Source organism: Daejeonella sp., assembly GCF_037719425.1.
Taxonomy (GTDB): Bacteria; Bacteroidota; Bacteroidia; order Sphingobacteriales; family Sphingobacteriaceae; genus Daejeonella.
The window spans coordinates 1-47,928 of the sequence record NZ_JBBJNI010000012.1; the positions used below are offsets into that span (position 1 = coordinate 1).

A 47,928-nucleotide genomic window follows, 5' to 3' on the forward strand; every position below is an offset into this window, starting at 1 on the left:
GAAGCCAGATCAATGCTGTGTCCCTGGTATTGCTTATTTCAACGGTCTTAGTGCCATCAACAGCCAGTGGATCAATGATATTGACAGTGGGTTTTAAAAGCGGCTTGTTAAACGCAAGCAGTATCCTGCCATCGCTTTCAATTTTGCGCTCGGAAACTGAGAATATTTTTGGGACCGCTTTGAATACTTCAAGGCGAATATTCTCAGTGTTCTTATTTAGGAGTATCGGTTTGTCCAGAAAGCCAATTTCTTCATTCTGACCGTTGTAGATACGGTCACCGCCGCCCTGCTCATTTAAAGCGTAAATGCGGTAGGTGTCTTCGCGCAGGTTTTTTAAACTAAAGTTTCCGGCAGTATCGGTTGTTGTAAAGAAGCTGGCCCTTTTTTTACCAAATAGAGAATCCTGGCTTGTCGGAAGAATAAAAACGGTTATATCCTTTAACGTTTCCTTCGTCAAAGAGCTGGTGACATTACCGCTTAGAGAGAGGGAATCAATTTGATTTCCTGTAGCAAAGACGTACGTGTAGTTCGTGAGTACGTTACTTTCATTTACGTCTGTGATAGCTTTACCAAAATTTATTGTATATGTGGTGTTAGCTTCGAGCGGCTGAGAGAATTTGATGCCCAGGTTTTGCTTTTTAGCCTTAAACTCCGGAAGTACATCGATTGCCGGTGAGATGCTTATCTCAGAAAATTCATTAGTTAGTTTTATGTATTCGTCAAACTGGATCTGGATCTCTTCGACTGCAAAGTTCCGGGTCAGATTTTTTGGGGTTTCTTTTATGACTTTTGGAGGAATGGTATCCCGCGGCCCGCCGGTCGGTGATTGCACACTTGCACAAGACGAGAATATACAAAACACCAGGCCTATAAGTAAATAATTTCCGAAAAAAACCCGCTTTGAAAAATTTGCCATTTATAAGCCTCTGGTCGAAATGTGTATTGTTTTGGACGGTTATGTATCTCTAATGTAAGAAAATCTTGCTTAAGTCTTTATTTTAATCCGCTACTATATCATCATAACAGATTGATTTATAGATATTTATAAGTTATCTTCCCATGTGTACCATTAAAACAGAAATATCCGAAGGAGAAACGCCTGAGATCCGTGATGCTTGTCCCAAAGTCCTCGGTTTTATTTTCATGAGCTTTTCACGGGCTTCTTTTGAGAGTGACACGAGACCCTGATAATTAAATTCAGTGTTAATTAGGTGGTCCTCCATCCTCTTCATTTTTTCAACTATCTCTAGTTCCTTTTCGAAGTAGCTTTCGTATTTGACTTTTATCTCGGCCTGCTCAATAGTTTCAAGGTTGAAATTATTGAGCAGCTGATCGAATGCCGGGTCTGACGTCCTGATATTTTCAAACGTTATTTGCGGGCGTGTTATAAGCTGGAACATCTTTACACTTTGGGATATGGCCGGGGTTCCGGCATTTTCCAAAGCAGAGTTAACGTTGTCCGGATTTATGGAAGTCGATTTAAGGTAGGAGACAATAGCGTCAGCATTTTTGACCTTCTCTTGAACCTTGGCAAGTCTTGCATCGGAAACGAGGCCAAGGGCGTGACCTATAGGACTTAGACGGATATCGGCGTTATCCTGCCTCAAAAGCAGGCGATGCTCAGCCCGTGAGGTAAACATACGGTAAGGTTCTTCAGTACCTTTGGTAACTAAGTCGTCAATTAGGACACCGATGTAGGATTCTGCTCTTTTAAGAATTAGCTCGTCTTTTTGATTTATCTTTTGATGAGCATTGATACCAGCAATAAAGCCCTGGCAGGCGGCTTCCTCATATCCTGTAGTACCATTAATTTGGCCAGCGAAATATAGATGGTTTATTTTCTTGGTTTCCAGGCTTAAATTCAACTGGGTTGGTGGGAAGAAGTCGTATTCAATTGCATAACCCGGCCTGAACATTTTGGCCCTTTCAAATCCCGGGATTTTTGTAAGAGCCCTATACTGCACATCTTCAGGCAGAGAAGTCGAAAAGCCATTTACATATATCTCAACGGTGTTCCAGCCTTCTGGTTCTACAAAGATCTGATGACGATCGCGTTCTGCGAACCTATTTATTTTATCTTCTATAGATGGGCAATATCTGGGGCCTAAGCCTTTTATACGACCGGTGAACATAGGAGACTGCTCAAAGCCTTCCTTTAACGTTTCATGTACATCAGAGTTTGTGTAGGTAATCCAGCAACATCTTTGATCTTTTGGAAGGTCCACGTCTGTATACGAAAAGCGACCGCGGACGTCATCTCCCCATTGTTCCTCCATTTTGGTGTAGTCCAAAGAACGTCCATCAACCCGCGGCGGTGTTCCGGTCTTCATTCTGCCGGCTTCAAAGCCTATCTCAACGAGTTGCTCAGTTAGACCTGTTGCTGCTTTTTCCGCTGTCCTACCCCCGCCAAACCGCTTTTCGCCTATGTGTATCTGACCATTTAGGAAAGTACCGTTTGTTAACACAACAGCCTTACACTCTATTTCAATTCCTAATGATGTTCGAACACCGGTTATTTTATCACCTTTGGTTAATAGTCCTACAACAGTATCTTGCCAGAAGTCCACGTTTGGCGTTTGCTCAAGCATTAAGCGCCACTCTTCTGCAAACCTCATTCTATCTATCTGAGCTCTCGGACTCCACATAGCAGGGCCTTTTGAACTATTTAGCATTCTAAACTGCAAAGTTGTCCTGTCGGAGATTATTCCCGAGTATCCTCCCAGTGCATCTACTTCACGGACTATCTGGCCTTTTGCCACGCCGCCCATAGCAGGATTACAACTCATTTGAGCTATTGTACCCATGTTCATGGTGATGAGCAGAACTTTCGAACCAAGATTAGCAGCAGCAGCAGCGGCTTCACAACCGGCATGTCCCGCACCAACAACTATTATATCGTATTTATTAAACATGGTATATGTTCCACGTGGAACAACTGTACAAAATTATATATTAATTATTCAATGTTTCACGTGGAACACGTTTCAACAAAGAGCTGAAAGCGGCGATAACCCATACGCTTTCGAGTATTACAAAGGGATAAAATTTGATTAAATAGGATGAATATCCACAAAGTCCGGCACCAACAATATTTAACATGATATACCACTTGCTTTCGGTAGCGAGCAGATGTCTCAGGTTTAAAAGAAAAGCTATTAATAATAAAGTTACTCCTATGGAGCCAAGTATGTCGGATGTTGTCATGATTTCCTTTCAATCTGTTAACTCAAGCCAGCGCAGGGTTTTTTCATCTATCTCCTCTTTTTTTGCCTGGATCGAAAGAGCTATCTCAGAGAGCTCTTCATGATCCGTAATTCCAGAGTTAATTCGTTCGGTTAACGTTATAATTTCAGCTTCAAGTATCTTAATGTTGTTTTCAGCGTCCTTAAGCTCTTTCTCTTCTTTAAAAGAAAGCTTTTTCTTCGGCACCATATCGTGTACCGGCTTAGCCGATTTCTCGTTCGCAGGTTTTACAGGTTTTTTTACTTCGTCCTGCTCCAGGCGATAATCAGTGTAATTTCCGGAATAAATCGTGACTTTGCCATCTCCTTCAAAAATGAATAGCTGATCTGTTAAACGATCAATAAGATATCTATCGTGTGATACAAGCATTAAAATTCCCCGGAAATTGATCAGGAACTCTTCCAGAACGTTTAGCGTATCGATATCCAGATCATTGGTAGGCTCATCCAGAATCATGTAATTCGGGTTTTTCATCAGAACCCTCATCAGCTGAAGCCTTTTCTTTTCCCCTCCACTTAGCTTATTTACCAGCCCATACTGTTTTGCCGGCGGAAATAAGAAATGCGTAAGGACCTGACTGGCAGTTAAATTTTTGCCATCAGCCATTGTTATATACTCAGCAACATTTTTAACAACATCTATTACACGTTCGTCGCCTTTAAATTCAAGCCCGCCCTGGGTGTAATATCCAAATGCTGTGGTTTCCCCAACCATGACGGTTCCGTCGTCCGGCTTAATCTTTCCTGTTATGATATTGAGGAGCGTAGACTTGCCAGTCCCATTTTTCCCGGCTACTCCTATTCTATCACCTTTTTTGAAGGTATAGGAGAAGTTTTCGATTACGGCATGCCCGTTAAACGATTTACTAATATTATCAAGTTCCAGGATCTTATTACCCTGGCGTGCCACATTGACGCTCAGTTCCAAATTTGTTTTGATCTGTCGGCCTTTAGTTTTATCCTCAAGATCGTAAAAAGACTCTATCCTGGATTTGGATTTCGTTGTTCTGGCCTTAGGCTGACGGCGCATCCACTCCAGTTCTTTCTTCAATAAATTAACGTTTTTACTAAAGGAGGCATCCTCTGCAGCATTTTGTTCCGCTTTTCTCTCTAGGTAATAGCTGTAATTACCATTGAAGTTCTGCAGCTTTCCCCTGTCAAGCTCTATTATTCTCGTGGATACATTGTCAAGGAAATACCTGTCGTGTGTCACCAGCATTACACTTTTCTGACCTGTAGTCATATAATTCTCGAGCCACTCTATTGTTTCTATATCCAGATGATTGGTCGGCTCATCAAGCAAGTATATATCTGGATCGTCAATTAGAAGCTTTGCAAGTGCTAAACGCTTCCTCTGCCCTCCAGACAAAGTGGATATTTTTTGCTCCAAACGCTGGATCCCCAGGCGTCCAAGGATAGTCTTGATTTCATATTCGTATTCCCAGGCATTCTCGGAACTTAACTCGTCCATCAGTCTGTGGAGCAACTTATCATCGGTAACCAATTGATTTACAGCCTCTTCGTATTGCCTGATTAGTTGCTGACGAGAGTTCCCTATGGAATATATAAAATCGCTTATGGTTTCCTGATCATTAAATTGCGGGTCCTGTTCCAGATATCCTATCCTCAGATCCCGCTCGGTAACAACTTTTCCAAGACCTGGTGCAAGCATCCCGGAAAGTATTTTTAAGAAAGTGGATTTTCCGGTACCATTAATCCCGACAAGTGCAACCCGCTCGCCCTTATTTATACCATAATAGAGGTCGGTAAATAACCAGTTGTCATTAAAAGAATGCCCTAATTGTTCAGTAGATAAAATACTCAAAATTCTTATTTTTATTAAACCTTCTCTCCATGGAAGTGACAAGAAGTCCGCTTTCAACAAACATAACGTACGGAATTCAGGAAAATTTCCATTAATTAATCCGCAAAGGTACACATTACATTTTTGGAATAAATATTGTCTGTTTAAACATGTAATTAAACTATCAAGATGAAGAAGATTATTCATAAGGCTAATGACCGTGGCATCCAGGATCATGGCTGGTTAAAAGCAGCTCACTCATTTAGCTTCGCTCAATATCAGGATCCTTCAAAGATGCACTTTGGGCTTTTGCGGGTTCTAAATGATGATATAGTCGACCCGGGAATGGGTTTTGGTACCCATGGTCACGACAATATGGAAATCGTAACTATTCCCTTACAGGGCTCTTTAGCACATAAAGATAGCCTTGGGTCAATTGGTAATATTAGTGCCGGTGAAGTACAGATTATGTCAGCAGGAAGCGGCATACAACATTCTGAGTTTAATGCCTCTTCTACCGAACAAGTTAATTTGCTGCAAATATGGGTGTTTCCTAAAATTCGGAACATAACACCAAGATACGACCAGCAGAGGTATGATCTGGAAAGTAAGAAGAACGCATTTGTGACTATAGTTTCGTTTGAAGAGCAGCAAGCCGTGATGTGGATCAACCAGGATGCAGTTTTTAGCCTTGGATCGTTCGAACCAGGCAAACAAGCCACCTATGACCTTAAGTATCCAGGAAATGGAGCTTATATATTTATGATAGAAGGCAAAGCTGAGATTGACGGAAGTACTCTAAAGAAGAGAGATGCCGTTGGAGTGTATGACACTGAGAAATTCAGCATTTCGGTCACAGAAAACTCAACGATCCTGATCATTGAAGTTCCAATGGAATAACGTCAGACAGCACGGTTAGCGAGGTAGTAATTTTCCTTCTTGGTCATTACTGCCTTAGCTTCCTTTCCTTTATCCGGATAACCTAACAGATGAAGTGTACCATGAATCATCACCCGGTGCAGTTCATCTTGCCGGGAAACTTTAAAACTGATTGCATTTTCATTTACCCGATCTACGCTAATGAAGATATCACCAGCAATAAGTTTATCGTCCTCGCTGTTGTCGAAAGTAATTATATCGGTAAAGGTGTCATGTTTCAGATACTCCTGATTAATTCCGAGCAGATAGTTATCACTGCAAAAGATAAAATTAAGCTCTCTTAGCCTGTAACCTTCAGCTTTAATGCAGCTCTCCACCCATTTGCGCAAGAGAATCTTCCGTTTTAAATTAAATGAAATGTCTTCGATGAAAAAATTAATGGGGAGTTGGGGCATTAAATCTTAAAATGTAATTCAAGTTCATTCCCCCTGGAATTGAAAATGCATTGGTCAGCAAGACGCTTTATAATAAATACACCACGTCCAGTTAGGTTTTCAAGGTTTTCCGGTGATGTAGGATCAGGAATGTTGTTGAAATCAAACCCATCTCCCTCGTCAGATATAGTGAATATTAATCTTTTATCTTCAATAACTTCAAGATTAATATAGACTTTCTTATCGGGGTTTTCCTTATTTCCGTGTATTATAGCGTTAACAGCTGCCTCACTAAGGCAGGTGAGTACGTTGGCGTATATTTCATCACTAAATCTGTACTTCTCGCTGATTGTGTCAATGAAGTTTTCAACCGTAGTAATACTATCAATTTTTGATGGTAATTGGAGTGTATACAATGCTGTGTTATCGGAAAATTCTGTCTGATTAATCATTTATAAACCCGAATTTAAGTATTTAAAATAATCACCGACCTTAATTTTATAAAAAGAATTTAGAGAAGGCGGTACGGTCTTAAGCAAATCGGTCTCTTTTTGCTTAATTTTCTGATATTCCTGAAGGATAATTTTATAGTCTGGGGCCGGTGTCACACCTTCCTTACTTTCCCTTTTCTCATCCTGCTCGCGTTCGCGCTCAGCTTTATCTGCCTCGAGCAATTTACTCAGTATCTCTTGCTGTCTGTTCAACGTTTCCTGTTGAATTTTTTTGTTTACGAGATCGGTTTCAGTTTGTTCCATCTCTTTCATCAATTGATCGAGATTGCCTAAACCGCTTTTGCCATCTTTATTTTCCATTCTGTTAATTTCCTGCATAGCCTGGCGGATCATTTGCTGTTCCCGTGCCATGCGAGCCAGCTGCTCGCTCATTCCCTGCCCTTGTCCCTGCCCGGGCTGTTGTCCTTGTTTGCCGGGCTGCTGTCCGGGTTTTTGCCCGGCTTGCTTTTGCATCTCATCACGAGCTTTCTGCATATTTTTGTTTAGCTGCTCCTGCATCTTACTCAATTGGGAAAGGCTTTGTTTCTTTTTGCCTTTACTTCCCGGTTTCCCATTTTGCTGAGCCTGCTGCAATTGATCCAATGCTTCATTAAGCATTAATGCCAGATTGTTGATTGACGTCATCGCAAACTGTTGATTACGGTTAGCCTCCGCGGTTCGGCGCTCACCTAAACTTTCTATAGCCTTTCCTACGTTGAAGTTGATAGCCTGTATTTCTTTATTTACCACTGACTGGATTTGCGGTACCTTTTTACTTAGAGCATAAAGACTATCCTCGATCATTTTCAGATTGTCCTTAATATCCCTCTGTTTTTGCGTTTGCAATACATAAGAAGGATCACTGGTGTTAATCCCACGTACCGCTTGCATGGTCTTTTCCTGATCAAACGAGCTGGTGACTAAGTTATCCAGAATCTCCCTAAGGGCTTTTGTATTAACCTCATTTTCCTCTTCTTCGCTTTCCTGCTGCATGGCTTCGAGCTTCTTTGAAAGCTGCTGCATTTGCTCCGCGGCCTCTTTTTGGTTTTGAGAGGCTTTTTTCTCGTCTTTTTTCTCCAGATTATCCGAGCTCTTCTGCTGCTCCTGGTCTATTTTTTCCTCTTCTTTTTCAGGATTATCAAACTCGTTTTTTTGATCGAGCTCTTCGTTCTTCTTTTCAAGCTCTTTCAAGTCTTCTTTGAGATCCTTGAAATCCTCTTTAAACTCTTTTTGCTCCTCTTTTAGTTTCTCGTTTTCAGACTTTTTATCCAGAGACTTTTCGCTAAGCTTTTCCTGCTTTTTCGAAAGCTCCTTCAACTTTTCAATTGATTCAGTAAGCTTCTGATCAAATTCAAGCTGTTTGTACAGCTCCAGGATCCGGTCAAGTTCCTTTTGCAGTGATTTATTATCAAGCTGCATTTTTGAAAGTTCCTCTTGCGTCAAAGCTTTATTGTTTTTCTCAAGCAGCTTTTCTATGTTTTTCAAGATCTCCCTGGTCTTTTCGTCCAGAACATTGTTGAACAGATCTTCGATTTGCTTTTGTTTTTCACGGATCTTGTCGTTCTGCTCTTTGTTTTCATTTTGCTCAAAGAGATTTTGCTTGTTTTCTTTTTGGATCTCTTTTACAAGTTCTTCAAGCTCCTTTTGTTTTTGAAGAAGCGCCTCCACTTGTTTCTTCTCTTCGTAGGTCAGGCTCTTTTTGTTGAGCAGGTCCTGATTTAGGCGTTTCGCTTCTTTCTCTACCTGGGAAGATTTACGAATAGCCTGCTCCATTTTTTCTTTGATCTGCTCCGAGCTTGCTTCAAGTTTCTTTTCTATCTCGCGTTCGGAGGCTACTTTAAATGTTCTGATAGCCGAGCGGCTCACTTTGGCCCCGTTAACACCGTCGTTATCATATATTTCGAAATAATATTCTATCTGATCTCCGGGGTTTGCCTTTGCTTCATTAACATTCCAAATATGGAAGAAGTTACTTTGCAGCGAATTTCTATCAAAGCTAACTGTCTTCACCTCAGGTTTTACCGGCCCAGTTACTCCTCCCGCTTGCAGAACCTTGTAGTTAAAATTCAATTTAGAAAACCCATGATCATCATTGACCTGCCCAACGAAATATAGAATTTTTGCATTAACAGAGTCTGGGCGTTCAGTAACATCTATCATCGGCATTAGATCCGGGATAACACGTAACTGGTAAGAAACAGAGTCCGAAGTCATAACCTCGTTGCTAATCGGGCGGATGTTATAGGTTAAATTCTTCATAGCGCGGTATGAAAAATTAAAGAGCCCTTTTTCAGCAGCCTGGATCCTGAACCTTTGCTTATCCATCTTAACGTCCAAATGATCGCTGCTTCGTGCGTTGAATTTCCAGTTTATCCGGGTTCCCTCCGGAACACTCAGATCTCCGGAATTTTGCAGCCGCTCATTGGTCTTATTGAGATAATCAGGATATTCCAGGAACACGTCGAAATTCAAAAGTGTTGGGCGTTCCTTCACTTTTAAGATATAATCTTCAGAACTAAACTCTCCACCGCTTAGGCGAATGGTTTTTGTTTTCTGCAGGTTTTTGAATGTATAATTAAAGCGAACTATGCTTTCTTTATCGAGTTTGAATGTGTTAGCGCCGTCTTCCAAATAAATCTCGGCCGGAATTTCATTACCGGTAAGCTTTACTTTCAGCGTGTAATCGTCACCCTGGATTGCAGACAGATTTTCATTAACCAGCTCAAAGCTAAAAGGCGCTTTTTTAATAAATCGTTTATTATAATGCAGCAGCCGGTCGGTACTTTCACTAAGAATCGAAGGTGCGGCGAAAAACACAATTACAATTGCTGCCATTGGCACCAGTGCATACTTAATATACTTCCTGTTATCTTCAATATGTACGGCAGAGCTAAACGGCACGGGGCGCAGTTCGGCAATTTTTTGATCTATGCTGGCATCAATCAGGGCCCGTTGCTGAGGGCTGACATCCGAAAGCTTCTTCAATTGTAACGTATTCAGCAATTTATCCTTCACAGGATGAAAATGATCGCCGATGATGTCGGAAGCCTGTTCATGACTTATAGTTTTTCCGAGCCTGAAATAGGACAGGAGGGGAATTACTATATAGGTTGTAAATATCGTAAGGTTACCCAGAATGAACGTATAGAAAAGAAACGTCCTCACAAGAGGGTCAAAACGCCCGTAATATTCGGCAACAGTAACTATTATAAAAGCAGCAAAAAGAGAGGTCGCCATAAAAATGGTGCCTTTAACAACTCTGTTCAGATAATATTTGCGGATAAATCCGTCAATCTTCTGAATAAGATAGGCATAATTATCTGCAGACTTGCTCATGATTAGTATTCAGGTAAATTTGTCGTATATCAAATTAACGAAAAATACCTATACAGCGTATGTAAAAATATAAAGCAGTTAGATGTTATCTGGATATTAACTTACTTTTCGCTATTTTTTCTTTAAAAGCACAACATTTGCAACCTTTCGCTCACCGGCGTGATCCCATTTCTTGTTATCGGTGGGGTAATTCACAACACCATTCCCTTCGTAACCATTGATCCATAGTGCTGTAGAGCCTCCTCCGTCAAGGTTTATTGCATCATCAGCCTTTAACCACCTGGTTAATTTTGCGAGCTCAAACAAGCTCATTCCTGCAGAGTTTTCATTCCTACCATCAACCGTTATTAATAACACCCTGTTATTTTTAGTCACGACTACAGCCGTTCTTGGATGCCTGGTCTTATTGAAAATATTGGAGTCAAGCTTTTCATCCTTTTGATCCATGATCAGCAAAGGACCGGTAACCATGACATCTTCTCCATCGAGAGACTTTTCCCAGGAAGCATTCCCGTTAAATTTTGCAATAGATAATTTCCCGTCATTAAAAACGAGTGCGGAGCTTTGGTGACCAGACCGTTCTCCATTTTTACCCAGGCGATTTTCATTTATCACCACGTCATCAGATTTAATAAAGTCGACAGATCCGCCGTTAGCAATATCAAAAAAAGTTCCGTTCAATGCAGCCAGCGAGTTAGTGTTCTTACCAAAGTCACTTGTGGTAATAAGTTTCTTAGCATCGTAACCCAGATCAAGTATCAGCTTTCTCTTGGGTTTTATTTCAAGGATGCTTACGTTCTGATTTGATCCGAATAAATTTTTATTAAACCAATGGGTTTTTAGGGTAACGCCGGAGGTGATCTTTTTCTTTTTCCAATCTGCCTTAACGACGTTAATAGAATCTGTTTTTGAAAAAACAGGGCTTAGGCAGCCCGTAATAAGCAGTGTGATGATGAATGATCTCATTATATCGGATTTATAGAGCGAAGTTATGGTTTGGCCTCAAATAAAAAAGCCCTGCCCGGGGTTAAAAAGGCAGGACTTTTAAGCGATAAAATTATTTTTTCGGATCCAGCGCATCTGCAATTCGCACAAGCGCATCATCCATGTGTGATTTAATAACAGTGTTGCTGAACTTTGGCTGAGACGCCCTGATCTGAGCTGCCAGAGCTTTCAACTCATATCTTGCCATCGGACGAATATCAGATTGAGAGGCATCCATTTGAGGAACTGCCTGACCACCAAATTGCGTTAGAGGAGCAGGCTCATTTTCATTAAGCAAATAAGACATCCGCTCGATATAAGCTCTCTGAAGATTTCTTCTGTAGGTATCGATATTTCCGCCAGTCTTTAATTCAGACCAAATGCCATTTCTTAAGTCTGCAAACAGCTCATCCATGCTGTAAGCTTCGGCACCGTTTTTCACTGAATTATCAATAACGCGGTTAAGTCTGGAGAAATCCAATATGCCGTTTAAAACACCAACCTGAGTTCTTCTTAGCCTTTCAACGATACCGGCATTATCAAATTTACTGAGAAGAGCCCGATCAAGCATCCAAACTGGTGTTGCAAACGCTTGTTCGTTGATAAATCTAACCGCACTCTTTTGCTTGGCTTGCGGTACGTGAGTATAAACAGCGCCCTTTTGTTCGTAGGTTTTATCGTCCTCGTATATTCCACCGATATTGGAACGCACGTGTCCCATGTAGCGGTTCCATTGAGCTAAGACTTCACCATAAAGCTCCTGCAGGTTATTATATGGCTGACCTTCCTCATATGTCCATTTCTCAATGTTGGGGATAATCCTCTTAAGATTCGCTATTCCATATGTTGACGCTTTAACCGCATCATCACCAAGATCTTCTGACTGTGCTCTGGGATCGATCGGATTACCGGTTTGCTGGCCATAGAAATAAGCAGGGTTACCAGCTTTTTCGATAGTCCATTTGTTTAAGGTCTTAGCTTCTTGTTCAGGAGTTTGATTGTCAAACCAGGCATAACCCCATTTGATCGCCCACTTGTCATAGTCGCCTATTCCCGGATATAATATCACGCCTTCATCGCCCGGCTGGGCGATATAGTTAAAACGAGCATAATCCATAATTGACGGAGCCGTTCCGCCCATTCTTTTAGTAAATGTTATGGAGCGCAGTGAATCAACTGGATATGCTACACTCGATCCGAAATTGTGCGGCAAGCCAAGAGTGTGACCAACTTCGTGCGAAGACACAAAACGAATCAACTGGCCCATGATCTCATCTTTAAACCTTGGAGTACGCGCGTCAGGGTTAATGGCTGCAGTCTGCACAAAGAACCAGTTTCTAACCAGGTTCATAACGTTATGATACCAGCCGATATCGGATTCCATTATTTCTCCTGAACGCGGATCCGAAATGTGCGGACCGTATGCGTTTGCAATATTTGAAGCAAAATATCTTATAACAGAATACCGTGCATCTTCCGGAGACCAGTCAGGATCGTTTGCTGGCGGTTCTATTGCAGTAATTGCATTTTTAAAACCAGCAGCTTCGAATGCAACATTCCAATCTTTAACACCCGCAATTAGATAAGGTCTCCATTTTTGTGGTGTTGCCGGATCGATGTAATAAACGATCTGTTTTTTGGGCTCCACAAGCTCGCCGCGTTTGTATGCTGCCGGATCCTTCGGCTCCAGTTTCCAGCGATGAATGTATCTTGTAACCTGAGCTTTTTGAGCATCCAGACCATAATCTGTCTGGCTCTGTCCAAAAAATCCAACCCTGTCATCAGCCAAACGAGCTTTGAAAGGAACTTTTGGAAGCAAAAGCATTGAGTTATGGATCTCTACTGTCATTGAACCAATCGATTTATCGCCGGGAGGGTCAGTAGCACGGTAGGTTTTTAAAGACCTTACTTCAATATTTATTGGGAACGACTTTATGGTATCCACATAAGTGCGGGTCTCATCCATTGTTGTGATCTTGTAGAGCGTACGCAAGCTTTGAGGAAGCCCAAGTGATTGAACATCTTTAGTATAAAGATCTGTAACATCTATAACAACAGAACTTGAATCAGCATTTATAGCTTTAATATCAAACGATGAGAGCACAGCGTCAAGGTTTGAGTTTTTCACAGCTTCAAACATGTCTGTTCCCTTTCCAGCCACATTTCTGTAGGAAGGAATACGAATAAACACCTGTTTGTCGCGCCTTTGCCACTTCCAAACTTGTTCGTTTAATTCTTCACCCCCGTAGGTTCCATCAACGGTTGGTGTTTTTGCATAGCGCGTAACCACAAGCATTTCACGTTCAAAAAGAGAATCGGGAATCTCAAAAAAGTATTTGCTGTCCAGACGGTGTACCTTGAACAGGCCCTTATCGGTTTTGGCCTTGTCGGTTATGACTTCTTTGTAAGGCCTTATACCTGTTTTGGGCGCAGCAGATGCTGGCGCAGGAGTTGAAGTTGTGGCGGGTTCAGGTGCGGGATTTGTCGGCCTTCGATTTTGCGCCAGCAAATCATTGGTGCTTAAATTTACCAATAATGCCGCAAACAGCGCATACCGGATATAGGTTAAATCTTTTGTCATAAATTTATAAGGGGTTAGCTAAAATGCAATCTACAAATGTATTATTTGCGGGTAATAAGGACTGTAATTGGCAAGTAATTTATTTGCGATATAAGGGTCAAATCCGTCTTTTCAGGGTTAGGATGATTCGTTCCCGATCCCGGCTGCTTTTACTGCCATTCGGAAGGATGTCAAGAATAAAACTGCGGTCAGCCTTTGACCGGAACAGGTTATCTATTTCCGAAGGGCTCATCTCACTTACAGGCTTGAAATTTATGGCAAGAATTTCATCGTCTTTGCGTAATCCCGCTTCATCGGCCGAGGAACCAGGCTCTACACGGCTGACAAACATCCTATCGAATTTATCGCCGGCCGAGGTCAGTTCCAAACCACTCATATCATGTTCAAATGGTTCGGTAAGGACGATACCGGGTTTTATATACAGCGCAGATTCATTATAGTCGAAAATTACGTTAAACCTTTTAAGGATAGTGATCCCCATGTTGCCGTTCCTGCTTACCGAATATACCTTCGAGCCAACGTCGTCATAATCCGGAAAGGCAGCAATGACATTATTCAGAGTGTATTTCCCAAGGCTAAGCGATTTAACCCGGCTGATATAACCACTTATCGGGCCGGTCAGGCCTATTCCAAGATTCCCCGCAATATTAACTTTTGGAACCTCAAAAGGAACACCGCCATTTGTTTCAAGTGAGATCGGGTGGCCTGCCCCAGTGTCAAGAATCAATTTGGCGGCAATTTTTTCTCCGGAGGTAAGTTGTATGTTGGAGATCAGATAGGGCTTCCTGTCTTCAATCATGAGCGGGACCCGGTATCCCTTTCGGGGGATATAAGCGGTTTCTGGCCTGTATATTGTCAGCGTGCTTAATGTGAAATTTATCTTAACAATAAAGCTGCTAAAAAACTCATATCCTATTAGTCCATGAACCGGCATTCCCACGTAGTTCGAAAGCTCGAAAATGTCTTTTTTAAGAATTGCCGCCGATAAGGATTTTGCTGTCGTGCTTCCAAAACCAACTTCGATCGATGGGGTTACAAAAGCACTAAGCGGTTCGCCATCTCCAAATCCGGTGATATTTATGCTTCTGAGGTTTTTTATAGAAACAGAGTCGATAAGTTTGGGATCGGATATCAGGAAAAGCCCTACTCCTGTGTCTAGAACGAAATTAAACGGTCCCTTCCCATTTACCATGAGCTTAATGATCATTAGATTCTTGACCATTTTAAACGGAACAATTTCCTTTTTGCGCTTGCCGGGAAACTCAAATCTTTGGGCAAACACTTCGTTTAAAGTCAAAACAAAGCCAAGCATCACGATAAGAGATTTTATCATAAAAGTTCGTGAAGAACAACCAATCCGATGATCAAAAGGACTACGCATGATGCATAAACAAGTTACGGCATAAAACTTTAATCCCGTTCAAATCTTTGTAATTCTTATTAATTGTTTTCTACTTTTAATTATGAGAATAAGACTACCGATAGTACTGGCACTGCTTGCATTTTGCTTTCAAAATATTAATGCAAAACCAATTCGACCAGGTAAGATACTTAAGATGATTAGAAACTCGCCTGTTTTGCAGCAGCATTATACTGGATTTGCACTCTATGACCTGACAGAGAAAAAGATGATCGCGCAGCAAAATGGCGACAAGTATTTCACCCCTGCTTCAAACACCAAGTTATTCACGTTTTATGCCGGCTTGAAGCTTCTCAAAGATTCGATCGCAGGACTGCAATATATTGAGAAGGGTGATTCACTGATATTCTGGGGGACCGGGGATCCAACGTTCTTAAATTCAGATTATAAAAAACAACCAGTCCTTGAAAAATTAAAAGGGAGCAATAAAAAGATCTATTGGGCAACGGGCAGATATACCAGTCCATTTTATGGCACGGGATGGACATATGATGACTATAACGAATATTATCAGCCCGAGATCTCGGAGCTCCCGGTTTATGGGAATATAATCCTATTTACCCATAATGGCAATCAGTTAGTATCATATCCTGAATTCAACAGGAATAGCCCGTTTCAGCTTTCATCGGATCCAAAAAGAAAAACAGGCCCCTTCAGGATAAACAGAGATATACTGACGAACGATTTCTATCAGCCAGTCGTTCCCGTTCCTGCAAATTTTAATCAAGTTATTCCCTTTAAAGTTAGTGTTCCCACGATCAGTACGATTCTAAAATCCCATCTCCCTAATTTTTCGGGTACAGTAGATTATCCTCTTCCAGCCAGCTATAAAACTTGGTATAGCGTGCCGGCTGATACCCTATACCGGGATATGCTTTTGCCCAGCGACAATTTTATTGCCGAACAATTCCTGCTAAACATAGCCGCAACAAACGGCCTTGAAATGAATACTCCGGTAGTCATCGACCATGTCATTAAGACTTTACTTCAGGATCTTCCGGATAAGCCTATTTGGGTTGACGGTTCAGGGTTGTCCAGACAGGATCTTTTTACACCCCGATCGATCGTGCGTCTTTGTGAGAAAATATATGAGGCTACAAGGGATGAGAAGCGGCTTTTTAATATGTTGCCCAATGGCGGTAAAACAGGAACCCTCCGAAATTTGTATAAGTCTGAAGAACCATTCGTTTTTGCGAAAACAGGAAGCCTGTCAAATAACCATAATCAAAGCGGGTATTTGATCACTAAAAAGGGAAAGAAGCTTGTCTATTCCTTTATGAACAACAATTTTGTGAAGCCAACTTCTGACGTAAGAAATGAGATGGAGCGAATTATAACTTACATTCATCAAACCTATTAATCATGAAGAAGCTCATTTATATTTTTTCTTTTTCGTTAGTTTTTGTTTTTGCCTGCTCGGCAACTAAAACCGAGCCGGTGGAATGCGCACAAATGATCTGCACACAGGAATTCAGAATGGTGCAGGTTAAGTTCAAAGATGCGGCAGGAAATCCGGTGACGGTCAAAGATTATTCAGCTATCAATAAGCGAACCGGCACGAGCACAGTGCAAAATAATGAACCAGTCACGGTAAATAATCAGGGAATTTATACTGTAGCGAGTGATGCAGATGTTAAAAAGCTATCAGAGGCTGGTGACGTCATAACTGTTAGTGCAACTCATCCTACAACAAATAATAAAGTGACTGCGGAATTTGTTGTTAACGGAGGTAAATGTGCATGTCATATTAACAAAGTTTCAGGACCTTCTGAAGTTATACTTTAGATCACGTTTTGACCTTATCTGTTCCTTCATAGGTTTTATCATGGTCCTGAGCTGGTAAAACCTTTACTTTTTTTTCTTCTTCAATTTGCAAAACAAGCACTGCATATTCTGCCGGCTTTATTTTTGCCCCATAGCGATCTGCATATACTTGGGTGAATTCGGCCCCAAAAAACAATATCGCTGAAGTGTAGTAGACCCAAATCAGGATTACAATTAACGATCCTGCTGCACCATACACAGATCCGGGCCCAACCTGCTCAATGTATAGTCCGATCAAGAACTTCCCGATCATAAATAATAAAGCAGTAAAGTACGCTCCCATTTTAACATCCTTCCATTCTATTATCACATCAGGCAGGAATTTAAATATGATCCCAAATAGTGAAGAAATTACAATAAAGGTCAACAGAACATTAACTCCATTAATGACCAGCAGCGTTATGTCGGGAAAATAAATTTGAAGTTTAGCACTTAACGCTAATACAATCCCATTAATAACCAGCGAAACAATTAGGAGAAATCCCAATCCAATGACCATTGAGAAAGAAAGAACGCGGTTCGTAACCATTTTTAGCCAGCCCTTTTTTGGCTTCGCTCGAACCCGCCAGATTTTATTGATTGAATCCTGTATTTCGATAAAAACGCCGGTAGTACCTATAAAAAGGGTAATTGATCCAATAATTATTGCAAATGTAGATTCTTGATTATCAGAGATATTTTTAATTGTTTCCTGAATTTGTATCGCTGCATCCGGCCCGACAAATTTATTTAGTTCGGCAAAAATTTTACCTTGCGCAGCTTCTTTCCCATAAAAAATTCCAGCTAAAGATACGACAATCAACAGAAGGGGCGCGATTGCGAAGATTGTGTAATAAGCCAGGGCGGCACTCATACTCAGAGCATTATCGTCTAAAAAAGCATTAAATGCCTTATAGATTAGCGGACCGGATTTATTTAACTTAAACTTTTCCTTTTTTTCCATGACTGTTTATTGCTTCAAGATGTTTAAGAATGAAACTGTTTTAATAGATTTGAAAATATATAGGATTATCTTGTATAATACAAATAATAACTGACTATAAGCCATGAAAAAGCTATTTACACTACTCATCGCTTTCATTGGTGTGTCGAGTTTTTTGTATGCTCAATCTCCTGCGGCCAAAACATGCATTTACATTGTTCGCCATGCCGAAAAGGATGTATCCGATCCTAAAAATTCAGATCCTTATCTGAGTATGGATGGAAACGTACGAGCTAAGGCACTGGCCGCTACCCTTAAGAGGGAGAAATTTGCTGCCATATATTCAACGAAATATAAGCGTACCACTCAAACTGCGGCCATTGTAGCCGAGAAGAACAAAGTGCCAATAGTGTTTTATAACCCTGTGGATCCAAAAGTTCTGGCAGAGCTAATAAAAACAAAATATAAAGGACAAAAAGTCCTGATAGTCGGTCACTCTAACACGGTTCTCGAATTAACTGAAGCATTTGGTGTCATCCGTCCACTTGCAGTCCTGACAGATGACGATTACGATTTCATCTTTAAAGTGGAAGTGGATCATACTGGATTTGCATCTCTAACCACTGGAAATTACGGTAAGCAGCATCACACTTCGGTGATCAAAAAATAGCCCTTTTAAATTGGAAGAAAAGTCTTTTTTTAGTGGTACTGCCTACCTGGGTATGCCTTTTAATGAAAAATTCAAGCAACTGGTTTTCGAAGGTATTGATCGCTATGGTATAAATTTCGGAGCGTCAAGAAATAACAACGTAACGGTGGATGTTTTCGCTCAAGCTGAAGCTGAAGCGGCGAAGCGAAGCCATGCCGAAGATTCGATAATTGTATCCAGCGGCTATCTCTCTGCGCAGCTCGTTATTCAGCATTTCCTGGGTAAATACAAATTTATTTATGCCCCCGACACACATCCTGCTTTGTGGGTTGGACAGCCGCAACCCCCGAAAATTAGTTTTCGCGAGTGGACAAAACAAGCAATAAATGAAGTAAACAGTTCAGATGAACCTGTACTCCTTATTACAAACTCACTCAACAATCTTTTCCCTGAAATTTATGAGTTCGACTGGCTGAGTAAAATTGAACCCCGCCGAAAAGTCTGCCTCTTGATTGATGATTCGCACGGACTGGGAATTACGGGTGAGAACGGTGAGGGAGCTTATGTAAGGATCCCTAAATTGCCAAACGTTGAAACGATAATCATTGCTTCTATGGCAAAGGCGATAGGTCTCGACGCAGGAGTCATTCTGGGAACAAAGAAGATCATCAATAATTTAAGAACTTCGCCCGTTTACGCTGGTGCATCGCCACCATCGCCGGGGCTATTATCTGCTTACGTAAACGCTTTTGGCATCTATCAGGAAGAACTTGAAAAACTTCGGGCCAATATGAAGTTCTTCCGAAGCTTCATCGAAGACAAAAAGGGCTTGTATTATTTAAAGGATTTCCCGGTCTACCTGATCAACGATGCAAACGCTGCAGATTACCTGGCTTCAAAAGGAATTTTAATTTCATCTTTTGCTTACCCAGATCCAACAGGTAAAGTCTTGAACCGGGTGGTTATCAATAGTGCTCATACAAAGGAAGAGATGAGAAAGGTGGTAGAAGCGATTATTGAGATGAAAGAACAAAGAACAAGGATTAAAGACAACTAACATAACTATTAAATTTAACGTTGCAGTGGCCAACACATGTCTTTATTCTTTGCTCTTTGTTCCTTGCTCTAGTTACAGCTCCTCAAAGGCAATATCCATTAATTCAAAATCCTTCCACCCCTTAAAATCGAAATGCCACCATTCATTATACATCACTTGGAAACCGTTACGTTCCATCACGCCTATCAAGAGGTCACGGTTCTTGATAACCTCAGCGGGTAGATCTTTGTAATCAGGGCTTGCGGCAGCTTCAAAGCTATCATATGGAGTGGGCATGTTCAAATCTTTTCCCGTCTTCAGGTTGATGATGGTCAGGTCCACAGCACAACCGCGGTTATGTCTCGATCCATCTTTGGGATTTGCAACAAAATTCTTATCAGATGCGAGGTCGAAGAATTTAACCGTGACACTGTAGGGCCGGTATCCGTCGAATATTTTAAGACCCAGCCCCGATCTTTTCAGTTCAGCCTGGACTTTCTTTAAGGAGTTAGCAACTGGCAGCCTGGCGAAGGCCCGAGCTTGTTTATAGACTGCCTGTTTGGCAAAATTATTTTTTGTAGCGTACCGGATATCAAGTTTAAGTCCCGGAATATACTTCTTCAGTTCAACTAATTGTTTGTCAGGGTTCTCGGCAACAGACTTCTTGTAATCGGCTAAATTATTGATTATAGCTAGACTGAAAGGGTTGGCTTTCTGAGCGTAGATCTGAGAAGAGATTAAAACGCAAATAACAACGAGAAGTTTTTTTATCATCGGCTAGATACTATCAGAAGATCGAGATCTTTAACCGGGATATTAAAACGTTCGGAAAGGTCCTTGTTAGTTAGTTTACCCTGATATAAATATGTGGCGTTTCGAATCCCCGGTCTTTCCCAGATCAGATTCATTACCCCGCCCATCTCACCTATATCTAGTAAGATCGGAGTAAAAATATTTGTGAGTGCATAAGTAGCGGTGCGTGATACGCGTGAAGCAATATTAGGAACGCAATAGTGGATCACATCATATTTTCTGAAGGTCGGAACAGTGTGGTTGGTAACCTTTGATGTTTCAAAACAGCCCCCCTGATCTATGCTGACATCAATTACCACTGAGTTTGGTTTCATTTTGCTGACAGTTTCTTCCGACACAATACATGGACTTCGGCCATGGCTGGCACGAATGGCACCAATGGCGACATCACAATTTCGGATGGCTTTCTGCAAAACTACTGGCTGTATCACAGATGTGAAGACCCGGGTTCCTATATTATTTTGAAGCCGGCGTAACCTATATATAGAGCTGTCAAAAACTTTCACTTCTGCTCCAAGGGCTATGGCTGTTCTGGCAGCGTATTCACCAACCGTACCGGCACCCAGGATAACAATTTCTGTAGGAGGTACGCCGGTAATACCGCCAAGCATCAGCCCTTTTCCTTCGAGCACATTACTTAAGTATTCTGCTGCAATAAGCACTGAAGTTGCCCCTACAATCTCACTCATTGCCCGAACTACGCTCAGCACGTTACCTTCGTCCCGAAGATACTCAAACGAAAAAGCGGTAACCTTCTTTTTCATAAGTGACTGAAGAAATTCAGCTTTCATTGAGGACATTTGAAGTGCAGAGAATAGAACTTGTCCCATTTTCATCATCTCAACTTCGTCTTCAGTTGGCGGAGCGATTTTAATAATGATGTCGGCTTTGTAAACCTCCTTTTTATCGTATACGATGCGGGCTCCCTGCTCACTGTAATGATCATCATTAAAGTTTGCTGCTAAACCAGCGCCGGCTTCAATAAAAACCTCGTGGCCGTTTTGAATTAATAGGCCAACAGATAAAGGGGTCAGCGCGATCCGGTTTTCCTGGAAAGAAGTTTCTTTTGGAATACCTATGAACAGGTCGTTCTTCTTATTTTTTACTTCCAACATTGCTTCCTGCGGCTGCATCATGGCCTGTTTTGCAATGTCAGATAATTCACTCATCATAAAATGTCAATAGGGATTGGAAGGTACGAAAATTTTAAAAAAGGATGAAGTCTTAATTGACAACAAATAGCTCAAACTTTACGCGCTTTTATCGTTCTTTCTTTTCCTTCATCCTGATCAATCACCACTTCTATATAATTTGCTGGCCACAGGCCTTCAACCTTGTCCGGCCATTCTATAAAACAATAATTTCCAGAGTATAAATATTCCTCGAACCCCATATCGTAGGCCTCGGTTTCATTTTTGATACGGAAAAAATCAAAATGAAATATCTTCCCGTTTGTAGATTCATATTCATTAACTAATGAGTACGTGGGGCTGGAGATACTGTCCTTCGCGCCGAGGTGAACGCAAAGTGCTTTTATAAATGTAGTTTTTCCTGCACCCATATGTCCTTCAAAAAGAAAGATCTTTTCCCCGGAAGAAAACTCCAATAATTGCTTTGCAGCATCAGGAAGTTCTTTTATATCCTGAACACGAATTTCCATGTCGTAAAAATAGAAAATAAGCTATTGATCTCTGGCTATTTGGGACTATAGGTTACGTAGGGTACTATCACCTCCTCTAGAGAAATGCCTCCATGCTGGAACGTTTCATTAAAGTAATTTACAAATTGATTATAGTTATTAGGGTATACGAAGTAGCCATCTTCTTTAGCGAAAATGAATCCGGAGCTCATGTGAAGCTTTGGCAGCATTGCCTCATGAGGATTTTTAACATGGAATACCTCTTTGGAGTTAAAGTTCAGATTCTTACCCTGTTTATAGCGCAGGTTTGAATTGGTATTTCTATCGCCGACCACTTTGCTAGGATGCTTTACGCGAATCGTTCCATGATCGGTAGTGATTATAAGCTTGATATCTTTTTGAGCCAGTTTCTTTAACGCGTCAAGCAATGGAGAGTGAACAAACCAGGAAAGTGTTAATGAACGGTACGCTGCTTCATCATTGGCAAGTTCCCGGATCATGGCCATATCTGTCCGTGCATGAGAAAGCATATCAACAAAATTGTACACGATCACATTTAAATCGTTTCCCATCAGATTATTGATATTCTCATTAATCGCTTTACCCTGTTCATAAGTGAGGATCTTATTATAAGAGTATTTGCATTCCTTGCGCATTACACGCTGAATCTGATCCGCAAGGAATTTTTCCTCAAATAAGTTTTTCCCGCCCTCATCTTCATCATTCTGCCACATATCCGGAAAACGGCGTTCCATTTCAAGCGGCATTAGTCCTGAGAAAATTGCATTTCTGGCGTATTGGGTAGCCGTCGGAAGAATACTGTAATAACTGTCCTCTTCGTCAACGCGGTAATAATCAATCAGAATAGAATTGATCATTTTCCACTGATCATATCTCAGATTATCTATCAGTATAAAAAATGTAGGCTTTTTCGCTTCGAGCGAAGGGAATACCTTTTTTGTAAATAATTGATTTGATGTGATAGGCCCATCCTGCGGATTCTTAAGCCAGCTCAAATAATTCCTTTCAACAAATTTTGAGAACTGTACGTTCGCCTCAGCTTTTTGAACGGTTAATATTTCATGCATTCCCTCATCTTCCAAAGTTTCAAGAGAAAGCTCCCAGTAAACCAATTTTTTGTAGACATCCACCCACTCCGAATGACTTAGGTTATCGTTGAGCGTCATTCCTAGTGTCCTGAAATCCTGTTGATAGGCCATCGAAGTCTTTTCGCTGACAAGCCGCTTATTATCAATAAGTTTTTTGATAGTCAAAAGTATTTGTTTGGGATTAACCGGCTTAATAAGGTAGTCGTCTATTTTAAATCCGATCGCATCCTCCATCATATACTCTTCCTCATTTTTTGTGATGAGCACGATGGGTACGTCCGGGTCGATGGTCTTTATTTTCGCGAGCGTTTCCAAACCCGTAAGCCCGGGCATATTTTCATCGAGAAAAACAAGGTCGAAATTCTCGGCTTTAAAACAATCTAAAGCATCGTTACCATTTGTGACTGTTTTTATCTTGTATCCTTTTTCGTTCAGAAATAGTATATGTGGTTTGAGCAAGTCGATTTCGTCATCGGCCCATAAAATGTTGGTTTCCTGCATTTGAATGTAAATTTTAGCAATATAAGTGCGATGAACTTTTTTAACAGCTCAATTGTCATTAAAATTAACAATTTTTGTGCCTTAGGGTTCTAAAGATTGAATAAGAAGAAAATAATTAATGATCCGGTTTATGGATTTATCACAATTCCTTCGGAATTGGTGTTCGATCTTATCCAGCACCCTTATGTTCAGCGGCTCCGTTATATCAAGCAGCTTGGAATGACACACCTGGTTTATCCAGGAGCTTTACACACCCGGTTTCATCATGCAATCGGGGCTATGCACCTGATGAGCCTTGCGATCGAAACTATTAAAAGCAAGGGTCAGGCAGTCTCTCCTGAAGAGGAAGAAGCAGTAACAGTAGCCATTCTTTTACATGATATTGGTCATGGGCCATTTTCACATGCGCTTGAGCATACCATAGTAGAAGGGATATCCCATGAACACATTTCCAAACTTCTCATGGATGAGCTTAACCAGGAGTTTGATGGAAAGCTTCATCTGGCTCTTGAGATTTTTAATGACCGTTATCACAAAAAATTTCTTCATCAATTAGTATCCGGGCAGCTTGATATCGACCGCATGGACTATCTCAACCGGGACAGCTTTTTTACAGGAGTATCCGAAGGGGTGATCAGCTTTGACAGGATAATTAAAATGCTGGACATTGTAGATGATCAGCTGGTGGTTGAAGAAAAAGGTATTTATTCTATTGAGAAATTCCTGATAGCACGCAGGCTGATGTATTGGCAGGTGTATTTGCATAAAACAGTTATCGCCGCAGAGCAAATGCTCGTCAAGATCCTCGAAAGAGCAAAAGAAATTTCGGGACAGGGTAGAGAGCTATTTGCAAGCCCTTGCTTCGCCTACTTTCTGAACAACTCAATAAGCATGGATGATTTCAGGGATGATCCGCGAAATTTGGAACGGTTTACAAAACTCGACGACAACGACATATTTACCTCTATCAAGGTATGGTGTGACGACGAGGACCTTATTCTATCTACTCTTTGCAAACATTTGATACAGCGTAATCTTTACCAGGTTGAGATAACAAACGAGCCTCCTTCTGTTGAAAGAATTAATGATCTGGCAGGAAATGCAATAAACGAATACGAAATCGAAGACGATGACACTTCTTATTTCGTATTTACAGATACAATAAGGAACAATGCCTACAGCGTTGGTAACGGAAGCATTAAAATATTGATGAAAGACGGTTCCATACAGGATATCACCACGGCATCTGATAATTCAAATCTGGAAGCATTAGTTAGGACGGTTCAGAAATATATACTTTGTTATATCAAAGAGGTGAAACTATTTAACAATTGACATGTCTTAACCTGAATATACATACCACCACAAAATTTGTTCCTTAACTAATAACATCTAAATTTGCCGAATGCAATTAACTGCACATCAGATTGGAGTATTACTGGAAGGTACTGTAGAAGGTAATCCTGAGGTTGCAGTAAATCAGCTCTCAAAGATTGAGCAAGCCCAGGAGGGTTCACTATCTTTTTTGGCCAACACAAAATACGAGCAGTACATTTATACCTCTCAGGCATCTGTAATTATTGTCAATGAGGACTTTATACCATCTCAGCCAGTAAATGCCACACTAATTAAGGTTAAGAACTCGTACAGCGCTTTTTCACTTCTGCTGGAGAAGTACGATGAAATGATAAAGTCTGACAAAAAGGGAATTGAAGACTACAGCTTTATTCATCCTACAGCAAAAATAGGCAAAGACGTTTATATCGGCTCATTTTCATACATCGGCCCCAATGTCAAAATAGGCGATGGCAGTAAGATCTACCCCAATACTTATATTGCAGATAATGCAGTTATTGGTAAGGACGTAACCTTATATGCAGGCGTCAAGGTTTATTTTAATTGTGAAATAGGAGACAAAAGCATAATTCACTCCGGTGCAATCATTGGTGCGGATGGCTTTGGTTTTGTGCCAGATGGACAGGGGAGCTATCGTAAAGTAAGCCAGATAGGGAATGTAATTGTGGAGGAAAATGTTGAGATAGGTTCAAATACAACCGTTGACCGGGCTACGATGGGTTCAACCATTATTCGTAAAGGTGTGAAGCTTGATAACCTGATCCAGATCGCTCACAATGTTGAAATCGGAGCAAACACAGTTATTGCTGCTCAAACAGGAGTATCGGGAAGCACTAAGATCGGTGAGAATTGTGTAATTGGTGGACAAGTAGGTATTGTGGGCCATATCACAATTGCAAACGGATCAAACATTGGTGCCAAATCAGGAGTGAATAACTCTATAAAGGAAGAAAATATGAGTTGGAACGGAGTTCCCCTGGGAACTTACCGAGACTCACTGAAAGTCCAGGTGGTTATGAAAAGATTACCCGAACTTGAGAAGAGGATTCTTGAGCTCGAAAAAATTATAAAAGACCAAATAAAGTAGTCAGCCTGCCAAGCTGATTAACATTGATGCTATGAATGTAAAACAAAGAACAATTAAATCTGAGATCTCGGTTACAGGAGTTGGATTACATACGGGCCATGTAGCTACGATGACATTCAAACCTGCACCAGAAAACCATGGCTATAAATTTAGACGAATAGACCTTCCGGGATCTCCGGTAATAGATGCGGATGTCGATAATGTTACCGATACGTCACGAGGAACTACTATTTCCCAAAACGGCGCCAGTGTCAATACTGTTGAGCACGTCCTTGCTAGTCTGGTTGGAGCAGAGGTTGACAATATCATAATTGAACTTGATGGGCCTGAGACCCCGATCATGGATGGAAGCTCTATTATGTTCATGGAGGCTTTGGAAAAAGCTGGCATTATTGAACAGGAGGCGTATCGCGAGTATTACACCATCCCGCACAACATTCATTACTCAGAACCAGACCGTAAGGTTGAAATGGTTGCTATGCCACTTGACGACTACAGGTTTACCTGTATGATCGATTATAACTCCCCTGTTTTGGGTAGCCAGCACGCGGCGATCACCACTATTTCTGAATTCAAAAAAGAAATAGCTTCCTGCAGAACATTTTGTTTTCTGCATGAACTAGAAATGCTTTTAAAACACAACCTTATTAAAGGCGGAGACCTTAATAACGCCATAGTTGTTGTCGACAAGCAGGTGAGTAAGGATGAATTGAAGATTTTGGCAAAGCTTTTTAACCGCGATGATATTGATGTAGCAAAAGAAGGTATTCTGAATAATATAGAGCTTCGCCACCAAAACGAACCAGCCCGCCACAAGCTTTTAGATATGATTGGCGACCTGGCTTTAGTTGGTGTACCGCTTAAAGGCCACATTATGGCAGCACGTCCTGGCCATGCCGCGAATATTGCTTTCGCAAAGAAGATTAAAGCACAGATCAAAAAGGAAAAGAGCAAAAAACACGTGCAGATCTATAACCCTAATGCAACACCGTTGTATGATGTGGTCCAGATCATGAACATGCTTCCACACAGACAGCCCTTTTTGTTTATTGATAAGATCCTCGAACTATCCAAAACTTATGTCGTGGGTGTGAAGAACGTCACCATGAACGAGGAGTTTTTCAAAGGACATTTTCCCGGTGCTCCGGTAATGCCCGGTGTCATCCAGATCGAAGCAATGGCTCAAACTGGCGGTATTCTCTTGCTGAGCACAGTACCGGATCCCAAGAACTACCTGACCTATTTTCTAAAAATAGATAAAGTGAGATTCCGTGCGCAAGTATTACCGGGAGATACTATTATATTTAGATGCGATCTAATGGAACCCATCAGACGGGGGATATGTCAGATGAAAGGTGTGGGTATGGTTGGTGAAAAGGTGGTTGTGGAGGCGGAAATGATGGCACAAATTACCAGAGTTAAAGAAAGTGATGTAACCGTATGATCCAGCCACTAGCATATATCCATCCGCAGGCAACGATTGCTGAAAATGTAGTTATAGAGCCGTTCGTTACCATTTACAAAGATGTTGTTATCGGCGAAGGCACGTGGATAGGATCTAACGTTACAATCATGGACGGAGCCCGGATCGGTAAGAATTGCCGGATATTTCCCGGTGCTGTTATCTCGGCACAGCCTCAGGATATGAAATATAAAGGCGAAGCCTCGACGGTCACGATAGGCGATAATACAATCGTCAGAGAATGTGTTACCCTAAACCGCGGAACGGCACTTGATAAAAACACGACAACGATTGGCGCAAACTGTCTTCTAATGGCCTATGTGCATGTGGCCCACGATTGTGTTATAGGCGATAATGTAATCATAGCAAATTCTGTTCAGCTAGCCGGACATATTGAAGTTCAGGATTTTGCTTTTATAGGAGGAGCATCTGCTGTTCATCAGTTTGTTTCTATTGGTGCACATTCTATCATTTCGGGTGGATCACTTGTTCGTAAAGATGTGCCGCCATATACTAAAGCCGGCCGTGAGCCCCTTTCTTATGTTGGGATTAATTCTGTGGGATTAAGAAGACGAGGATTCACTTCTGAGCAGATCAATGAGATTCAGGATATCTACAGGACCATATTCCTGAAAAAATTCAATATTAGCCGTGCCCTGGATATTATCGAAACCGAACGTGAGCCAACAGAAATCAGAGATGAGATTCTTGATTTCATTCGTAACTCCAACCGCGGAGTAATGAAGGGATTCGGAAGCGGAGTTTAGGCGAAAATTACCAATGAAAATCATCCTGGAAAACATCGGAAGGCGCTTTAACCGCGAGTGGATTTTCAGGAATGTAAATTATACTTTTGAGAGCGGAAACGCTTACGCCATTCTGGGAGCGAATGGAAGCGGTAAATCAACACTTTTACAGGTAATTTCAGGCAGCCTTACCAGCTCGGAAGGCGCGGTCAATTATTCGCAGAACAGTGTATCGATCGATATCGAAAACGTTTTTCCAGAATTAAGCCTTGCTGCCCCCTACCTGGATCTTATCGAGGAATTTTCACTCAGCGAACACATCGACTTTCATTTCCAGTTCAAAAAATACCGGGAAGGGTACGATAAAAAAACGCTGATATCCCTTCTTAACTTGCAGCATTCAGAACATAAAGCCCTGAAGAACTTTTCGTCCGGGATGAAACAACGTGTTAAGCTTGCCCTGTCCTTTTGCGCCGACACAAAAGTGCTTTTGCTTGATGAACCAACGTCAAACCTTGACCAGCAAGGCGTTGAATGGTACCTCTCGCTTATAAAACAGTTCTCAACTGAACGTCTCGTGATCGTTTGTTCCAATCAGGAATATGAATACGCCTTTTGCGGTCAGAACATAAGCGTCGAAGCATATAAATAGTCCTCTCTACCTGGTGCTTTGAAAATTAATTTTTTAGCCATATCTTTGCCGCTCGAAACCACTAACGTATCATGGCAAAAGCGTCAGAAATTAAAACAGGTAATATTTTAAGGTATAACGGCGAATTAGTAACCGTTGACGAGATCGTTCACCGTACACCAGGTAAAGGCGGCGCTTTTTACATCGGCAAATTCAGGAACATCAAAACCAGTAAAACTGTTGAAGCACGTCTTGGTACGGATGAGCAGGTAGAAATCTGTCGCGTGGAAACAAGTGATTATCAATATCTGTACGAAGAAGGTGATTATTTCGTGGTAATGGATAACACTTCCTTTGAGCAGTTTAGCATCGAAAAAACTTTGTTTGGTTCGGCTGCTAGATTCCTGAAGGAAGGTATGAACGTTATTGTTTCTTTCGAAAGTGAAGAACCAATTATGGCTCAGGCTCCTACAAACGTTGAGCTTGAAATTGTATATACCGAGCCTGCAGTAAAAGGAGATACGTCTACAAATGCACTAAAAAGCGCTACTGTTGAGACAGGTATTGAAATCAAAGTGCCTTTGTTTGTTAATCAGGGTGACAAAGTTAGAGTTGATACCCGTACTGGTGATTATATAGAAAGAGTTAAATAGTATTTCATAGTTTAGTTTTAGGTTGATTACACGGTCTTTCCAGAAGTGGAGAGGCCGTTTTTTATTGACTATATTTTAGCAGAGTTTTATACATTAGTAGTGTGGACAAATCTACACTAAGGCAACAATTTTTAGAACTGCGACTTAATATCCCCCGGTCAAGGTATTGGATGCTAACGGATGAAATAATGGAGCAGGTTGCCCTTATCGACTGGGCTAAATCAAAGCTTGTTCACGTTTTTCTGCCAATCAGGAAACACAACGAGATCGACACTTTTTCAATCCTGAATTATTTTAAACTCGAATATCCAAATCTAAAGATCGTTGTTCCGCGGACTGATTTCAAAAGTCTTTCCATTACGAATATTCTATACGATCATGAGTACACCATACTCGGCAGAAATAAATATGATATTCCTGAACCTATTCATGGGAAAGAAATTTCATCGGAGAATATTGATATCGTGTTTGTTCCCCTGCTCGCCTGCGATTTAAAGGGTAATCGTGCAGGATATGGGAAAGGATTTTATGACCGGTTTTTATCTGGTTGCCGATCTGATGTGAAAAAGATAGGCTTATCTTTTTTCGATCCCATAGAAGAGATCAGTGATGTTAATGAATTTGACATACCCCTTGATTTGTGCATTACGCCTGGTAAAACCTGGGTGTTTAATAAATAATTAAGATCGGTTATTTAGAATATCAAAAGGCTAGTTCGAGCAGAACGGGGCAATGATCTGAGTGGCGCGCTTCCGGCAAAATGGCTGAACGTTTGATATTGTCGCGCAGGCCTTCGGCTACCATATTATAATCGATACGCCAGCCGAGATTTTTCATTCGTGCATTTGCCCTATAGCTCCACCAGGTATAATTATGAGGCTCGGAGTTCAGATGGCGAAAACTGTCAACAAATCCGGTATTTATAAAATTCTCCATCCATTCTCTTTCTGCAGGCAAGAATCCGGATGAATTCGCATTGGATTTTGGGTTGTGAATATCGATCGCCCTATGGCAAATGTTATAGTCGCCTGAGATCACCAGCTTTGGATGATCTATCTTGATTTTATCAGCGTAATCCTGGAAGTCCTCTAAAAACCTGTATTTAAATAGCTGACGTTCTTCCCCACTTGAGCCGGAAGGGAAATAGGTGCTCATTACTGAGAAATTGTCGAAGTCAGCACGGATAACCCGGCCTTCCCGGTCGTACTCTTCGATCCCGCATCCGTACTCAACGTGCCTCGGTGAATGCTTAGTGAATATTGAAGTTCCGCTATATCCTTTTTTCTCTGCGGGATTCCAGTAATGCTCATATCCCAATTGTTCGAGCAATAGCAAATCCACTAGTTGATCAGGTGTTGCTTTAATTTCCTGTAGGCAAATTATATCGGGATTTGCGGCCTGAAGCCAGGCAAGCCAGTTCTTACTTAATGCCGAGCGGATACCGTTAACATTGTATGAAATTATCTTCATGAAACTTAAAGAGGACTATTTTTTATTCCAAGCCTTCTTTTCTCGATCCTTCTGGCTTCACTTTTTTTGAGGACACTAACTTCCATACGAATATCCTCAACAGGCCTGTTATCAGGAGATGTAGCAACTGATGCGATTGTATCAACCATCGTAATCCCCTGGACTATCTCGCCATAAACGGTGTAGTTTCCGTCGAGATGCGGTGTACCGCCCAGGGTTTTGTAAACAGCACGCTGCGACTCAGGAATTACACGACCATTCATTCGGCTCATCCTGGTTTTGTCAAGCTCTTCGTCAGTAAACTTTTTACCCTGGACCAGATAGAACTGGCTGGCACTTGAAGCTTTTTCCGGATTGTTATCGCGGGCCGCAGCTAAAACTCCTTTTTTATGGAACAGGCTATCACGAAATTCTGCGTCAACCTTATACCCAAGATCTCCGGATCCTAATTGCTGCCCGGCGGCAGCGGTTTTTGAATCGGGGTCACCACCCTGGATCATAAATTCGTTGATCACCCGGTGAAACAGGGTGCCGTTATAAAAGCCTTCCTTTGCTAATTTCAAAAAATTGTCGCGGTGCTTTGGTGTTTGATTATACAGCATCACCACACATTCACCTTTATTGGTTTTTATCCTAACATAACTATGCTTCGGTTTAGCAGCAACTCCCAGGGTAAAAAACACAAGAACTAGTAAAAGGGAATTCTTCATAGCATTAATCTAATAAAGTTTCAAAATATGTAATAATTAGCGATCTCATTATCATTTCCTGCTCAAGTAAAGTGTATGCCGGTATAGGTTTTATCAAAGTCCAGTGCGGCCAGCCATCCTGATCGATACCCTCGAGTTCATAAAATCCCAGCTCACTGAACAGCCTGCAATTTGCTATATGCATTAACTCTTCTTTCTGTCTTTTGCTAAATTTTTGTGGGCCTTTACCTAATTCCTGAACGCCAATGAGGAAAAGCATCACTTTCATATCAGGAATATCGGTATCAAAATCTTTGGCTATCCTTTCCTGTAATACAGCCCATTTTTCGTTTATCTCCGATGGTTTCATCTGTTTATTTTTATTGTTTTTTAAAGGTCAGATGGAGCTTACCATGATTAAAATAATCATACCCCTGTGTGTTTATAATTATTTTAATCATGAACGGTTCATACCTGCAAAAGTCTGTAAAAATTAGATATATGCCGCTATGCCTGAACAGAAATCTACAGCCATTTAGTATATTTGTTTATGCAAAAACCAATTGTCACAGCCTTACTTGCCTATGGAATGTCAGGTAAGTTATTCCATGCTCCGTTTGTAAATTTTCACCAGGGTTTCAATTTTAAAGGGGTCTTTGAACATAATAATAAACGTGTTAAGGCTGATTATCCGGATGTAAAAAGTTACGATTCCTTACAGGAAGTACTGGACGATCAGGAGGTTGAATTGGTTATTGTAAATACCCCGAGCAATTTGCATGTTGAGCATACAAAACAAGCCTTGCTTGCAGGTAAACATGTTCTTGTAGAAAAACCTTTTGCTCCAACAGTAAAGGAAGCAAAGGAATTATTTGAACTGGGCCGAAAGGTAAACCGTAAGATAATGATCTATCAGAACAGGAGGTTTTCCAGCGATTTTGCTGTTACGAGAGATACAATTACCAGCGGTCGACTAGGAGATATTATCGAGATGCATCTTCGGTATGATCGATACCGTGCAGAAATCGGCCCTAAAGCTTTCAAAGAAAACCCCTTCCCCGCAAGCGGAATTGTTTATGACCTGGCTGCTCACCTTCTCGATCAGGTAATATGCATCATGGGCCAACCGGAAAGCTATCGCAAGATCACCGGAGTATACAGGGAGAATTCTAAAGTTGATGATTATGGCCACATCCATTTAGTATATCCTGGCAAGAAGAACGTATTCATTACGACAAGCCTGCTTGTTGCTGATCCATTGCCCGGAATTGTTATTCACGGCACAAAAGGTTCATTTATAAAATCGTTCTGTGACTCTCAGGAAGATCAATTAATAGCTGGTATGAAACCGGGCGATGCGGATTTCGGAAAAGAGGCGGATGGGAAAGACGGTGTCTTAACAACCGTTAGTTCATCGGGAGAAAAAACCACTGAAACGATTCCGTCCGTACGGGGTAGATACATTGACCTGTTTGAATCGGTATACCAGAATGTTCGCAATGATGTGGCTTTCCCGGTTAAGGAGGAAGAAGTTCTTATTCAGCTTGAAATACTGGAAAGGAAGGCAGACTAAGCTTTGACTTTTCCAATCCGTGTATAAATCGGAAAAGTAACATTACGCGTTTCTTCAGATCCCCATGCCGTTTTGAACTGTTCATTTAACTCTGCAATCGGATTAATGTTGTTTTTACGGATGTAGTGTTGCACCGCTGACCAGCTATTTAAGTATCCGATCAATTGGTCCAGACTCGAGACTGTTTCGATCCGAAACTTAGGTAACGGGATTTCTTCAAATGGAAAATGGATAGTGCTATAACGTTCTTCTATTAATTTTCGTTCGGGATCCCAATATCGATCGCCAAGAACATTATCCACAACCGCAGTCCCATGCAACGTTTTTCGGACCAACCAACTTTAGAAGATGTTCATACAAATCAGGGGGATAAACCGGCCTGAATTGAGCATATGAAAATGCCTGGGCGGATAAGTTATCTTTCAAGGAGTTATTAAATTGTTACAGCCTTAAAAATAATGAATTAGGTTATCACTAGTCTTTTATATAATTTTGAGCTTGATATGAAAAGGATCAAGAAATCATTAGGTGTTGCATTGTCAGCAGTTTTGCTGTTGAGCTTCTCTGTGACGCTTATTCCCTTAGATTTTCTTCATAACCATCAGACTTCAAAAACGCAGGTTTCCTGTATAAAGGACAAGACCCACGCTAGCTGTACTCACAAACTTCACATTACAAAGAAGGCTGATTTTTGCTGGGCTTGCGCAGTTCATTTTGATAAGACCTTTACAAAAGTAAGCTTCATTGAGAAGCTCAAATTATCTCCGGTAATATCCCTGTTCATTAATAATGATACTGCGGGATATTTTATTGAACGTCTGTTCACCGGCTTAAGGGGTCCCCCAACGGAATAATTTTTCATTTCTTTTTTTTGCTGTTCCACCGGGACAGCATTTCCGTTTCTCCTATTATCTCATAAAAATGAAATCTATATTTCTATTTATTATATTATTACTGGCGTCGTTTCATGTTTACGCGGAAGCTACTTCCCTTGACGGAATAGTTATCGATGCTCACAGCAAAGAAACTCTGCCAGGCGCACTAATAACCATACCAGATCTTAAAATATCAGTGATATCAGACGGCTCAGGGCAATTTACATTTAGAAATATTCCGCAAAAAGGTCGGTTCCTGGTCGAGGTAAGATACATTGGTTATAAGACTCTCATTCAGACGGTGGATCTATCTGCTGCATCGGGGCTTGAGTTTGCACTGTTACCCAGTATGATCGAAGCCAAGGAAGTGGTTATCACTGGAACGGCTTTCAGCACGGATAACCGAAAAAACAGTACAGCAGTTTCTTCGGTTACAAAGGACCAGCTTGTAAATCGCCCTTCGGGAAATTTGGTTGATGCGATTGCAAAGGTACCTGGTGTATCGCAGGTTACTACCGGCGGAGGAATTTCTAAGCCCGTGATACGCGGGCTTAGTTACAACCGGGTAGTTACGCTGGTAGACGGAGCGAAACAGGAAGGACAGCAATGGGGCGATGAGCACGGCATTGAAGTTGATCAGTACAGCGCTGAACGCGTAGAGGTTTTACGCGGTGCGGCAAGCTTATTATATGGTTCTGATGCACTTGGCGGTGTAATAAATATCCTGGAGCCGCTGCCATCGCCTGAAGGCAAAGTGCAGGGCGAATTGCTCACTAGTTATCAGTCGAATAACGGCCTTACCGGAAGTTCTGCAATGATAAAAGGCAACTATAATGGTTTAGTGTGGCGTGCAAGAGGGTCTTACAAAAATGCCTTCAGTTATAATGCTCCGGGCGGACGTATTGCTAATACCGGTTATAACGAAAGCAGCCTCAGCGGTCAGGTTGGATTAAATAAGAAATGGGGTTATGCCCACCTGAACCTGTCCAGCTTTAGAAATAACATTGGTCTGCCTGATTTTAGCAGAAATGCCAGCGGACAGTTTGAAGATGAAAATGGAATTATTCTTAGCAAAGATGACCTGAAGAGCCGAGACCTTTTTCTTCCTTTCCAGGATATTCGCCATTACAAGCTGGCAATAAATAGCCACATTTTATTTAGCACCGGAAGGCTGCGTACCACCCTCGCGTTCCAGGATAACCAAAGACGCGAGCTGGAAGACAACCCAACAAAGCCGGTACTGTTCTTTGACCTAAAAACTTATAGTTCCGATTTTAAATATTTTTTCAACGAGAATAATGGCTGGGAGCCAGTCATTGGACTCTCCGGATCTCTGCAGAAGAATAAAAATAAAGCTGCCGAGCTGCTTATTCCGGATTATGATGCCGGCGAAATAGGATTGTTCGCTTACGCGAAGAAATCCTGGGAAAGCACCACATTTAATTTGGGAGCACGGTTTGACTACCGGAATATCAACGGGATCCAGATGCGGGAAGATGGATCGCCCAAATTCAATAACTTCAGCAATGGTTTTTCTAACTTCAGTGGCGCCCTGGGGTTTACAAAAGAATTCAATGAGTACTTCAATTTCAAAGCAAATCTTGGCTCGGCATTCCGCTCGCCGAATATTGCTGAATTGAGTTCTGATGGCGTACATGAAGGAACGTTCAGGTATGAGATTGGGAATAACAACCTGAATCCTGAAAACAGCTATTACGGGGACCTGGCGTTTGAGTTCAACAATAATAAGGTTAGCGCGAGTATTGGAGCTTTTAATAACTATATAGATAATTTTATTTTCGGCAGTCAGCTTAATAATGAAACGATTCTGGTAAATACCGAGACGCTTCCGGTTTATCGCTTTATTCAGGCCAATGCAAACTTATCCGGACTGGAGGCAAGTTTTACATTCCATCCGGCAGAGCTTTTGCACTTCGAAAACAGCTTTTCTTATACACGTGGAATTAATCGCGCAACCGATAGCCCCCTACCGTTTATCCCCGCAGCTATGCTTCGAAACGAGCTGAGGCTTGAGCCGGATTTTAAAGGTTTGAAATCTACTTACTTTTCGATAGCGCTCGATAATGCCTTCAGACAGAAGAGGGTAGATAGCTTTGAGACAACCACAGCCGGATACAGTCTGGTAAATTTGGGCCTGGGTACAACGTTCGCGCTGGGTAATCAGCCTTTGAGGGTGAATATATCAGCCAATAATTTGTTTGATAAGGCTTACTATGATCATTTAAGCAGATTCAAACCGGGAAGGCTTGATGAGTCACAGCCAACCGTTGGATATTATAATCAGGGTAGAAATATTTCTGTCGGGCTTTACTTTCCATTTAAATAAATTCTCTAATTCCAGCTCCGAAAGAACTTGGCCTGCTGTTTACAAAATAACACTGAGGACACAGAGAATACGGCGATTATTTCGGGGTTTCTGCCTGGCTGGTAGTTTTTCTTCGTGTTCAACTTGCATACGAAGTATGTGTTTAGATTCAATTCGATTAACGCACGGTATTAGGTTGAAGAAGCTCTATAGGAGCGTCGCAATGATCTGTTCAATGGAGAGTTTTTGCTGATCCCCGTTTTTCATATTTCTCAAGCTTAACATACCGTCTTCCATTTCTTCACTACCGATAAGGATCACGTACGGGATTTTCTTATCATCAGCATAGTTAAGCTGTTTTTTGAGCTTGGCTGAAGATGGGTAGATCTCCGAGTTAATTCCCGCTCCCCTTAATTTTCGAAGTAAAGGCAATGCGTATCTTTCGGCGCCCTGATCAAAATTACTGATCATTACACGGGTACTTTCGGCAGAAGCTTCAGGGAATAAGCCCAGTTCCTCCAGAACATCATAAATGCGGTCTGCACCAAATGAAATACCCACACCCGTAAGATCCTTTAAGCCGAACATACCTGTGAGGTCGTCGTAGCGCCCACCCCCCCCGATACTACCCATGGAAACCTCATTTGTCTTGACTTCAAAGATAGCTCCTGTATAGTAGTTTAAACCGCGCGCTAGAGTTATGTCGAGTTCTAGGTTAAGAGATTTTTGATCTGAAGTCTGAGATTTGAGCGCTAAAACATAATCAAGGATAGTTTCGATCTCTGCGATTCCTTTTAGTCCTACTTCAGAATCTTTTAGAACTGATTTAAGGTTTTGAATTTTTGATTCGTTTGAACCTTGCAGCAAAATGACCGGTTTAAGCTTATCAATGTCAGCTTTTGTGAATCCCCGTTCAATTAATTCTTTTGTTACGCCATCGAAACCAATCTTATCAAGTTTATCAATTGCGACAGTCATATCAATGATCAGCTGAGGTTTGCCAATGATCTCTGCTATTCCCCATAAAATCTTTCGGTTATTAAGTTTGATCGTGAAATCTCTCAATCCCAGTTTACTGAGAGCTTCATGATATATCAGAACAAATTCGGCCTCATTTAATAAACTGTCTGAACCAACTACGTCGGCGTCACACTGGTAAAACTCGCGATATCTTCCCTTTTGTGGACGATCTGCGCGCCATACGGGCTGGATCTGAAATCGCTTAAAGGGAAAGGAAATGTCGTTCTGATGCATTACCACATAGCGCGCAAAAGGAACGGTCAGGTCATAACGAAGGGCTTTTTCACTGATCGCGGATGTGATAAGCTGCGAACTATGAGAAGTCAGTTTTTCGGTAGGTACCTTTGAAAGAAAATCGCCTGAATTCAACACTTTGAATATCAGCTTGTCTCCTTCATCCCCATATTTACCAGTAAGGGTATCCAGGTTTTCCATTGTAGGAGTTTGGATCTCCTGATAACCGTACTTTTTGAAAACAGAACTAATGGTCTCGAAAATATAGTTCCTGCGCACCATTTCTTCAGGCGAAAAATCACGGGTTCCTTTTGGGATGGATGGTTTAATTGTGGCCATGTGTTAAAGGTAGAGGTTTTATGATGGAGAGTTAAATTCTTCAATGATCTCCCTGCAGCGCTTTTCAACCATGTTATAGACAGGATCGAACTGATTATCCTCATAATATGGATCGGGCACAATATCGTTTTTTAAGAGAAGGCTTACTTTTTCGTGATCACCATCTGTCCTTGCTAATGCTTTAACATCATTCAGATTACTGTAATCCATCACAAAAATATGATCGTACTTGTCAAAGTCATTAACTTCGAACTGACGGCAGCATTGCCCTGATATATCTACGCCGTAGTTTTTTGCTATCGCTATAGAACGACGGTCGGGCTGTTTCCCTACATGCCAGTTCCCTGTCCCAGCCGAGTCAACTTCCCAGTCAAGCCCCTTTTCTTTGGCAAGATGTTCAAGAATCCCATGAGCAAGTGGAGAACGGCAAATGTTACCCAGACAAACCATTAAGATCTTCATAAAGCTTATTTGAAAATGTCATTAAGAAGAGCAGCCAGGTGAACGCCGCCTTTCAAAAGCTGCTGATCAGCAACAGCGATATAATCATAGATATACCGGTAACCTAACTTATCAGCTGATTTAACGTTTGCATAGATCTTGTCGGCGACCTTATAAGAGTCTTCAACCCATAGGTTTACGTCCTCATTTTGCAATTGAAAGAGCCTTGATTTATCAATAAAATTAATTGATCGTGCATATTCCGTGTAGCTCAATTCTTGTGATTCTATCAGGTCGCTATCCCATACGCGGTGAAGGTTGGATGACTGCCCGAACCAGGTAACTAGAATCTTGTTCCCACCGAGATCCTCGAACCTGCCGGTGTGCATAGGCTGGTGAAGGTCACCAACTATGTGTATCAGCAAACGCAGGTACATAACCTTCTTATTCTGTTCCAAAGATTTATTCTTTAGTTCAGCGCTAAGGAAGCGAATTCTTGTGTATGCGTCAGTTACAGTATCTTTTAACAGGTAGCTTTGCAATTGCTCGGAGCTCAGAGACGTGGGCAGGTTTATATAATGCCAATTGCTTATGAAATTATAAGAAGGTTCAGATTTAATGAAATCAGCCCAATTACTTGCCATTGCAAGTGATTCATGTCCAAGAATAGCCTTTACCTCACGGCTCGTCCGGTTCTTCAGGTAACTTTGGGCTATCTGTCCTACAACTCTATGGCCGAGCAGCCCCCAGGCCATCGTGTTTATTGGAAAATAGGCAAACAGAGCGATCAGAATTATTTTCTTCATGATGTTATTTGTGTAAACGGTTAGTTTAAGGGTTTTTGAATACAAGGAGTTCTTTCTTTTAAAATAAGATAAAAAGGCAAGTGTTCTTGTAAGCCTTCTAAATATAAGGTATCAGTGGTACTTTTTTTGATGACAAACGCCGGCAGATACTGCCCGGTACGGTAGCAACCTGAAATTTTCTGTTTAAAATCTGGTTTCGTGAAGGTGGCAGTAATTAACAAAGTGTCCTTTTTAGTTTCGTACACGCCTTTTGCGTACTCAGTCCATCTCCCATTGTTGAAACAGCTGTCAGGGTAAGTGTTCACATTTGCAAAGGTTTTTATGGTAACATAAACAGAGTCGCAACTAAACCGGAACTGATGTTTTGAGTATTGGAGCCGTTCATTTTGATATGCGACCGTTCCTTCTTCCCAAACTCCCTGAACATCGTCTCTCCCTTTTCCCTGCATGTTTTCGTTGAATTTGCAGGAACCTAACGCAACCGTGCATGACGCTATATAGTAAATAGCAAAAAGCCTCGTAGGGATAAAACTCAACATGTAGGTCTAATTTCCACCAAATCCGATTTTATAATAAAGCGATCATTTTAGTCCACCGATCATATCTTCCGGACGGACCCACCGATCGAACTGTTCGTTAGTAAGCAGTCCAAGTCCGAGAGCAGCCTCACGCAGAGATTTATTTTCTTTAAGTGCTGTTTTGGCGATTTTCGCTGCATTCTCATAGCCAATATGCGGATTTAGAGCTGTAACGAGCATTAACGAATTTTCAAGGTGTTTTTTAATTCCTTCGTAATTTGGTTCAATTCCTGAAACACAATTATCAGTAAAGGATACACAAGCATCACCAATTAATCTCGCAGACTGAAGGAAATTAGCAGCCATAACGGGCTTGAAAACATTTAGCTCATAGTGTCCATTAGAACCTCCTATGGTGATAGCCACATCATTTCCCATTACCTGGGCGGCTACCATCGTAAGAGCCTCATTTTGTGTTGGGTTGACTTTACCAGGCATAATTGAAGAACCTGGTTCGTTATCTGGGATGTGAATTTCCCCAATACCTGAACGCGGGCCAGACGCAAGCATACGAATGTCGTTGCCGATCTTCATTAAAGACACAGCAATCTGCTTTAACGCGCCATGCGTTTCAACTATCGCGTCATGTGCAGCCAGGGCTTCAAACTTATTTTCTGCAGTACGGAATGGCAGGCCAGTGAATTTTGCAATGTAATTTGCAACAGTAACATCATAGCCTTTAGGCGTATTGATCCCGGTACCAACTGCAGTACCGCCAAGAGCAAGCTCTGATAGATGATCGAGTGTGTTTTTTAATGCCTTCAAGCCATGATTCAACTGGGAAACATAACCAGAGAATTCCTGACCCAGAGTTAAAGGCGTTGCATCCATTAAGTGCGTGCGGCCTATCTTGACGACATCTTTAAAATCGTCAACCTTTTTTTGAAGGGCATCCCTAAGCTTTTCGACTCCCGGAATCGTTACTTCCGACACAAGTTTGTAAGCTGCAATATGCATTGCAGTTGGAAAGGTATCATTCGATGACTGTGATTTGTTTACATCATCATTAGGGTGAACAAAGGTTTTGCCTTCGCCGAGTTTATTGCCTTGTAAAACGTGCGCACGATTAGCAATCACCTCATTCACATTCATGTTTGACTGAGTGCCTGAACCAGTCTGCCAGATCACCAACGGAAATTCAGAAGCGAGCTTGCCTTCAAGGATTTCTTCACAAACGCTGGCGATCAGGTCACGCTTCTCTGCAGTGAGAATATTACTATCTGTGTTTGTATAAGCAGCAGCTTTTTTCAGATAAGCGAAAGCCTGAATTATCTCTTTCGGCATTGATGCTTCGGGACCAATTTTGAAGTTATTTCTTGAACGCTGGGTTTGGGCGCCCCAATATTTATCAGCAGGCACTTGCACCTCACCCATTGTATCGTGTTCTACTCTGTAAGTCATTGAAATAGGGATTTTGTTTCTCTGCAAATTTAGATTTTTTTAGGCAGTGTTGAGGGGCAATATTCAGATTTTACCGGCTGAACTTTGAATCGCAATTATCGAAATGCAGTGTTGTTTAAAACTCTTTACCGTTCCTGATTGTAATAATTTATAATTTTCACGATTAATACTTACCGATAACTTTCTTCGATGATCCTTTATTTGCGTCAATCCCTAGGCTTCCTTATTATCACGATTTTCTTTTGCTCCTGTTCATCGGGGCCTCCTGAAACGAAAAAGCAGCAAAGGACAGCTTCAGATGACAAAACAGATAGTGTATCGTTGATCTATGATCCAAAAAAAGCTGATCCGCGGTACGAAGATTTTGTAATTAGGCTCCATAAGCGGTCCAGTTTTAATGGGAACGTGCTGGTTGCTAAGAAGGGAAAGATCATTTATGAAAAGGCGATAGGCTGGGCTGATCACCTCCACCGCGATAGTTTGAAGATAAATTCTGTATTTGAGCTGGCTTCTGTCTCCAAACCATTCACATCGGTTGGTATAATGATGCTTGTCGAAGACGGGAAACTTAGGCTGGATCAGAATGTGAAGGAATTTTATCCTGACTTCCCATATGATGGTATTACTATCAGAATGCTTCTGAGTCATCGCTCAGGTATGATGAACTATGTATATTTTATCGATGGGATTTGGAAAAAAGCTAAACGGGACGAGCGCCCCGGGATCACGAATCAGGATGTTATGAAACTGATTGCCGAACATCGGCCAAACCCTTATACTCAGCCTAACAAGAAGTTTCACTATAATAATTCCAATTTCATGGTGCTGGCTGCAATTATCGAGAAAGTAACCGGCCAAAAGTATTCCCAATATATGGCAGAAAATGTATTCAAGCCTGCCGGTTTGAAGCATACGGCCGTTTATTCAAGGGCGGAATATGACAAAATACCGGTAGATGTTATTGGACATGACAGGACATGGCGGCGTTCCGTGGTTCAGAATTTTCTCGATGGCCCCGTTGGAGATAAAGGAGTTTATAGCACTATTCATGATCTCTTCTTATTCGATCGTGCCCTAAGGGATGGGAAATTATTAAAGCAGGCCTCGCTCGATTCCATGTACGCACCGCGGAATGATATGCAGAAGGGCCACTTTAACTATGGTTACGGATGGCGTACCTTTGAAGATCAAAGCAAGAAAGTGGTTTATCATACAGGCTGGTGGCATGGATTCAGACATATTTACCTTCGCCAGATGGATGAGGATATTACAGTAATCTTATTAAGTAATCTTACAAACGGTAGCTTGTTACATCTGGATGAACTATATAACTTAGCCGGTATGCCCGTCGTAAGAAGGAGCGCCTATTCAGGAAACGGGCAAAACACGTCCGATGACGAAGATTAGTATAGTTATCGATAATTTTTGGTCGTTTAAAGAAATTTTTAAAACTTTCTCAATAAAATTCTATTTGTATTTATAAACACTTAAATTGCTAAAGTAAACCAAGTGCCAAATTGGACAAAATGAGCAAAGTATTTATAATTGATGACGACCCGATACATCAGCGAATAGCGCAAATCATGATTGCTAAGCATGAGTTATTTGACGGGTACAGCAGTTATACTGAAGCTGAACTTGCTCTCGAGTGTCTAAGGAATAATGTAAAAAATACCGACGAGTTACCTGACGTGATACTTCTGGATCTGAACATGCCCGTAATGGATGGCTGGGATTTTTTGGAGGCTTTCGAAAGATTTCAGGCCGAACTCAGTAAAAGCATCAGGATATTTATTGTTACTTCTTCTGTGGATGAAAAGGATAAGCTCCGCTCCCAAACTTTTTCATTCGTAAAGGGGTTTATATCAAAACCATTATCACCGGATATTATAAGAGGTACTCTGGCTTAAGCTTCCATTATTTTTAACACCATGTTTGATAAATTATTTGAGGCTCAGCAGAAAGCTGAAGAAATTAAGAAACGCCTGGACACTATTTCGGTCTCGTCTGAAGTAGAGGGTGGTAAGATAAAAGTGATCTCCACCGCAAACAAACGTATAACAAATATTTCCATCGATCCAGACTTCCTTTCCAGTGCTGATGCGGAGGAGGTGGAAGAATTGCTTGTTACCGCAATTAATAAAACACTCGAGCAGGCTGAAAGTGTCAGTCAGACTGAAATGCAGGCGGCTACCCGTGATATGATGGGCGGTTTAGGTAATATGTTCGGGAATAAATAAATATCAGATAACGGTCCCGTTAGGAATAACCGCAAGCTTTTTAACTACAACAATACCGTCTTTGATAGTGTGAGTTTTAAAATCCCCGTCTTTTAGTTGAGGGCCGCCGTTTATCCGCACATCATTCCCTATAAAACAATTCTTATCGATGATAGCGTTTTTGATATAACATCTATCTCCAATACCCATTATCGGCTGACTGTTTTCGGCAGATTCTGTCAATTCATGGAGAGTCTGATAGCGGTCGCCACCCATAACATAAGTATTTACAATTGTTGTACCCGTACCAATGCGTGTTCTAATCCCTATTACAGAACGCTCTATTCTGCTTGCGTTGATAATACAACCATCTGCTATAACCGTTTTTTCTAGAGTTGTGCCGGATATTTTAGATGGGGGAAGCATGCGTGCCCGCGAATAAATTGGCCTTTTGTCGAATAGATTGAATTCCGGTATATTATCTGTCAGGCCAAGATTGGCATCAAAAAAGGAGCGAATATGACCGATATCAGTCCAGTAGCCACTGTACTGATAACTCACTACCTTGTGATCTATAAGCGATTGCGGTATGATCTCTTTGCCAAAGTCTGTCCGCGTGTTATTCTCCAAAAGATCAAAAAGCAATTTTTTATTAAATAGATAAATACCCATAGAGGCTAAATACTGCTTTCCTTTCGCGTTCATGTCTCCGTCAACCTCGGATTTCCACTCAGGAAGTACGTCTTTTTTGGGCTTTTCGACGAAGGAGGTTATGAAGTTATTCTCATCAGCCTTAAGTATGCCGAATTCGGTCGCGTCTTTGGCCGTAACAGGAATTGTAGCTATAGAGATATCCGCACCGCTTTGCTCATGATTTTTTACCATAAGTTCAAAATCCATCTGATATAGCTGGTCACCTGATAGTATCAAAACGTATTCGCAATCGTGTTGAACAAGATGATATAAACACTGTCTTACCGCATCAGCTGTGCCCTGATACCAGGTTGCATTATTTGGTGTTTGTTCTGCAGCCAGGATGTCGACAAAGGCTTCACTAAAGAAGCTGAAATGGTATGTATTCTTAATATGCTTATTTAAAGAAGCAGAGTTGAATTGGGTCAAAACAAATATTCGCTCTATTCCGGAATTGAGACAATTCGAAATAGGTATGTCCACAAGGCGATATTTTCCTGCGATTGGTACGGCTGGTTTCGAGCGGGTATCAGTTAAAGGATAAAGACGTGAACCTTGTCCACCTCCAAGTACGACAGAGATTACTTTAGACTGCATTTGGTTTAATTAAGCTTTTATATAAGTCAATATATTCTTTTGCCGAGCGGTCCCACGAAAAATCCAATGACATCATTTTCTTTCTTAAGTCCGACATTCTGTTCCCATTTGTGTATATATCCAGGGCGCGGCCCACGGCATTTACTAGTTCCTGCACCTCCAGTTTGTCAAAAGTTATCCCATAACCTTTAGCATCATCCACATCAATCACCGTGTCTTTTAATCCTCCCGTACTGTGTACAATAGGCATGGTTCCATATCGCACAGCATAAAGCTGGTTTAATCCGCATGGTTCCACTCGTGAAGGCATCATCAGGAAGTCAGCACCAGCATAAATGCGATGCGAGAGTTCTTCATCATAACCAATATACACACCGTACTGTTTTTTGTGTTTTTCGGTTAATTTTTCCAGCTCTTTTTCTATCTCCGGTTCTCCTGAACCAAGCACAATAAAATTTACCTTTCCTTTATAATTTTTCAAGCATGATTCAATAGCTGCTGGCAATAGTTCCGCGCCTTTTTCCCCAACGAGTCTGCCGATGAATACGACTAGGGGTTTGGTAGCAGTGAGGTCAAACTGCTTACATAAATTTTTCTTGTTCTCTTTTTTACCTTTATCTGCAGTTTCAGGGGTATAATTCTGAACGATCATTGGGTCGGTTGCAGGATCCCAAACTTCGGTATCAATCCCATTGATTATTCCGATCCCCTTTTTCTTTTCCATCACGAAAAGTTTTTCCAGCCCGTTTGAATTAGTCGACAATTCTTTTAAGTAGTTAGGTGAAACGGTCGTAAACTTCCAGCAGCATTTTACCGACGCAGCAAGTGAATTGATACAACTATTCCAGTCGAGCAGTCCAGCCTTGCTTAGATCTATCGAAGGGAGGTATGATACTTTGTCCCAACCCAGCCATCCCTGATACTGGCCGTTGTGAATGGTGCAGATGGTAGGAATCATCGCAAGATCTTTATAAAGACCTGAATTTGAAATTAGGAAAGGAATAAGGCCAGTGTGGTGGTCATGGCAATGAATGATGTCCGGCCTCTTTTTTTTTGCTTTATTTATCCAGTCGAGGAACGAGATCTGGTAGCTTATAAATTGTTTGATCTCATCAGGATAACAATATATTTCTTTGCGATCCAGTAAGCCATTAATGTAAATAAGGTAGAGGTCAAAGCCAAGCTTCCTTGTTTTTTCCTTGAGTACTTTATATTCAAAAGTTTTGCCTGCTGCTGTTGCGGATGATTTGAACACTTCTTCAAATTCATTTTCTTGTATGAATTTCCTATCGTAATAAGGAAGCACAACTGAAGCGTTTACACCAGCTTGATTAAGATATTTTGGCAAAGCTCCAACAACATCACCCAAACCACCCACTTTGGCAACAGGATAGCATTCTGCACTTAAGTGGATAACATCCATGCGGTAGGGTTAAGATTGATAGAAAAATGAATTTAGTAAATGTTATTTAGAAATAATGGATTAAATCAATTATTGCATAGTCCATCATTACAAGCAAACTTGCAATGAAACTTTAATGTGCTTCAAGCCAGTTTGAGCCTTCACCTACTTCTACAACTATAGGAACCTTCGTCTTAATCGCATTTTTCATTCCCTCCTCAATAATCTTTTTCATAATGGTAGTTTCCGATTTTGGTACATCGAAAACAAGCTCATCATGCACTTGCATTGTCATTTTGGAAGCCAGGTTCTGATCTTTTATATCCTGGTGAATGCGGATCATAGCGATCTTGATCATATCGGCTGCAGATCCCTGGATAGGTGCATTGATAGCATTTCGCTCTGCGAAGCCCCGAACAGTCTGGTTAGCTGAATTTATGTCGCGGAGGTACCGACGGCGACCCATAATGGTTTCAACATAACCGTTTTCCCGGGCGAAATTCATGGTGTCGTTCATGTATTTCTTAATGTTAGGATATGTGTTGAAGTAGTTTTCAATGATCTCGGCTGCTTCTTTTCGCGGTATACCCAGATTCTGCGAAAGCCCGAACGCTGATTGACCATAAATAATTCCAAAGTTTACAGCCTTCGCGTTACGACGTTGTGTGGATGTTACCTCTTCAAGGGGAATACCATATACTTTTGCCGCTGTGGCAGTATGAATATCCAGCCCTTTATCAAAAGCGTCCATCATATTCTCATCCTCGCTGATCTCGGCGATAAGCCTAAGCTCTATCTGAGAATAATCGGCAGATAGTAACACATGATTTTCATCACGCGGGATAAAAGCTTTACGCACTTCCCGGCCTCTTTCCGTTCGGATAGGAATATTTTGAAGATTGGGATTATTGGAGCTTAATCTGCCCGTGGCTGCCACAGCTTGATTATATGACGTATGGATGCGGCTCGTCTTTCGGTTGATCATCTGCGGCAAAGCATCCACGTATGTAGATTTTAATTTTTGCAATTGGCGGAAGTCCAGGATATCAGCGACGATGTCACTTTTATTAGCTAGCCTGGTGAGCACATCCTCTCCGGTTTGATACTGTCCGGTTTTGGTTTTTTTCGCCTGCGGGTCTAATTGTAGTTTGTCAAACAAAACTTCTCCAAGTTGCTTTGGAGATGCAATGTTAAACTTAACGCCCGCCTTTTCATAAATGCTTATTTCAAGTTGTTTCAGATCAATTTTTAGTACTTCTGAAAATTCAGCGAGCGCCTGCTGATCCACTTTAACGCCTTCTCTTTCAATATCAGCCAATACGTAGATCAGGGGATTTTCTATCTCCCGGGCTAGTTTGCCAGCATTAACATCTTCAAGTATCGGTTCAAAAACATCCCGTAATTGAAGAGTAATATCCGCGTCTTCCGCGGCGTATTCCTTGATCTTTTCTATTTCAGCATCACGCATGTTTCCCTGCGCCTTCCCCTTTGGTCCGATCAGTGATGTTATGCTTACAGGGCTATAATTCAAATAGTTTTCGGCCAGCAGATCCATGTTATGTCTTGAATCAGGATCGATAAGGTAGTGGGCCAGCATGGTGTCGAACAACTCCCCCTTCACATTTATTCCGTACCAGTTCAAAACAAGTATATCATATTTTAGATT

At 41.4% G+C, this 47,928-nt stretch carries 44 protein-coding genes; 18 read left to right on the plus strand and 26 right to left on the minus strand.

Annotated elements, in window-relative coordinates:
* The 4 genes from WKF69_RS02885 to WKF69_RS02900 all read right to left on the minus strand — a co-directional run.
* The coding region (locus WKF69_RS02885) for an Ig-like domain-containing domain (protein ID WP_340379403.1) at positions 1–916 on the minus strand (916 nt) is incomplete at its 3' end.
* 133 nt (positions 917–1,049) lie between these two features.
* The gene (mnmG, locus tag WKF69_RS02890) at positions 1,050–2,912 is read right to left on the minus strand and encodes a tRNA uridine-5-carboxymethylaminomethyl(34) synthesis enzyme MnmG (protein WP_340379404.1); all 1,863 of its coding nucleotides are present in this window, start codon (positions 2,910–2,912) and stop codon (positions 1,050–1,052) included.
* Between the two features lie 40 nt (positions 2,913–2,952).
* Complete coding sequence (locus WKF69_RS02895) at positions 2,953–3,204, minus strand: hypothetical protein (RefSeq protein ID WP_340379405.1); 252 nt, start codon at positions 3,202–3,204, stop codon at positions 2,953–2,955.
* A gap of 9 nt (positions 3,205–3,213) precedes the next feature.
* The gene (locus WKF69_RS02900) at positions 3,214–5,067 is read right to left on the minus strand and encodes an ABC-F family ATP-binding cassette domain-containing protein (RefSeq protein ID WP_340379406.1); all 1,854 of its coding nucleotides are present in this window, start codon (positions 5,065–5,067) and stop codon (positions 3,214–3,216) included.
* 168 nt (positions 5,068–5,235) lie between these two features.
* Here WKF69_RS02900 and WKF69_RS02905 point away from each other — a divergent pair, with 168 nt between their 5' ends.
* Positions 5,236–5,946 carry a pirin family protein gene (locus WKF69_RS02905; RefSeq protein ID WP_340379407.1) on the plus strand — a complete coding sequence of 237 codons (711 nt, stop codon included), beginning with the start codon at positions 5,236–5,238 and terminating at the stop codon, positions 5,944–5,946.
* Between the two features lie 2 nt (positions 5,947–5,948).
* On the opposite strand, the gene ybeY is transcribed toward WKF69_RS02905, so the two are convergent.
* The 6 genes from ybeY to WKF69_RS02935 all read right to left on the minus strand — a co-directional run bounded on the left by ybeY (position 5,949) and on the right by WKF69_RS02935 (position 15,084).
* Entirely contained in the window at positions 5,949–6,380 is a 432-nt protein-coding gene (ybeY, locus tag WKF69_RS02910; RefSeq protein WP_340379408.1) for an rRNA maturation RNase YbeY, read from the minus strand.
* Positions 6,380–6,811 carry an ATP-binding protein gene (locus WKF69_RS02915; RefSeq protein ID WP_340379409.1) on the minus strand — a complete coding sequence of 144 codons (432 nt, stop codon included), beginning with the start codon at positions 6,809–6,811 and terminating at the stop codon, positions 6,380–6,382. Before WKF69_RS02915 ends, ybeY begins: the two co-directional genes overlap by 1 nt.
* Positions 6,812–10,186: a hypothetical protein gene (locus WKF69_RS02920; protein ID WP_340379410.1), complete on the minus strand. Its 3,375-nt coding sequence runs from the start codon at positions 10,184–10,186 to the stop codon at positions 6,812–6,814. It lies immediately after the preceding gene.
* Between the two features lie 111 nt (positions 10,187–10,297).
* Positions 10,298–11,152 carry a phosphodiester glycosidase family protein gene (locus WKF69_RS02925; protein ID WP_340379411.1) on the minus strand — a complete coding sequence of 285 codons (855 nt, stop codon included), beginning with the start codon at positions 11,150–11,152 and terminating at the stop codon, positions 10,298–10,300.
* A 91-nt stretch (positions 11,153–11,243) separates the two neighbouring features.
* Entirely contained in the window at positions 11,244–13,751 is a 2,508-nt protein-coding gene (locus WKF69_RS02930; RefSeq protein WP_340379412.1) for a zinc-dependent metalloprotease, read from the minus strand.
* Between the two features lie 97 nt (positions 13,752–13,848).
* On the minus strand, positions 13,849–15,084 hold the full coding sequence (locus WKF69_RS02935) for an aspartyl protease family protein (RefSeq protein ID WP_340379413.1): 1,236 nt from the start codon (positions 15,082–15,084) through the stop codon (positions 13,849–13,851).
* Positions 15,085–15,214: 130 nt separating this feature from the next.
* Here WKF69_RS02935 and WKF69_RS02940 point away from each other — a divergent pair, with 130 nt between their 5' ends.
* Both WKF69_RS02940 and WKF69_RS02945 read left to right on the plus strand, forming a co-directional pair.
* On the plus strand, positions 15,215–16,531 hold the full coding sequence (locus WKF69_RS02940) for a D-alanyl-D-alanine carboxypeptidase (protein WP_340379414.1): 1,317 nt from the start codon (positions 15,215–15,217) through the stop codon (positions 16,529–16,531).
* Positions 16,532–16,533: 2 nt separating this feature from the next.
* A complete protein-coding gene (locus WKF69_RS02945; protein ID WP_340379415.1) occupies positions 16,534–16,956 on the plus strand; it encodes a hypothetical protein in 423 nt (140 codons plus the stop codon).
* A gap of 1 nt (position 16,957) precedes the next feature.
* Here WKF69_RS02945 and WKF69_RS02950 read toward each other — a convergent pair whose 3' ends face one another.
* Positions 16,958–17,938: a YihY/virulence factor BrkB family protein gene (locus tag WKF69_RS02950; protein WP_340379416.1), complete on the minus strand. Its 981-nt coding sequence runs from the start codon at positions 17,936–17,938 to the stop codon at positions 16,958–16,960.
* Positions 17,939–18,041: 103 nt separating this feature from the next.
* Here WKF69_RS02950 and WKF69_RS02955 point away from each other — a divergent pair, with 103 nt between their 5' ends.
* On the plus strand, positions 18,042–18,587 hold the full coding sequence (locus tag WKF69_RS02955; RefSeq protein WP_340379417.1) for a phosphoglycerate mutase family protein: 546 nt from the start codon (positions 18,042–18,044) through the stop codon (positions 18,585–18,587).
* A gap of 10 nt (positions 18,588–18,597) precedes the next feature.
* Complete coding sequence (locus tag WKF69_RS02960; RefSeq protein WP_340379418.1) at positions 18,598–19,623, plus strand: aminotransferase class I/II-fold pyridoxal phosphate-dependent enzyme; 1,026 nt, start codon at positions 18,598–18,600, stop codon at positions 19,621–19,623.
* A gap of 72 nt (positions 19,624–19,695) precedes the next feature.
* Here WKF69_RS02960 and WKF69_RS02965 read toward each other — a convergent pair whose 3' ends face one another.
* From WKF69_RS02965 to WKF69_RS02980, 4 genes are all read right to left on the minus strand, one after another.
* On the minus strand, positions 19,696–20,376 hold the full coding sequence (locus tag WKF69_RS02965; protein WP_340379419.1) for a M15 family metallopeptidase: 681 nt from the start codon (positions 20,374–20,376) through the stop codon (positions 19,696–19,698).
* A complete protein-coding gene (locus WKF69_RS02970) occupies positions 20,373–21,584 on the minus strand; it encodes an alanine dehydrogenase (protein WP_340379447.1) in 1,212 nt (403 codons plus the stop codon). Before WKF69_RS02970 ends, WKF69_RS02965 begins: the two co-directional genes overlap by 4 nt.
* 74 nt (positions 21,585–21,658) lie before the next feature.
* Positions 21,659–22,075, minus strand: coding sequence for a tRNA (adenosine(37)-N6)-threonylcarbamoyltransferase complex ATPase subunit type 1 TsaE (gene tsaE / locus WKF69_RS02975; RefSeq protein ID WP_340379420.1), 417 nt, complete (start codon positions 22,073–22,075; stop codon positions 21,659–21,661).
* Between the two features lie 35 nt (positions 22,076–22,110).
* Positions 22,111–23,664 carry a bifunctional response regulator/alkaline phosphatase family protein gene (locus WKF69_RS02980; RefSeq protein ID WP_340379421.1) on the minus strand — a complete coding sequence of 518 codons (1,554 nt, stop codon included), beginning with the start codon at positions 23,662–23,664 and terminating at the stop codon, positions 22,111–22,113.
* A 96-nt stretch (positions 23,665–23,760) separates the two neighbouring features.
* Here WKF69_RS02980 and WKF69_RS02985 point away from each other — a divergent pair, with 96 nt between their 5' ends.
* The 7 genes from WKF69_RS02985 (at position 23,761) to WKF69_RS03015 (ending at position 30,279) form a co-directional block, all read left to right on the plus strand.
* A complete protein-coding gene (locus WKF69_RS02985) occupies positions 23,761–24,999 on the plus strand; it encodes an HD domain-containing protein (RefSeq protein ID WP_340379422.1) in 1,239 nt (412 codons plus the stop codon).
* 70 nt (positions 25,000–25,069) lie between these two features.
* Positions 25,070–26,107, plus strand: a complete 1,038-nt coding sequence (lpxD, locus tag WKF69_RS02990) for a UDP-3-O-(3-hydroxymyristoyl)glucosamine N-acyltransferase (RefSeq protein WP_340379423.1) — start codon at positions 25,070–25,072, stop codon at positions 26,105–26,107.
* A 31-nt stretch (positions 26,108–26,138) separates the two neighbouring features.
* Complete coding sequence (locus tag WKF69_RS02995) at positions 26,139–27,551, plus strand: bifunctional UDP-3-O-[3-hydroxymyristoyl] N-acetylglucosamine deacetylase/3-hydroxyacyl-ACP dehydratase (RefSeq protein WP_340379424.1); 1,413 nt, start codon at positions 26,139–26,141, stop codon at positions 27,549–27,551.
* A complete protein-coding gene (gene lpxA / locus WKF69_RS03000) occupies positions 27,548–28,336 on the plus strand; it encodes an acyl-ACP--UDP-N-acetylglucosamine O-acyltransferase (RefSeq protein WP_340379425.1) in 789 nt (262 codons plus the stop codon). The genes WKF69_RS02995 and lpxA overlap by 4 nt, the downstream gene beginning before the upstream one ends.
* A 13-nt stretch (positions 28,337–28,349) precedes the next feature.
* Positions 28,350–28,967 carry an ABC transporter ATP-binding protein gene (locus WKF69_RS03005; RefSeq protein ID WP_340379426.1) on the plus strand — a complete coding sequence of 206 codons (618 nt, stop codon included), beginning with the start codon at positions 28,350–28,352 and terminating at the stop codon, positions 28,965–28,967.
* A gap of 71 nt (positions 28,968–29,038) precedes the next feature.
* A complete protein-coding gene (gene efp, locus WKF69_RS03010) occupies positions 29,039–29,599 on the plus strand; it encodes an elongation factor P (protein WP_340379427.1) in 561 nt (186 codons plus the stop codon).
* A gap of 101 nt (positions 29,600–29,700) precedes the next feature.
* Positions 29,701–30,279 (plus strand): 5-formyltetrahydrofolate cyclo-ligase, encoded by a 579-nt coding sequence (locus WKF69_RS03015; protein ID WP_340379428.1) that lies wholly within the window; start codon positions 29,701–29,703, stop codon positions 30,277–30,279.
* A 22-nt stretch (positions 30,280–30,301) separates the two neighbouring features.
* On the opposite strand, the gene WKF69_RS03020 is transcribed toward WKF69_RS03015, so the two are convergent.
* Genes WKF69_RS03020 through WKF69_RS03030 form a run of 3 tightly spaced genes read right to left on the minus strand, consistent with a single transcriptional unit; the run spans position 30,302 to position 32,128 of the window.
* Positions 30,302–31,069 carry an exodeoxyribonuclease III gene (locus tag WKF69_RS03020; RefSeq protein WP_340379429.1) on the minus strand — a complete coding sequence of 256 codons (768 nt, stop codon included), beginning with the start codon at positions 31,067–31,069 and terminating at the stop codon, positions 30,302–30,304.
* A gap of 5 nt (positions 31,070–31,074) precedes the next feature.
* Positions 31,075–31,779: a peptidylprolyl isomerase gene (locus WKF69_RS03025; RefSeq protein ID WP_340379430.1), complete on the minus strand. Its 705-nt coding sequence runs from the start codon at positions 31,777–31,779 to the stop codon at positions 31,075–31,077.
* Positions 31,780–31,783: 4 nt separating this feature from the next.
* Positions 31,784–32,128, minus strand: coding sequence for a hypothetical protein (locus WKF69_RS03030; protein ID WP_340379431.1), 345 nt, complete (start codon positions 32,126–32,128; stop codon positions 31,784–31,786).
* Positions 32,129–32,308: 180 nt separating this feature from the next.
* Here WKF69_RS03030 and WKF69_RS03035 point away from each other — a divergent pair, with 180 nt between their 5' ends.
* The 3 genes from WKF69_RS03035 (at position 32,309) to WKF69_RS03045 (ending at position 36,553) form a co-directional block, all read left to right on the plus strand.
* Positions 32,309–33,331, plus strand: a complete 1,023-nt coding sequence (locus WKF69_RS03035; protein WP_340379432.1) for a Gfo/Idh/MocA family oxidoreductase — start codon at positions 32,309–32,311, stop codon at positions 33,329–33,331.
* A gap of 503 nt (positions 33,332–33,834) precedes the next feature.
* Positions 33,835–34,185 carry a hypothetical protein gene (locus tag WKF69_RS03040; RefSeq protein ID WP_340379433.1) on the plus strand — a complete coding sequence of 117 codons (351 nt, stop codon included), beginning with the start codon at positions 33,835–33,837 and terminating at the stop codon, positions 34,183–34,185.
* 67 nt (positions 34,186–34,252) lie between these two features.
* The gene (locus tag WKF69_RS03045; RefSeq protein ID WP_340379434.1) at positions 34,253–36,553 is read left to right on the plus strand and encodes a TonB-dependent receptor; all 2,301 of its coding nucleotides are present in this window, start codon (positions 34,253–34,255) and stop codon (positions 36,551–36,553) included.
* Between the two features lie 186 nt (positions 36,554–36,739).
* On the opposite strand, the gene hisS is transcribed toward WKF69_RS03045, so the two are convergent.
* From hisS to fumC, 5 genes are read right to left on the minus strand one after another with little or no spacing between them, the layout of a single operon-like run.
* The gene (hisS, locus tag WKF69_RS03050) at positions 36,740–38,125 is read right to left on the minus strand and encodes a histidine--tRNA ligase (protein WP_340379435.1); all 1,386 of its coding nucleotides are present in this window, start codon (positions 38,123–38,125) and stop codon (positions 36,740–36,742) included.
* 18 nt (positions 38,126–38,143) lie between these two features.
* Positions 38,144–38,587: a low molecular weight protein-tyrosine-phosphatase gene (locus tag WKF69_RS03055; RefSeq protein ID WP_340379436.1), complete on the minus strand. Its 444-nt coding sequence runs from the start codon at positions 38,585–38,587 to the stop codon at positions 38,144–38,146.
* A 5-nt stretch (positions 38,588–38,592) separates the two neighbouring features.
* Positions 38,593–39,372, minus strand: a complete 780-nt coding sequence (locus tag WKF69_RS03060; RefSeq protein WP_340379437.1) for a S1/P1 nuclease — start codon at positions 39,370–39,372, stop codon at positions 38,593–38,595.
* 20 nt (positions 39,373–39,392) lie between these two features.
* A complete protein-coding gene (locus WKF69_RS03065; RefSeq protein WP_340379438.1) occupies positions 39,393–39,911 on the minus strand; it encodes a fumarate hydratase in 519 nt (172 codons plus the stop codon).
* Between the two features lie 42 nt (positions 39,912–39,953).
* On the minus strand, positions 39,954–41,351 hold the full coding sequence (fumC, locus tag WKF69_RS03070) for a class II fumarate hydratase (protein WP_340379439.1): 1,398 nt from the start codon (positions 41,349–41,351) through the stop codon (positions 39,954–39,956).
* 189 nt (positions 41,352–41,540) lie between these two features.
* Here fumC and WKF69_RS03075 point away from each other — a divergent pair, with 189 nt between their 5' ends.
* From WKF69_RS03075 to WKF69_RS03085, 3 genes are all read left to right on the plus strand, one after another.
* Positions 41,541–42,758 carry a serine hydrolase domain-containing protein gene (locus WKF69_RS03075; RefSeq protein WP_340379440.1) on the plus strand — a complete coding sequence of 406 codons (1,218 nt, stop codon included), beginning with the start codon at positions 41,541–41,543 and terminating at the stop codon, positions 42,756–42,758.
* A 119-nt stretch (positions 42,759–42,877) separates the two neighbouring features.
* Positions 42,878–43,261: a response regulator gene (locus WKF69_RS03080; RefSeq protein WP_340379441.1), complete on the plus strand. Its 384-nt coding sequence runs from the start codon at positions 42,878–42,880 to the stop codon at positions 43,259–43,261.
* Positions 43,262–43,282: 21 nt separating this feature from the next.
* Positions 43,283–43,591, plus strand: a complete 309-nt coding sequence (locus tag WKF69_RS03085) for a YbaB/EbfC family nucleoid-associated protein (RefSeq protein WP_340379442.1) — start codon at positions 43,283–43,285, stop codon at positions 43,589–43,591.
* 3 nt (positions 43,592–43,594) lie between these two features.
* Here the strand turns inward: WKF69_RS03085 and WKF69_RS03090 are convergent, their stop codons facing one another.
* The 3 genes from WKF69_RS03090 to polA all read right to left on the minus strand — a co-directional run.
* On the minus strand, positions 43,595–44,860 hold the full coding sequence (locus tag WKF69_RS03090; protein ID WP_340379443.1) for a glucose-1-phosphate adenylyltransferase: 1,266 nt from the start codon (positions 44,858–44,860) through the stop codon (positions 43,595–43,597).
* Positions 44,850–46,283 carry a glycogen/starch synthase gene (locus WKF69_RS03095; protein WP_340379444.1) on the minus strand — a complete coding sequence of 478 codons (1,434 nt, stop codon included), beginning with the start codon at positions 46,281–46,283 and terminating at the stop codon, positions 44,850–44,852. The genes WKF69_RS03090 and WKF69_RS03095 overlap by 11 nt, the downstream gene beginning before the upstream one ends.
* A 112-nt stretch (positions 46,284–46,395) precedes the next feature.
* A partial coding sequence (gene polA / locus WKF69_RS03100; RefSeq protein ID WP_340379445.1) for a DNA polymerase I occupies positions 46,396–47,928 on the minus strand: 1,533 nt, incomplete at its 5' end.

What these genes read in the sequence shown, in the direction of transcription:
- mnmG (WP_340379404.1), bottom strand. Translation starts at nt 2,912, where the DNA reads ATGTTTAATAAATACGATATAATAGTTGTTGGTGCGGGACATGCCGGT.
- WKF69_RS02895 (WP_340379405.1), bottom strand. Translation starts at nt 3,204, where the DNA reads ATGACAACATCCGACATACTTGGCTCCATAGGAGTAACTTTATTATTA.
- WKF69_RS02905 (WP_340379407.1), top strand. Translation starts at nt 5,236, where the DNA reads ATGAAGAAGATTATTCATAAGGCTAATGACCGTGGCATCCAGGATCAT.
- ybeY (WP_340379408.1), bottom strand. Translation starts at nt 6,380, where the DNA reads ATGCCCCAACTCCCCATTAATTTTTTCATCGAAGACATTTCATTTAAT.
- WKF69_RS02915 (WP_340379409.1), bottom strand. Translation starts at nt 6,811, where the DNA reads ATGATTAATCAGACAGAATTTTCCGATAACACAGCATTGTATACACTC.
- WKF69_RS02920 (WP_340379410.1), bottom strand. Translation starts at nt 10,186, where the DNA reads ATGAGCAAGTCTGCAGATAATTATGCCTATCTTATTCAGAAGATTGAC.
- WKF69_RS02925 (WP_340379411.1), bottom strand. Translation starts at nt 11,152, where the DNA reads ATGAGATCATTCATCATCACACTGCTTATTACGGGCTGCCTAAGCCCT.
- WKF69_RS02930 (WP_340379412.1), bottom strand. Translation starts at nt 13,751, where the DNA reads ATGACAAAAGATTTAACCTATATCCGGTATGCGCTGTTTGCGGCATTA.
- WKF69_RS02935 (WP_340379413.1), bottom strand. Translation starts at nt 15,084, where the DNA reads ATGATAAAATCTCTTATCGTGATGCTTGGCTTTGTTTTGACTTTAAAC.
- WKF69_RS02940 (WP_340379414.1), top strand. Translation starts at nt 15,215, where the DNA reads ATGAGAATAAGACTACCGATAGTACTGGCACTGCTTGCATTTTGCTTT.
- WKF69_RS02945 (WP_340379415.1), top strand. Translation starts at nt 16,534, where the DNA reads ATGAAGAAGCTCATTTATATTTTTTCTTTTTCGTTAGTTTTTGTTTTT.
- WKF69_RS02950 (WP_340379416.1), bottom strand. Translation starts at nt 17,938, where the DNA reads ATGGAAAAAAAGGAAAAGTTTAAGTTAAATAAATCCGGTCCGCTAATC.
- WKF69_RS02955 (WP_340379417.1), top strand. Translation starts at nt 18,042, where the DNA reads ATGAAAAAGCTATTTACACTACTCATCGCTTTCATTGGTGTGTCGAGT.
- WKF69_RS02965 (WP_340379419.1), bottom strand. Translation starts at nt 20,376, where the DNA reads ATGATAAAAAAACTTCTCGTTGTTATTTGCGTTTTAATCTCTTCTCAG.
- WKF69_RS02970 (WP_340379447.1), bottom strand. Translation starts at nt 21,584, where the DNA reads ATGAGTGAATTATCTGACATTGCAAAACAGGCCATGATGCAGCCGCAG.
- tsaE (WP_340379420.1), bottom strand. Translation starts at nt 22,075, where the DNA reads ATGGAAATTCGTGTTCAGGATATAAAAGAACTTCCTGATGCTGCAAAG.
- WKF69_RS02980 (WP_340379421.1), bottom strand. Translation starts at nt 23,664, where the DNA reads ATGCAGGAAACCAACATTTTATGGGCCGATGACGAAATCGACTTGCTC.
- lpxD (WP_340379423.1), top strand. Translation starts at nt 25,070, where the DNA reads ATGCAATTAACTGCACATCAGATTGGAGTATTACTGGAAGGTACTGTA.
- WKF69_RS02995 (WP_340379424.1), top strand. Translation starts at nt 26,139, where the DNA reads ATGAATGTAAAACAAAGAACAATTAAATCTGAGATCTCGGTTACAGGA.
- lpxA (WP_340379425.1), top strand. Translation starts at nt 27,548, where the DNA reads ATGATCCAGCCACTAGCATATATCCATCCGCAGGCAACGATTGCTGAA.
- WKF69_RS03005 (WP_340379426.1), top strand. Translation starts at nt 28,350, where the DNA reads ATGAAAATCATCCTGGAAAACATCGGAAGGCGCTTTAACCGCGAGTGG.
- efp (WP_340379427.1), top strand. Translation starts at nt 29,039, where the DNA reads ATGGCAAAAGCGTCAGAAATTAAAACAGGTAATATTTTAAGGTATAAC.
- WKF69_RS03020 (WP_340379429.1), bottom strand. Translation starts at nt 31,069, where the DNA reads ATGAAGATAATTTCATACAATGTTAACGGTATCCGCTCGGCATTAAGT.
- WKF69_RS03025 (WP_340379430.1), bottom strand. Translation starts at nt 31,779, where the DNA reads ATGAAGAATTCCCTTTTACTAGTTCTTGTGTTTTTTACCCTGGGAGTT.
- WKF69_RS03030 (WP_340379431.1), bottom strand. Translation starts at nt 32,128, where the DNA reads ATGAAACCATCGGAGATAAACGAAAAATGGGCTGTATTACAGGAAAGG.
- WKF69_RS03035 (WP_340379432.1), top strand. Translation starts at nt 32,309, where the DNA reads ATGCAAAAACCAATTGTCACAGCCTTACTTGCCTATGGAATGTCAGGT.
- WKF69_RS03040 (WP_340379433.1), top strand. Translation starts at nt 33,835, where the DNA reads ATGAAAAGGATCAAGAAATCATTAGGTGTTGCATTGTCAGCAGTTTTG.
- WKF69_RS03045 (WP_340379434.1), top strand. Translation starts at nt 34,253, where the DNA reads ATGAAATCTATATTTCTATTTATTATATTATTACTGGCGTCGTTTCAT.
- hisS (WP_340379435.1), bottom strand. Translation starts at nt 38,125, where the DNA reads ATGGCCACAATTAAACCATCCATCCCAAAAGGAACCCGTGATTTTTCG.
- WKF69_RS03055 (WP_340379436.1), bottom strand. Translation starts at nt 38,587, where the DNA reads ATGAAGATCTTAATGGTTTGTCTGGGTAACATTTGCCGTTCTCCACTT.
- WKF69_RS03060 (WP_340379437.1), bottom strand. Translation starts at nt 39,372, where the DNA reads ATGAAGAAAATAATTCTGATCGCTCTGTTTGCCTATTTTCCAATAAAC.
- WKF69_RS03065 (WP_340379438.1), bottom strand. Translation starts at nt 39,911, where the DNA reads ATGTTGAGTTTTATCCCTACGAGGCTTTTTGCTATTTACTATATAGCG.
- fumC (WP_340379439.1), bottom strand. Translation starts at nt 41,351, where the DNA reads ATGACTTACAGAGTAGAACACGATACAATGGGTGAGGTGCAAGTGCCT.
- WKF69_RS03075 (WP_340379440.1), top strand. Translation starts at nt 41,541, where the DNA reads ATGATCCTTTATTTGCGTCAATCCCTAGGCTTCCTTATTATCACGATT.
- WKF69_RS03080 (WP_340379441.1), top strand. Translation starts at nt 42,878, where the DNA reads ATGAGCAAAGTATTTATAATTGATGACGACCCGATACATCAGCGAATA.
- WKF69_RS03085 (WP_340379442.1), top strand. Translation starts at nt 43,283, where the DNA reads ATGTTTGATAAATTATTTGAGGCTCAGCAGAAAGCTGAAGAAATTAAG.
- WKF69_RS03090 (WP_340379443.1), bottom strand. Translation starts at nt 44,860, where the DNA reads ATGCAGTCTAAAGTAATCTCTGTCGTACTTGGAGGTGGACAAGGTTCA.
- WKF69_RS03095 (WP_340379444.1), bottom strand. Translation starts at nt 46,283, where the DNA reads ATGGATGTTATCCACTTAAGTGCAGAATGCTATCCTGTTGCCAAAGTG.